Source organism: Actinoplanes lutulentus, assembly GCF_003259845.1.
Lineage (GTDB): Bacteria > Actinomycetota > Actinomycetes > Mycobacteriales > Micromonosporaceae > Actinoplanes > Actinoplanes lutulentus.
In genome coordinates, this window is sequence record NZ_QLMJ01000024.1 from 115,344 (window position 1) to 173,014 (window position 57,671).

Genomic DNA, 57,671 nt, shown 5'->3' on the forward strand with positions numbered 1-57,671 from the left:
GTTGTGGAAGTTGTCAACATTGCGCTGCTGCGGGAGCTGCGGAGCCTGCGGGGGAATGGCAGAAGCCATCGGGGCCTCCACGGCGGGAACAGGAGCGTTCCACGCCGGCTGTGCTTCGCTCCAGCTCGGCTGTGTTTCGTTCCAGCTCGGCTGGGTCGGGGGTTCGGTGTTCCAGGCCGGGCCGGCCGACGGGGCGGACGGCAGCGCCGGAAGCGCGGCCGGAACCCGACCGGCGACCGGGGTGCCCATGTCGTACGTCGGAATCGGCTCCGCGTGGACCGGGGCAACCGGCTCCTGGTACGCGATACCGGGCGTGTAGATCGGCTCGGCGTCGTAAACCGGCTGGCCCGCGTACGGGTCAGCGGCCTGGGCGGCCGGGGCGAACTGGCCGGACTGGGCGGCCTCGGCAGGCTGCGGTGCGAACGCGTTCCACGAGTTGCCGGTTTCCAGCGTCGCCGTGGCCCGGGTCAGAACGACCGGGTCGAACGGCTGGGCACTGCCCGGCACCTGACGGCCGCCGGCGCTGGTGATCGCCATCTCGGTGGTGTTGCTGCGCAGCGCGCCGGAGTACGCCGGAGCCGCGGGCACGTTCTGGTACTCCGGAGCCTGGATCTGCGGCGCCGCGGCCGGAGCCGGGAAAGCCGGAGCCGGTGCCATGGTGAGGTTCTCAACCCGGGAGATCAGGTGCGACGGGTTGAGGTCGACCCACGCGGTCAGACCGCCGTCAGGCGTGTCGGTCAGGGTGACCTCGATGCCGTGCCGGCGAGCCAGACGGCCGACCACGAAGAGGCCGAGAACCTCGGTGGGGGCCAGGTCGAGACGCTCACGACGGGTCAGTCGCGCGTTCTCCTCGGCCAGACGCTCGGGTGCGAGGCCCAGGCCGTGGTCGATGATCGCGAGACGGGCGCCGCCACGCAGCTCCTCGGCGGAGACGGTGACCGACGTGTGCGGCGGGGAGAACGCTGTCGAGTTCTCCAGCAGCTCGGCGAGGAGCAGCGTGAGGTCGGCCAGGACGGCCGGGACCACGACGATGTCTTCCGGGACGTCGACCTCGACACGGGTGTAGTCCTCGATCTCACCCAGGGCGAGACGAACCACGTCCGAGAGGGCCAGCGGCGCCATGTGCTCGTTCGCGCCGGCGCCACCGGAGAGCACGACCAGCGCGGACGCGTTACGGCGAAGACGGCTGGACATGTGGTCGAGGCGGTACAGCTCGCGGAGACGATCGCTGTCGGTCTCCTTGCGCTCCAGGCTGTCGATCAGCGAGAGCTGGCGGCCGACCAGGTTCTGTGTACGCCGGCCGACGTGGCCGAACATCTGGGCGACGTTACGACGGCCGACCACCTGGCGTTCCACCAGCCGGGCGGCGGTGGTCTGCACGCGGTCGAACGCTCGGGCCAGGTCACCGATCTCGTCCCTGGCTTCCACGTCGACCGCGTCGAGGCGGATCGGGCGTACCTGGGCTTCACCCTCGTCGTCGGCCACACGCTCGAGTTCCGCCTCGGCGGCACGGGCGATGCGGTCGGCGGAGACGGTCAGACGGCGCAGCGGCCGGGCGACCGCGCGGGCCATGAAGATGCTGAGCGTGATAACCAGGATCAGCAGCAGGAACGAGCCACCACCGATGAGGAACGCCTGACGGAGCGCGCTTTCCCGGTTGGTGTTGGTGATGATGTCCACGTCCTTGGCCACGCGCTTCTCGACGAAGCTACCGAGGACCGTGACGGACTGGAGCGAGGGGAACAGCGTGCTGATGTCGAGGCCCTTGAGAGCCTGCGTCGGGTTGGTGCTGAGCGCCGTCTGGAACTCGTCACCCACGCGGGACGCGAACGCGTCCTGGGTGTTGATGTAGAGCTTGTACTGCGCGTCGGTGAAGTACACCTTCGAGCTCGTGATGATCGATTCGATCTGGCTGAAGGTCGCGCTGAACGCGCTCAGCAGCAGGCTCGCCGCCTGCGGGTCCCGGCCGGCGACCACCGCGGCGGCCAGGTAACAGCCCGCCTGACCGATCAGGTCGTCGGAGCGCATGGCGCGCTCAAGGGCGTAGACCTGGCGGCCGACGCCAGTGGTGAGGTCGGCGCTGGTCGCGAGGCCGAGGCCGTCGATCAGCGGGGTGATGACCTCGTTGTAGTCCTCCACCACGGCAGCGATGTTGGCGACCGCGTTGTTGAGGACGTTCTGCCGGGTGACGTTGAGTTTCGCGGCGCCCGAGACGGTGCGGCGCAGAGCCTGCGGCATGTCGTCGAGGCTGGACAGCGAGGCCAGCGACTCGATGGCCTCGCTGCTCTGCACCACGTAGGTGGGCCGGTCGACCTGGCCGAGGAGGAAGCCGACCGCGAGCAGTCGTTCCTCCTGAAGCTCGGTCAGCGCGGAGCTGACCTCGGTGGCGAGGGCGACCGTGTTGGAGATGTCCTGGGCGCTGCGGGCTGCGTCGATGCGCTCGTAGATGACCGGGATGCTGAGGCCGACGACCCCGAGCAGCGGTACGAGCACCAGCAGGGCGAGCTTGCCCAGGATGCGGAACTTACCGAAGAGCACCGGAACGCTCCCGCCGCGTAGCACCGTCGCCGTAGCCGGAATTGTCACCGTAGTTCGGCGCGGGGTCGTAGGGGTTGTTGCCGCCGTAACCGCCACGGTCGCCCTGGACCGAGACGTCGCGCGGGGAGTCGTCCGAGCCGCCGGCCTGGCGGGCACGTGCCCGGGTCCAGAACGTGGCGACCAGGATCAGAGCGATCGCGACCGCGAGCAGGACCCAGGCCTCGGCACGCCGGTAGTTCAGCGAGTCGACACGGTCCTCAAGCAGGGTGGCCATCTCCTTGAGCACGACACCGGAGAGCGCGTTGAGCGCGGTCTGCAGGGTGCTCTGGGCGGTCACCATCGCGGAGACGTTCGGCGCGCCGCCGAAGTTGGCGCCACGGTTGGCGTCCTCGATACCGCGCTTGAACGAGTTCAGGTTGGAGACCAGGTTGCCGGCGAGCGTGGGGCTCTCGGTCTTCTCCACCGCGGCCTGGAGGTTGTCGGTGAGCTTGTCGCCGGCCTCCTGCACGATGAGGGCCTGGTAGCCGAACTGCACGTTCAGCGCCGCTTTCGCTTTCGACTTCGCGGCGGCGACCATGTTGGCCGTGTCGCCCATCCGGCTCACCGCGGTGACGGCCTCGGGCATGTTGACGCCCGCCGCCTCCTGCAGGAACCAGATGTCGCTCTCCTCGTCACGGTTGAGCGTGGAGTTCTCCCGCACCGTGTCGTAGAGGGCGAGCGTCAGGTCGGACACCTCGACGTGGGCCTCGTAGATCGTGGCCGAGTCGCCGGTGACACCGGGCATCTTGCTGATCTTGTCCTTGAGGTTGGCCCACCGGTCCGTGGTGCCGAGCTCGCCGCCGCCGATGCGCTCGTCGACGCCCTGCACCCGGGCCACGGCCGCGGTCAGCGAGGCCGGCTCCGCAGAGACACCCTGCAGTGCTGACGACTGGGACTCCGCGAGCGCGCTGACCAGCGGTGAAAGTGCGGTCAGGTACTCGACGCCCTGCTGTTCGAGCGTCAACCGGTCCCGGTGTTCGGTGTTGTCATCCAGAACACGCAGGAACAGGGCTGCGGCAGGCAGCAGCACGAGAACCGTCAGCACCACCGCGAGGGCGGAGCGTAAACGGGCTCGCCGGCTGTTCACCGAGACTGACATTGCTTTTGTCCTCCGCCATGCACACGCGATGGGCCATCAATTGACTACGGAGAGTAGTCATGCGGGCGCACCGATCTGGGTCAATCTATCCGAGAAAACCTCAGAAAACCCCTTTCCAAGGGTCAGAGTTGTCTCGGCTGATCGGGGGATACGCGACGCTGTCGGCTCGGTTGTACGGGCATCCGCACTGGGGCTGTGGCTCAAAAAACACCCAGTCCACGGGGCCCGGAAACCAAGTGACGAGCGCCGCGCAGATCGTATCCGCACCCTAGGTAAGACGTGAATATGAGTTCTACTTCGGATTTGTTACGTCTTCCCCAGTAGCCCTTCACGGAAAGTGTCCAGCCAATTGCTCTCGGCTAACAATTAACTGAGGGTAGTGGTGTGTGCACATAAAGAAGGGTCTCTCCGTCCCGATTTCGGTGCGGAGAGACCCTAATGACTCAAATCCTTGCCAGTGCTTTTCGGAGTGGATCGAGGCCGAGCGCACCGAGGTTCAGGGCGTCCCGATGGAAGGTCTTGAGGTCGAAATCACTGCCTTTGCGCAGCTTTGCTTCGTCACGTGCTTGTAACCAGATCCGCTCGCCGATCTTGTATGACGGCGCCTGCCCCGGCCAGCCCAGGTACCGCTTCCACTCGAAGCGCAGGACCTCCTCGGGCATCCGGGTGTGCGCCCGCAGGAACTCCCAGCCGAGCTCCGGCGTCCACCGCTCGCCCGGGTGGAAACGGAACGGGTTGTCCCGGGGGATCTCCAGCTCCAGGTGCATGCCGATGTCGACGATCACCCGGGCGGCGCGCAGCGCCTGCGCGTCGAGCATGCCGAGCCGGTCGCCCGGATCGGTCAGGTAACCCAGGTCGTCCATCAGGCGTTCGGCGTACAGCGCCCAGCCCTCGCCGTGCCCGGAGCACCAGCAGAGCAGCCGCTGCCAGCGGTTCAGCGAGTCGGCCCGGAGCAGCACCTGGCTCATCTGGAGATGGTGACCCGGAACACCCTCGTGGTAGACGGTGGTGACCTCACGCCAGGTGGAGAACGTCTCCTGGCCCTCCGGCACGGCCCACCACATCCGGCCGGGGCGGGAGAAGTCCTCGCTCGGCCCGGTGTAATAGATGCCGCCGTCGCTGGTCGGGGTGAGACAGCACTCCAGTTTCCGAGCGGGCGGCTCGATGTCGAAATGCGTGCCGTTCAGCTCGCTGATCGCCCGGTCGGAGAGGGACTGCATCCACTCCCGGAACGCCTCCTTGCCGGCGATGCTGCGGGCCGGGTCGGCGTCGAGCACGGCCACCGCCTCGTCGACGCTCGCGCCGCGTCCGGCGATCACACCGGAGACCGCGTTCATCTCCTGCTCCAGGCGGTGCAGTTCCTCAAAACCCCAGAGGTACGTCTCCTCCTGGTCGACCTTGGCGCCGAGGAAGTACTGCGACGCCAGGGCGTACCGCTCCGGGCCGGCCGCCTCTTTCTCCCGGCCGCGCGGGGCGAGCTCGTCGCGCAGGAACTCGCCGAACGCCGCGGTGGCCTCGGTCGCGGCCGTGGCGGCCCGGTCCAGCTCGGTCGCGAGCGCGCCGGAGGCGGACAGCCGGCGGGTGAGGCCGTGGAAGAAGTCGTCGCGGGCCGGATCGGTCCAGGCGACGCACTGCTCGGCGACCGCGAGCAGCTGGGCGCGGGCGCTGATCTGGCCGGCGTCGGCGCCCTCGATCAGGGTCCGGCGGTACTGCTCCAGGGCTTTCGGCATGGCGTTCAGCCGGGTGGCGATGTTGGACACCGCCTCCTCGCCCTCGGACGGCATCATGTCGAAGACCATCCGCAGCATGTGCAGGCCGCTGGTGATGACGCTCACCTCGGTGGTGGTGTACCCGGCGTCGTACCGGGCCGCCTCCAGACCGAGGCGTTCCATCATCGCGTCCTTCGCGACCTCCTCCGACTCGTGCTCGGCCTCGGTCACGTCCAGGTCGTTGAGGGTGCGGCGGGTCAGTTCGGCCTGTGCGGCGAAACCTTCCGGCGAGAGGTCGTCGGTCTTGTCGTCGTACCCGGAAATGCCGACCGCGGTCGCCCCGGTGGGGTTGAGCGCGGCCCACTCGTCGACGTAGCGGTTGGCGAGTTCGTCAATTCGTCCCACCTCGCCGACCCTACGGGAATCACACGTGCGACCGGGTCCACTCGACCAGGCGATCGGCCGTCCAGGTGTTGACCACCCGATCCGGTGGCACGTCGCAGAGTGCGGCCCGCTCGCAGCCGTTGCCCAGCCAGTCCAGCTGGCCGGGCGCGTGCGCGTCGGTGTCGATGCTGAACAGGCAGCCGGCCTCGACCGCGACGGTGAGCATCCGCTTCGGCGGGTCGAGCCGGTCCGGCCGTGAGTTGATCTCGATGGCCTTGCCGTGCTCGACCGCCGCGGCCAGCACCTTCTCCAGGTCGAACGTGCTCGGCGGCCGGGTACGCCCGGTCTTGTGCGCGGCGTCGCCCTCGCCTTTCGCCGACACCTTGCGCCCGGTCATGTGCCCGAGGATGTCCAGATGCGGGTTGGCCAGCGCGTTCACCATCCGCCGGGTCATCCGGGCCGACTCGTCACGCAGTTTGCTGTGCACCGAGCCGACCACCACGTCGAGCCGGGCGAGCAGCTCGTCCTCCTGGTCCAGCGAACCGTCGTCGAGGATGTCCACCTCGATGCCGGTCAGGATGCGGAAGCCCTCGGGCAGCGCCTCGTTGAGTCTCGCCACGTGGTCGAGCTGGCGGCGCAGCCGGTCGGCGGTCAGGCCGTGAGCGACGGTGAGCCGGGGCGAGTGGTCGGTGAGCACGAAGTACTCGTGGCCCAGATCGGCCGCGGCGAGGGCCATCTCCTCGATCGGCGACCCGCCGTCCGACCAGTCCGAGTGCACGTGACAGTCGCCACGCAGCGCCGACCGCAAGGCCTGCGCCGCGGCCGGTAGGTCGGTGCCCTCGGTCGCGGTGATCCGGCGCAGGTAGACCGGTTCCTCGCCGGCCAGCGACTCGGTGACGCAGCGGGCGGTGACCTCGCCGATCCCGGGGAGTTTCGCCAGGGTGCCGGCCTCGGCGCGCTCGGCCAGCTCCTCCGCCGGGAGCTTCGCGACCGCGGCGGCCGCCGACCGGAAGGCCTTCACCCGGTACGTCGCCTCGTTCGCCCGTTCCAGCAGGAACGCGATGCGCCGGAGATCGGCGACCGGATCACGGGATGCCATCAGGTCAGCCTAGGGCTTTAGTCTTCGTGGAATGCGGACGATCGATTGGGTGAACGGGGCCGTCGAGATCATCGATCAGACCGCCCTCCCGGGTGAGCTGCGCGTTCTGCGGCTGCACACGGTGGGCGAGCTGATCGCGGCGATCCAGTCGCTGGCGGTGCGAGGTGCCCCGGCACTCGGTGTCGCGGGGGCGTTCGGGGTGGCGCTGGCAGCCCGGGTCCACCACGACGACCCGGTGGCGCTTGAGGTAGCCGTACGAAAGATCGAGACCGCGCGCCCGACGGCGGTGAACCTGGCCCGCGGCGCGTTGCGCGCCGCTCGTCTTCTGCCGCTCGGTCCGGACGCCGTGCTCATCGAGGCGTGCGTGATCCGGGACGAGGAGATCGTCGCGTCGCAGGCCATGGCGGCCATCGGCGCCGACCTGGTCACCGAGCTGTGCGGGCCCCGGCCCCGGCTGCTCACGCACTGCAACACCGGCGGCCTCGCGGCGGTCACCATCGGCACGGCACTCGGCGTGGTCGGTGAGCTGCACCGGCGTGGCGGGCTGGGCTCAGTGATCGCCAGCGAGACCCGGCCACTGCTGCAAGGCGCGCGGCTGACCTCCTGGGAGCTGAACCAGTGGGGGGTCGAGCACCGGGTCGCGGTGGACTCGGCCGGGCCGTTCCTGATGGCCCGCGGCGAGATCGACGCGGTGATCCTCGGCGCCGACCGGATCTGCGCCAACGGCGACGTGATCAACAAGATCGGGACGTACTCGCACGCGCTCGGCGCCCGGCGGGCCGGCATCCCGTTCCTCGTGGTGGCGCCGGAGTCGACGGTCGACCTGGACACGCCCGGCGGCGACCAGGTCGAGATCGAGGACCGGGGCGCGGCCGAGGTCACCGCGTACGGCGACGCGGTGAACCCGGCCTTCGACATCACCCCGCACGACCTGGTGACCGCGATCGTCACCGACCGCCGCGTGATCCGCCTGGACCACGGCGAAAAGCCTTAGACCGCGGGCTTCCAGGGCTTCATCCAGTCGGTTTCCGGCCAGCCCTCGGCGGCGGCCATCAGTGGGTACGCCGTGCCGCCGTCCACGCTTTCCCGGATGACGTCCGCATGCCCGGTGTGCCGCGCGGTCTCCTGGATCAGGTGCAGCAGCACCCAGCGCAGTGACCAGAAGTCCTGATCGGCCGGGTTCCACGGGACCGAGTGGTCGATCGGGACCTGGTGGTCGAGGTTTGCGAGGTCCTTCACGGTCTTCTCGGTGGCCTGGGCGATCACGTCGTACCGGGCCAGGACGTCGTCGATGGTCTCGCCCTCGGCCAGCGCGAAGTTCGCCTCGTAAGCGCCGTAGTCGAGCGGCTGCTTCTCGCCGCGGACCGTCGCCATCCAGCCCTCCTCGGTGGAGGCGCAGTGTTTGATCAGCCCGCCGACGGTGAGCGGGCTCGCGCTGGCGGCGGACCGCAGCTGCTCGTCGGTGAGCCCGTATGCGGTCAGCCTGAGCACGTAACGCATCTGGGTGAGATAGGCGAGCAGACCATCCTGCTCGTCGGCGATGGGACCGACCTGACCGGGCATGGCGACTCCTTCTTCGTTGTCGCCTCCCACGGTATGGCCGTTAGCGGCCACTTTCTGGCCGCAATGCGACAACCTCGCCGTCACCCACCGATGTCACCCATCCGCCGGACCGCCCGAGCTCCAGCAGCGCCGGAACAGCGGCCGGAATCGTCGCCGGCTCACCCGGTGTCGCGGGCCATGCCTGGCGGGCCTGCGCACCGAGCCGCAGGTGCGGAACGAGAGCCGTCCCCGGATCGTCCGCGTCCAGCGCGCCGGACATCTCCTCCAGGAGGCCGATCAGCCGGTGCAATTCCCGCTGCACGGATCTCCGGTTGCCGCCACACATCGCCGCGGTCAGTTCCGGCCTGGTCGCGGCGACCCTCGTCCCATCCCGGAAAGACCCGGCGCCCAGCGCCCCGGCCAGCGGATCATCCGAGATCTGCGCGGCCAGCACCGACGCGAACAGATGAGGCACGTGACTGATCTTGGAAACCGCCGCGTCGTGCTCGTCCGCGGTCGCCGGCACCACCCGCGCGCCCATCCCGGTGAACAGGCGCGCCAGCGTCAGCCAGTCACCGAGATCGGTCTCGCCCGGCTCCAGGCAGAGCACCCAGGCGCACCCGTCGAACAGATCCTTCTCGGACGCCGCGAACCCTGACGTCTCCTTGCCGGCCATCGGGTGCCCACCCACGAACCGGCCCACCCCATGCGCCCTCACCAGGTCCCTGACGGGACCTTTCACCGAGGTCACATCGGTCACCAGGCCGTCGTACCCCGCCAGCTCAGTGATCAATTGCGGCAGGACCGGCATGGGTACGCCCAAAGCAGTCAACTCCGAGCCCGAGGCAGCCTCGGCCAGCGACTCGGCGACCGGGAAACCCGCCGCACGGGCCGCGTCCCGGGTGGCCGGGTCAGCGTCGAAACCGACCACCTCGTGCCCGGCGGCGTCCAGCGCCCGCAACAGCGACCCGCCGATCAGGCCCAATCCGGCGACGGCGATCCTCATGCCTTGCAGTCGTTCTTCTTTTCCCAGCTCTCGACGGTCGAGACGGGGCTCTTCTGGCCGCCCTTGCGCCACGACTTGAGGAACGTCGCCGGCCAGATCACGCCGCGCCGCACCTTCCAGTCGCCGGTTTTCGCGCACGCCGGCGAGATGCCGTAGTGCAGGTGGCAGACGTTGTTGGCGTTACCCGTCTTCCCCGTCTTGCCGAGCAGCTGGCCGGCCTCGACACGGACGCCGGCCTCGATGCCGGACTGCACCTTGCTCAAGTGCGAGCCGTAGTAGCGCACGCCGTCGTCGCCGAGGATCGACACCGACAGGCCGCCGTTGTTGGGTCCGTCGGCGCTGCCCTTCACGTACTTGTCCTTGAGGCTGATCTCCAGAACCACACCGCTGGTGGTGGCGACGAACCGCTCGCCGCAGTCGACGAAGATGTCGGTCGCCGGGTATTTCGAGTGCGTCGTGTGGAAGTCGACGTTCGACGCGTCCACCGGGAAGGCGTACTTCACTGTCGTCGGCGCCGGCGCGCTGCTGCTTGCGGCGGCCGGAGGAGATGCGCTGGTCGTGGTCGCCTCGGTCGGCGCCGGTGCGGCCTCGGCGGGCGCGCCCGCGGACGGTGCCGAGCCGAACTGGGGTGTGGCGGACGGCTGCACGAAGATCGGCGTCGCCGCCGGCGACCCCGCACCGGCGACACTGCCGCAGCCGGCCAGGCAGGCGGCGACGACGGTCAGGCCCGAGAGGGTACGGAGGAAGCGCACCGAGCCATCCTGACAGAAGGCCACGCCCGCCGCAGACTCCGCGCTGGGCCCGGTAGCTGGATACGCTGAGGGCGACGATGGGTGGAGAGGGGACCGTGATGGCTGATCGGCAGGGCCTCTGGAGCACGTCCGCACCGCCGCCCGGGTACATGCCGTCGCCGCTGGACCACCGGCAGCTCTCGCCCAGCCCGGCCCGGCCGGTCTACCGCGAACCGCACCCGGTCAAGGCCGGCCCGGTGCTCAGCGGACTGTCCGCCGCGGCCGTCTGGCTCATCCTCTTCGGCAGCCTCGGGCGCGGCCTCGCGTCGTACGCGTGGTGGACCATCGCCGCGGCGGTCAGCGCCTGGCTCGTCGCGCTTCTGCTCGCCGTGGTCGGTGACCGCGGCGCGGCCGTCGGCGTGGCGGTGGCGAGCGGTCTCGGGCTGTCGATCGCGATGACTTTCGTGGGGCTGCGATGGGCCGACACGTACGACTGGCCGCTGTGGTGAAACGGCCACCTTTCGTGCACCCTTCGTCGCGCTGAGAAGCGGGTCTGCCGAACTCTCCATCGACCCTTGACGAACGCGGAACCGCCGGTCACTCTCGGCTTCATGGCCCCCTCGCCAGAAAAGCTCGACCCCGAGCGCTGCCGCCGCCGGCAGGCGCTGCTGGCAGCCCTCGCGCAGGCGAAAACGGTCCGCGAGCCGGACCCGACCCAGCGGATGCGTGGCCTGCGGTTGCGTGAGCTGATCGCCGCGCGCCGACGTCCCGCGAACTGACTTCGTCACAGGTCAAGGCGTGGCGCGATGCGCCCGCCTCGCCACCCGCTACCGTCAGGCGCTGAGGATAAGAGTCGTGTTGGGGGAATCGTGTCGATTTTCGCTGCCGCCGTCGGCCGTACTAAGAACGGGTGGACGGCGTCGGAGCTGGACCTGACGGGCCTGGCCGACATCGACGAGGTGGTGGACGCGCTGCGCGATGCGGAGCCGGACGCCGATCTCGCGGTGTTGTTCGTCGAGAGCGACGACGAGTACCTCTCGATCCTGCGCCTGGATGAGGGTGACGACCTGCGGATCTTCGGATCCGACTCGGCGTTCGCCGAGGAGTCCAGGATCGGATCAGTGCTGCTCGGTGAGGTGGAGGCGCCGGCGCTCGGGGTGGACGACCTGAGCGCCAATGACGGCGACGATGACGAGGAGCGCCCGGCGGCCGATCCGGACGCCGATCCGATCGGCGACGCTGAGCTGCTCGGTGACCTGGGTGTCAACGCGCAGCGGCTGCTGGAGCTGTGTGGCAAGGACGGGATGTTGCCGTCCGACGTCACCGCGGAGATCTGTCAGAGGATCGGCTGCGGTGACGAGATGGAGGAGCTGCGCGACGCGTGAACCGTCGTTCGCAGCACGAGGAGTGGATGCGGCGCGCGCTCGCCGTCGCATCCGCCTCGCCCGATGACGTGCCGGTCGGCGCGATCCTGCTCGGCCCGGACGGCGCCGAGCTGGCGGCGGCCGGCAACGAACGCGAGCTCACCGGCGACCCGACGGCACACGCCGAGGTGCTGGTGCTCCGGAAGGCCGCTGCCGCGCTCGGCAGCTGGCGGCTGGACGGCTGCACGCTCGTGGTGACGCTGGAGCCGTGCACCATGTGTGCCGGCGCGCTGGTGCTGGCCCGGGTGTCGACGGTGGTCTTCGGCGCCTGGGAGCCCAAGACCGGAGCGGTCGGCTCCCTCTGGGACGTGGTCCGCGACAGCCGCATCAACCACCGCCCCGAGGTCTACGCAGGCGTGCTGGAAACCGAGTGCGCACAGCTGCTGCGCGACTTCTTCAGATAACTGAGCCGGCTGGCTCCGCCCTGAGCCGGTTGGCTCCGCCCTGAGCCGGTTGGCTCCGCCCTGATCCGCAGGGCGGAGCCGGCAGGATCAGCTGATCGCGGTGTCCAGGCCGATTTTGACCATGTTGCTGAAGCCCTGCTCGCGCTGGGCGGAGTCCATGGCCTCGCCGCGCTTGATGTGATCGCTCACGGTCAGGATGGTGAGCGCCTTGGCGCCGTAGCGGGCCGCGATCGTGTAGATGGCGGCGGACTCCATCTCGACAGCGAGCACGCCGTAATCGGCGAGCGAGTCGTAGAGGTCGGGCCGGTCGGTGTAGAAGGCGTCGGCGGCCAGGATCGGGCCGACCCGGATCGGGACGCCCTGCTCGGCGGCGATGTCGACGGCGGTGCGCAGCAGACCGAAGTCGGCCACCGGCGCGTAGTCGACCAGGCCGTCGAAGCGGGTCCGGTTCATGTTCGAGTCGGTCGCTGAGCCGATCGCGGCGATCACGTCACCGAGGTTCAGGTCCATGGCGAGCGCGCCGCAGGAGCCGATCCGGATCACGGACTTCACGCCGTACTCGTTGATCAGCTCGTGGGTGTAGATCGAGGCCGACGGCATGCCCATGCCGGAGCCCTGTACCGAGACCCGCTGACCCTTCCAGGTGCCCGTGAAGCCGAGCATCCCGCGGACCTGGGTGTAACAGACCGCGTCCTCCAGGAACGTCTCGGCGATCCATTTCGCCCGCATCGGGTCGCCGGGCAGAAGCACCCGCTCGGCGATGTCGCCCGGCTTGCCGCCGATGTGCACGCTCATGAGGTTTCTCCGCTTCGCTTGTCCATGAGTTCGATCTTGCCAGGTCAGCACGTTCCGGCCGGGTTATGGGTGACCCGGCGACGAGCGCTCCCAGGCGTCCGGTAACGTACGTACCGGTGGCGTGTCCGAGCGGCCTAAGGAGCACGCCTCGAAAGCGTGTGAGGGTTAACGCCCTCCGAGGGTTCAAATCCCTCCGCCACCGCCAACCAGCAGAGCCTGGTCCCTTTTGGGGGACCGGGCTCTCTGTATTTCTAGCCGCTTCGCTGTTACGCTCCGTGGCCTTCGGCGGGATCCCCCGACCATGTGAGCGGCGACTCATCCGTTCGGTTGTTCCCCATGATCAGTGCCTGTCTGTGTAACAGCGGTGTTTCGCTGCACGTCAAGGCCGTAATTACGCACCGTAGTGAATCTTGGACGGCCCTGCGATGTAGGGAGTAGCGCAAGTCACGCGGGTCAAATCCACCGGATCAGACAATGTGGTTCCGACCGGGCGGCGACCAACATTCGGAGGATCGCCCTACGCAGATCTGTCGATGTGTGTCCTAGATTTGACACGTGAGAGTTGAGCATCACTGGTGGAATGGCGACCTCCGTCTCCAGCGTCGTGACGTCTACATCCGGACCGACGGCGAGATGTGGGAGGTTGAGGCCCAACTGGGCGGCCCTGAGGGCAAGTCCAAGGTGCAGCAGTGTCCCGGCCGGGCTTCAGCAATGATCCTGGCCGACGCGTGGCGAGGTCCACGCTGGCGGTGGCGCGAACTGTAAGTCGCGCCAGGAGCCTGGGCTGTGCCGCCATTGCTTGACTGTTTTCGGCCAGCCTTCACGATCGGGTCGGACCCCTTGGGGTCCGGCCCGTTTGTGTTGTTACCCGTGGGAAGTCAGACGCACGTCTTGTCCGATGTGCCCGGAACATGTGGATCTAGCGTTTGTTTTTATGCGCGCCATTGTCATCGAGCACCGATCCGACGTCGTGGTTCTCCAGCTGTGCGGGGAACTCGACGCCGACTCGGCTGCCCGGCTGTACAAAACGCTCGCGGAGCTGCTGGAACGACCGGTTCCCCGGATCGTCGTGGATCTCAGCGAGCTGAAGTTCTGCGACTCGGTGGGCCTCAGTGCGTTCATCACCAGCAAGCAGGTGATCGTGTCCAGGGGCGGCTGGCTGAGTTTCGCCGGCGCCGACCAGTTCCTCACTCAGTTGCTGGAGACGGTGGGCCTGAGCCGGTACTTCGCCATTTTCCCTGAGGTCGAGGACGCGATAGCGGCAGCCCGGATGTGAGCGGGGGGCCGTAACGGGTTCGTCGCCTCCTCTGGGCTGGGAACTCCCGAATGGTGGGATAGTGGATTAGGTCGATGCCTCACGCTGCGATGATCTACGCCTGTTGATGAAGCCGCTGATCTGCGGGTTAAACGGGGGATCTTCGTGAGGCGTTGGGGCGCCGCTCTGCTGAGCGGTCTGATAGTCGCTGTTCTGGCGCCGGGGGCCGCGTTCGCGGTGACGCCCGAGCCATCCGTGTCCATATCGGCCAGCCCGTCGGAGTCGGCCTCGGCGTCGCCTTCAGCAGCGGAGTCGGCCTCGGTCGAGCCTTCGTCGTCCGTACCCTCGGCTGTTGGGTCTTCGCCCACGCCTTCGCCTGCCGCGTCCTCGGCAGTGCCCACTGACAAGGTCGCGCCCACCGAGAAGGTCGCGCCCGCCGAAGAGCTCGCGCCCGCTGAGAAGAGCGCCGCCGGCTGTGGCGGGGAACTCGTCCTGGGGAGCCCGGTCAGCTGTGCGGTGATCTCGGGCCAGGAGCGGCACACCTACACCGTGCGGACCACGGTCGACGGTGAGCGGCTTCTGACGAACTTCGTCAGCGGCGGCAACGACGCGCAGGCCACGCTGATCCTGTCGGACGGCGGGACCTGTTACGTCGGCGCCTACTCCGACGGATGTCAGGCGCCGCAGGCCGGTGTACACACGATCGAGGTCTTCCTCAACTACAGCGAGGGTTCCACGTCGTACGCGCTAGGCGTCGAATCGCAGACCAACCCGTCGAAGTGCGTCACCGTGGACTCGTTCGCGGCGAACGGGCCGAAGCTGTCCGGCAAGCTGCCGCGCGGCGCGGCCGGAGACTGCTACCGCATCGACGGCAAGGCCGGCATGCGGCTCACGGCCGAGATGACGCAGACCGCCGCCGACGGCAACACCAACCTCGCCGACGTCCGGGGCTGGATGCAGAACCCGGCCGGCGAGCGCATCTGCCCGATCCAGTTCGGTGGCGGCGAGTGCACCCTGGAGACGGACGGCGAGTACCGGGTCTTCCTGGCCGACAATTACGCCGGTGCCACCGACTACACGTTCCGTCTCGTCCGGACCGACGTGGTGACAGGCTGCGACTCACTGCGGGAGGCCGGGTTCGGCGCGCTCTCCGCCGGTCAGTCGGCGAGCGGGGCGATTCCGACCGGCGAGTACCGCTGTTACGCCGTCGACCTCTCGTCCGGACTCAAGTTCGTCCAGTTCCGGGACGGCGGGCAGATCCTGTGGGACCTGACCGGGACGAACGGCTCGGTCTGCGGCAAGTACTCGACCGAGTACCGGCCCTGCGAGGTGGCGGCGGGCGCCTACACGCTGTGGCTGCGCAACCAGGACTGGACGTTCGATCCGGTCGCGTTCAGCGTCTCGATCGCCGACCTGGGCGCCACCGAGGGGTGCGCCGCGCAGTCCGGCACTCAGTGGAACCAGCCGGCTCAGGTCGTCACACCGGCCTCGCCGGTCGAGTTCTGGTGCCAGCCGTTCACCGCGGCCGCGGGCGAGCGGGTCCGGGCGTACGTGAGCGGCGGTGGCCTCTCCTGGATCACCGACGCCACCGGCGCACGGATCTGCGACGGCCAGGACTCCAGCCAGGACGGTTGTCTGCTGCCCGGCTCCGGGCCGTACCGCCTCATCGGTGAGGTGGACGGCGACGACGAGGTCAAGCTGCAGATCCGCAGCCTCTCCGCGCCGGCCGGCTGCCCGGTGATCACCCCGGGTGCGTACGGGTCGGCTCCGGCCGGCGCGTTCTCCGGTAACCGGTGCCGCGTGCTGAGCGTGCCGGCCGCCGGCCGTCACCTGGTCCGGGTCGTCGACGGCGAGAGCTACGAGCCGTGGGCGCAGATCTACAACGCCGCGGGCCTGAAGGCCTGCTCGGCCGGTTACCTCTGCAATTTCCCGGCCGCCGGCGAGTACACACTGGTCATCGGCTCGGGAGTGGAGGAGTCGCAGTACGCGACCGTCTTCACCGCGCCGAACGGGCCGGGATGTCTCCCGGTGAGCGACCAGGGCCTCGCCGATGCCGCATATCGGGGATCGCTCTCGGTCGCCGGCGAGACCGACTGCCTCGAACTGCGGGACAGCGTGGCCGGCGCCACGATCGACGTGCTTCTGCCGACGCGCGCCGCCGACGCCGCTCGCCCCGGGTGGACCTTGATCAACGGAGCCGGCGAGAACCTGTGCGAGACCAACTCGTGCAAGCTGGCCGGGCCGGCGCCGTACCGGATCCTGCTCTCTTCGAGTGAGGGCGTCGCGGCAGGCGAATACGCGCTGATCGTGCAGCGCACCGACCGGATCACCGGCTGTGCGGCCCTCCCGCTGGGCGCCATCGGCGACAACAGCGGTGTGACCACGGCGTTCTCGGCCGACCGCTTCGCCACCTGTTACACGATCCCGGCGGGGCAGCACGCCACCTCGGAGATCTTCAGTCATCTGCCCGTGAACGGCGGGACCGGCACCGCCGTGTTCACCGTTCTGGACGAGACCGGGCGGGTGGTCTGCGGCAGCGAGTGGGACGTCACCTACCAGCTGATCCACTGTGGGCTCACGACCGGTAAGGCGTACACGGCGGTGCTGGTCGCGCAGCCGGCGAACGTTCAATATCGGGTGAGCCGGCGCGATGCCAGCCCGGCCGGGGCCAAGTGCCAGGCGCCCGCGTCGACAGTGCTCGGCGGCCCCGGTGCGGCGGGCACCCTGACCGGTGCGGGCGACGTTCGCTGCTACCGGGTCAGCACGTCGGCTTCGGCTGTCTTCTGGCTCGGGTTGCGCAGCACCGACCACACGGCGCGATACCGGATCACCGACGCGGCGGGGAAAGCGCTGTGCGACGGATTCGTCTATCCCTGCCGGGTGTCCGGGTCGACGAGCTACCAGGTCTTCGTCCGGCCGGTGGCGGGGCGCGCATCGGTGCCGTACCGGTTCGACGCCTGGAACCTCGGCACCAAGGACAAGCCCGCGGCGCAGTGCGAGAAGGCGTACGGAGCACCGGGTTTCGGAACGCTCACCGGAACGCTCGGCGATCAGCGGACCGCGATCTGCGTCGCGGTGCCGGTGAAGAACCGCAGCGAGTTCCTGGTCCGGCTGACGAACACGGCCGGCAGGGCGGAGATTCCGGAGTCCTACTACTTCCGGCTCGGCGGGCCCGTCGACTGGACCAGCCCGTGCTCCTGGAGCTCCCGGGGCGGCCAGGACTGCGAGGTCAGCCTCCCCAGTTCGGAGCCCACCGGGATCGCGCTGTTCGTATTGGCGCCGGAGACGCCGGGCGGGACGTTCCCGTTCAAGGCCGACACGACCTGCTACTACGAACCGTGCACGATTCCGTACGTGCTCGGCTCTGTCTCGCCGAACAGCGCGCTCAACAGCGGCCCGGTGAACCTGTCGCTGCGCGGCAACGCGTTCTCCGCCACCGACACGGTGACGCTGACCCGCTCCGGCTCGGCGTCGATCAAGGCGGCCGTACGGAGTTTCGTGAACGGCACCCTCACGGTCACCGCTGACGTGACGAACGCGGCGGCCGGGGCGTGGAACGTCACCATCCGGTCGGCGAAGGACGGCCGGCAGGCCACGATCGCCGGGGCGGTCACGGTACGGGCTACCGCGCTCAAGCTGACCAAGGCGCCGTCGATCAGCGGCACGGTCCGGGTCGGCTCGACCGTCAAGGCGGTTGCCGGGTCGTGGAGTCCGGCGGCTACCGGGTACGCGTATCAGTGGTCGGCCAATGGTGTGGCGATCAAGGGGGCGGTCGGTTACGCGTACCAAATCCCCGCCGCCCAGCGGGGGAAGCGCCTGACGGTGACCGTCACCGCAAAGCGTGCGAACCGGGTGAATTCCCCGGCGGTCTCCGCCGGGGTGACGGTGGGCTGGGGCATCGCGCCGGCGGCGACCATGAAGCCGAAGATCACCGGGACGGTCAAGGTCGGTAAGACGGTGAAGGCCGCGGCCGGCGCCTGGTCACCGTCGGCGAGTTCCTATCGGTACGAGTGGCGGCTGAACGGCAAGGTCATCAAGGGGGCGACCGCTTCCAAGCTGAAGCTCAAGAAGGCCTGGAAGGGCAAGAAGCTGACCGTCGTGGTGATCGCCAAGCGCGCCGGGCATTACGACGGCAAGGCCACGTCGAAGGCGCTGAAGATCAAGTAGTCAGACGGCGAGGGCCGGCCCCGATCAGGAGCCGGCCCTCGCCTGCACTGTTTTCAGGACGAACGATACGAGACCGGCTGGTGACCTTGCGCAGCGGGTCTGCCCGGAAAAGCCCCGGAAAACCAGGAAGGCCGGACCCGATGGGTCCGGCCTTCGCACTGGCGGAGGATACGAGATTCGAACTCGTGAGGGGTTTCCCCCAACACGCTTTCCAAGCGTGCGCCCTAGGCCACTAGGCGAATCCTCCGTGCGCCAGAATACAGACGTTTCCCGGCACCCCGAAGGCGGGGGGAGGGGGTCGGCGGCGGCTCGAAGCCGCCAGGTAGGCTCCTCGGTAGCCCCTCGTGCGGCGTGTATCCCGTGAACCTCCCCAGGGCCGGAAGGCAGCAAGGATAAGCGGGCTCTGACGGGTGCACGAGGGGTCCTTCACTTCTGGGGCACCTTGTTTGTTCTTGTCAGACCCTCGGCGGACAATGGCGCGGTCGTCAGGAGGTGGCAGGAGTGGCGCTCGCCCTCTATCGGAAGTACCGTCCTCGGACCTTCGCCGAGGTCATCGGTCAGGAGCACGTCACCGAGCCGTTGTCGCAGGCACTGCGGAGCGGCCGGCTCAACCACGCCTACCTCTTCTCCGGCCCGCGCGGTTGTGGCAAGACCTCCAGCGCCCGGATCCTGGCCCGCTCGCTCAACTGCGAGCAGGGGCCGACCCCTGATCCGTGCGGCGTCTGCATGTCCTGCAAATCGCTCACCAACGACGGCGCCGGCTCGATCGACGTCATCGAGATCGACGCGGCCAGCCACGGTGGTGTCGACGACGCTCGCGAGATCCGGGAAAAGGCGTTTTTCGCCCCCGCCGCGAGCCGATACAAGATCTATGTCATCGACGAGGCGCACATGGTCTCGTCGGCCGGCTTCAACGCGCTGCTCAAGCTCGTCGAGGAGCCGCCCGAGTTCGTGAAGTTCATCTTCGCGACCACCGAGCCGGAAAAGGTGCTCGGCACCATCCGCTCGCGGACCCACCACTACCCGTTCCGGCTGATCCCGCCCGCGGTGCTGCGTCCCTACCTGCAGAAACTCTGCGAGACCGAGGGCGTCAAGGTCGACCCGACAGTGCTGCCGCTGGTCGTGCGGGCCGGTGGCGGCAGTGCGCGTGACTCCCTGTCGATTCTTGACCAGCTGATCGCGGGCGCCGGCCCGGGCGGTGTCGACTACGCGCGAGCGGTCGCACTCCTCGGCGTGACCGATTCTGCCCTGATCGACGAGATGTGCGAGGCGCTCGCGTCAGCCGACGGCGCCGCGGCCTACGCGACGATCGACCGTGTCGCCGAGGCCGGCCACGACCCGCGCCGCTTCGCGTCCGACCTGCTCGAACGCCTGCGTGACCTGATCATCCTCCAGCAGGTACCGGACGCCGTCGCCAAAGGTCTGATCGACGGCCCTGCCGACCAGCTGGAAGCGATGGCCGGCCAGGCGACCAAGCTCGGCCCGGCGACGCTGTCCCGCAGCGCCGACATCGTGCACAACGGCCTGGTCGAGATGCGCGGCACCACCGCGCCCCGCCTCCTCCTCGAACTCGTCACCGCCCGCATGCTGCTGCCCGGCGCCGACGATTCCTCCAGCGCGCTGCTCCAGCGCCTGGAGCGCTTGGAGCGAGGGTCAACCCCCACTTCGGTACGCACGGACCACACGCCCCCTGGCGACTCCGGCAGTGACGGCTCACGTCCTGCAATGGCATCGCAGGACCCGGTCGGCGGGGCAGCCCCCGCCGCTGCGGCCACCGGTCCTGCTGCCGCTGGCGGCGGCGGCGGAAAAGCCGCCGCGATGGCGGCAGCCGCTGCGGCCGCCGCAGCAGCGAAGGGCAAGCCGGTAAGCGCGGGCCGCACAGCCCCGGTCTCCCCGGCCCCGGCGGCGGCCACTCCGGTGTCCGCGCCTCCAGCCTCAGCTGCTCCGCTCTCGGCTGCTCCGGTCTCGGCTGCTCCGGTCTCGGCTGCTCCGGTTTCCGCGCCCCCCGTTTCGGCCGCCCCGGCCGTGGCTCCGGTTTCGGCCGTCCCCGTTTCGGCTGCTCCGGTTTCGGCCGTGCCTGTCTCGGCGCCGGCTGGTGACGCGGCAGCTGACTGGAACGCTGTCGCCGAAGGCAGCCACGACGAAGAGCCGCCGCCGTGGGACGAGGAGCCGGTCGAACCCGCACCGACCCCGACGCCCGCGCCCGTCCCGGCCGCCGCGCCGCCTGCTGCACCTGTCCAGCCTGTCGACCGACTGGACGAGGTTCGGGCCGCGTGGCTGGAGCTCGGCCGTTCGCACGACAAGGTCGGCGTGATGCAGAAGAGCGGCATCGACCTGCGCGCTGTCGAGGGCGACACCGTCGTTTTCGGGGCGCCTACGCCGAAATATGCGGAACGCCTGGTCAGCGGCTATCAGGACGTGATCACCGGAGCGTTCGCACGCGCTCTCGGCGGGCAGTGGCAGATCCGCTGCGACGTCGGCGAGGCCGCACCGGCACGCGGCCCGGCCACCGGCACCCAGAACCAGCCCGCCGACCACCGGCCGCCGACCTCAGCTCCGAACCGCCCGGCATCCGCGACCTCAGCTCCGAACCGTCCGGTGTCCTCGGCATCAGCGCCGGAGCGCAACTCAGGCCGGACCGAGTCCCGGCCGTCCCGTTCCCAGCGCCCCGCGACAGCGGACGCCGACGACGACTGGCCTGAACCGGCCCGTCCCGCTGATGCGGTTCGCCCGCAGGACGATGCTGCCTCGGACGACGACACCGGCTGGCCTGAGCCTGCTCGGCCGGGTAGTGCCGGTCCGCGACCGCCGGTTCCGGCCGCCGCGGAACCTGTCGAGGAAGAAGCCTGGCCCGAGACCGCCAAACCAGGAGGCGGCACACCCGCTGCCCCCGTCGACGCATCGCCTCCGGAACCCGCGGTCGGTGAGGCCGCGCCCTCGGCGACAAACATCCCGGCGGACAGCGCACCGGTCGCGCCGACCGACTCCCCAGCACCGACCGCCTCCCCAGCGCCGACCGTGTCCCCAGCACCGGTGAAGGCTCCGCCGGTGGCTCCTCCGCAGGCTGCTCCTGCGGTGCCGCCGGCCGCCAAGGCCGCCCCGGCCCGGTCGGCGGCCATGGAGGCTGCCCGGGCTGCCGCGCGTGGTGGCAGCGGTGCGATCGCCGGTGGGGGGCGTGCCGGATCGGCGGCGGCCAAGCCCGGCGCCGGAGCGGCAGCGGCCGGCGGGTCCGCCTGGTCGGACGGGTCGCCCACCGAGGAAGCGCCGTACGACCCGGAGTACGACGGTCCGCCCCGTGCGGGCGCGGTTTCCGGGGCGGCACCCCGGGGCGGCGCGACGATTGAGGGCTTTGACCCTGGTGATGAGCCGCTTGACGACGTGCTTGATGAGAAGACGGCGCGGCAGAGCGGCGAGGAGCTGGCGATGCAACTGCTTCGCGATGCCTTCGGGGCCGAGAAGATCGCCGAAATCTGACGTCGGTGGGTGCGCTCTTTACGCGTACCGAAGATGGGGTGTCCGTTGGCGCGTCGGCGGGCATGAGGTTGGTGGCGGCTACGCTGGCGGCGGAACTTTCGACCGCTGTGTGCCGTCGATGGTGGTTACGAAATCAATCAGTTGAGGAGCGGTGCCATGCGCCCCGGTGGACAGCCGAACATGCAGCAGATCATGAAGCAGGCGCAGAAGATGCAGGCGCAGGTCGCGCAGGCGCAGGCCGAGCTGGCCGAGGCCGAGCTGACCGGGACCGCCGGCGGCGGCCTGGTGACGGTGACGATCACCGGTCTCGGTGAGTTCAAGGCTGTGAAGATCGACCCGAAGGCGGTGGACGCCGACGACGTCGAGACCCTTGAGGACCTGCTGCTCGCGGCGATCCACAACGCGGCCGAGTCGCAGCGTGAGCTCGCCGAGAAGAAGATGGGACCGGCCACCGGCGGCTTCTCCCTGCCGGGGTTCTGATCCCGTGTACGAAGGTGCCATTCAGGATTTGATCGATGAGCTGGGCCGGCTTCCGGGCGTCGGCCCGAAATCGGCCCAGCGCATCGCGTTCTACGTCCTCTCCGCGGACCCGGCCGACGTGAACCGGCTGGCCGGCGCGCTGCGCAAGGTCAAGGAGCTGGTCCGCTTCTGCACGATCTGCTTCAACGTGGCCGAGCAGGAGCAGTGCCGGGTCTGCCGGGACACCCGCCGCACCAACGAGGTGCTGTGCGTGGTCGAGGAGCCCAAGGACATCGTCGCGATCGAGCGGACCGGCGAGTTCCGCGGGCGGTACCACGTGCTCGGCGGGGCGATCAACCCGCTTGAGGGCATCGGCCCGGACAATCTGAAGGTCCGTGAGCTGTTGATCCGGGTCGGCACCGGTGAGGTCAAGGAGCTGATCCTGGCCACCGATCCGAACACGGAGGGTGAGGCCACGGCGACCTATCTCGGCCTTCTGATCAAGCCGATGGGTATCGCGGTGACCCGTCTCGCGAGCGGTCTGCCCGTCGGCGGCGACCTTGAGTACGCGGACGAGATCACTCTGGGCCGGGCGTTCGAAGGCCGACGAGCGATTTAATTTTACGTCTCGTAACGCGAACGTAACGGGCTGCGAGCGTTTGCGCCCGATTCGCCACTTAACCGCCGTCCACAAGGTAATTTCCGATTGGTCGGCGTTCTAGGTCACGGTGACATCACGAGGGAGACACGGAAGCATCCGCGTGCGGTCCGTGAACTTGACCCAGAGCACTCACTAGGTGAATGTTCCTCTCGATGGCGGCAACACCCGCCGTCGAGTGCCTTCGTGGTGTCCGGCCAGATCTCGGTCGGTACGGCGAGGGTCGGCACTCGAGGCATATGCGATAACCGATCGGTTGCCGTTAGCTACGTGGGCCATCGCCACCGCTCGGGGGATCTTCCGTGTGCCCTGAACTGTGGCTGTGGACTCCCGTCGCCCGGCGACTGGGAGAGGACCGGCGAATAGATGTCGCTTGGCCCAGAAGCGTCGATCACTGAAGAGACGACGCCGACAGCCGACGCGGCTGAGGTGCGAAGCCCCGGCGAGTCAGCGATCGCGGGTCGATCACTGAAGCAGATCGCCTGGCGACGCCTGAAGAAGGACAAGGTCGCCATTGGCGGCGCCTGTGTCGTCCTCTTCCTCATCCTCATCGCGATCCTTGCCCCGGTGCTGACCAAGCTGTTCGGTCATCCGATCGACGAGTGGCACCCGGATCAGGTCGATCCGACGTTCGCCACCCCGGTCCACCCGTGGGGCGGCATCACCAGCGACTTCATTTTCGGCGTGGAGCCGACGACCGGCCGGGACATCTTCAGCCGCATCGTCTACGGCGCGCAGACCTCGCTGACTGTCGCATTCCTCTCGGCGTTCCTGTCGACAATCCTCGGCGTGCTGTTCGGCACCGCGGCCGGCTTCCTCGGCGGCTGGGTCGACTCGATGATCAGCCGGGTGATGGACTTCCTGCTCGCGTTCCCGCAGCTGCTGTTCTCGATCGCGCTGGTCTCGGTGCTCCCACAGGAGTTCCTCGGGCTGGGTAGCCGCTGGTCGCGTGTGAGTGTGCTGGTCCTGGTGATCGGCTTCTTCGGCTGGCCGTACATCGGCCGGATCGTGCGAGGCCAGACGCTCTCCCTGCGTGAGCGGGAGTTCGTCGAGGCGGCTCGCAGCCTTGGCGCCCGATCGCCGCGCATCCTCTTCCGGGAACTGCTGCCGAACCTGGCGGCGCCGATCCTCGTCTACACGACGCTGATCATCCCGACGAACATCCTCACGGAAGCCGCACTCAGCTTCCTCGGCGTCGGTATCCCACCGCCCAACCCGTCGTGGGGCGGCATGCTTTCGGACGCCGTCACCTTCTACTCGATCGACCCCATGTTCATGATCATCCCGGGCGGAATGATCTTCATTACTGTGCTGGCCTTCAACCTCTTCGGTGACGGCCTGCGCGACGCGCTCGATCCCAAAGCCCGCTGATACAGGGGTCAACGCAGAACATCGCATGTTTGAGCGGACCGTTCGGCTCCGCTGTTCGAGGAGGTAGGAGAACAGGTGTCTCGAAAGACAAGGGCGATAGCGGCAGCAGGTGTCGCTGTTGTGCTGGGGCTGACCACCGCTGCGTGCGGTGGTTCGGACAGTGACGACAACGACAGCACCAGCACCTCTGGTGGCAAGGCCGCATACAACGCCGCGATCACGGACGTCGTCAACCCGTCGACGACCAAGGGCGGCACGCTGAACCTGTGGAGCTCGCAGGATGCGGACTCGTGGGACCCGGCGCGTGGCTACTACGCGTTCGTCTGGAACCTCAACCGCCTCTACACCCGCAAGCTGGTCGAGTACTCGGCCGTCCCGGGCAAGGCGGGTCTGGAGCTCCAGGCCGACCTCGCCGAGGCGCTGCCGACGATCAGCGACGACAAGCTCACCTACACCTTCAAGCTGCGCAGCGGCGTGAAGTGGGACGACGGTGCGGCGATCACGTCGAAGGACGTCAAGTACGGCATCGAGCGGGTCTGGGCCGCGGACGCCATCTCCGGCGGTCCGGTCTACCTGCCGGCGCTGCTCGACCAGGGCCAGAACTACCCGGGCCCGTACAAGGACACCGACGCTGAGAAGCTCGGTCTGAAGTCGGTCACCACCCCGGACGACTCCACGATCGTCTTCAAGCTGGCGAAGCCGTCCTCGGACTTCATCTACCTGCTGGCGATGCCGGGCTCCGGCCCGGTGCCGCAGAAGCGGGACACCGGCGCGCAGTACGGCTCGGCGCCGGCCGCGTCCGGCCCGTACATGTTCAAGGAAGGCAGCATCCAGCCCGGTAAGGGTGTCTCGTTCGTCCGTAACCCCAACTGGGACCAGGCGACCGACCCGATCCGCAAGGCGCTGCCGGACGCGATCAACCTGACGATCACCACCAACGCCGATGACCTCGACAGCCGGCTCCTCGCCGGTACCGCGGACCTCGACGTCGGCCAGACCGGTGTGCAGGCGGCGGCTCGTACCAAGCTGCTGACCGACCCGAACCTGAAGGCGAACGCCGACACCCCCACCACCGGCTTCCTCCGGTACGCGGGCCTCGCGACCTCGGTCGCCCCGCTGGACAACATCGAGTGTCGTAAGGCCATCATCTACGCGGCCGACCCGACCACTCTGCAGTCCGCTCGTGGTGGCCCGATCGCGGGTGGCGACATCGGCACCAGCATGCTGCCGCCGAACATCGCCGGCTCGGACGCCAAGTACGACCCGTTCAACCGGCTCCAGGGCAAGTCCCAGGTCGACGAGGCCAAGAAGGCTCTGACCGCCTGTGGCAAGCCGACCGGCTTCGACGTCACCATCGCGGTTCGTAACAACCGTGAGGCCGAGGTCAAGACCTCCGAGGCCCTGCAGGCCGCTCTGAAGGTCGTCGGCATCAACGCCAAGATCGAGCAGTACGACGGTGCCCAGCAGGCTTCCATCACCGGTTCGCCGGACAACGTGAAGCGCAAGGGCTACGGCATCATCATCGGCGGTTGGGGTGCTGACTACCCGACCGGCGCCGGTTACATGCAGCCGCTGTCCGACAGCCGCTTCATCCCGGAGAACGGCAACTACAACCTGGCTGAGATCAAGGACCCGGCGATCGACAAGCTGTACGACGACGCGCAGCTTGAGACCGACACCGCCAAGGCCGCTGAGCTCTACAGCCAGATCAACCACAAGATCATGGAGGGCGCTTACTACCTGCCGTTCGTGGTCGACAAGGCGCTCAACTACCGCAACCCGCGGCTGACGAACGTCTACATCCACGACGCGTTCGGCATGGTCGACTTCCAGGCCGTCGGCGTCAGCGACGGCAAGTAAGTCAGTCGGCAACGCCCTTAGTGGCAACGGGTAATTCGAAGGGTTGGTGAAGGCCGCCCGCGGCGGGCGGGCACCGGTTCGCAAGACCGGTGCCCGCCCGTCCTTCGGCCGAACGACGTGCTGGCTTACATCATCCGGCGGTTGATCAATGCCGTCATCACGCTGCTCGTGGTCACGCTCGTGACCTTCGGGATCTTCTTCGGCGTCCCGAAGATCACCGGTAGCGACCCCGCACTGCTTTACATCGGTAAGACGGCAGACGCGGCGTCGATCGAGGGCATCCGCACGAAGATGGGTCTCGCCGATCCGATCCTGGTGCAGTACGGCAAGTTCCTGAAGGGCCTGGTCGTCGGCCGGGATTACTCCAGCGGACCTGACGTCATTCACTGCCCGGCCCCGTGCCTCGGTTACTCGTTCAAGACCGACCGGCTGGTCACGCCGACGCTGCTCGCCGACATCCCGGTGACGTTGTCGCTGGCGATCGGCGCGGCGATCCTGTGGTTGATCATCGGTATCTCGGCCGGCGTCATCTCGGCGCTCCGAAGAGGAACGTTGATCGACCGGGCGGTGATGACGGGAGCCCTGGCCGGCGTCTCGCTGCCCATCTACTTCACCGGCCTGCTGGCGTCCGCGATCTTCATCTACTGGCTGGAGTGGTTACCACAGGGCCAGTACGTGCCGTTCACCGAGAATCCCGGCGAATGGTTCGTGCAGATGTTGCTGCCGTGGATCACGCTGGCATTCCTCTTCGCGGCGACCTACGCTCGTCTGACCAGGGCGAACATGTTGGAAACCCTGGGTGAGGACTACATCCGTACAGCTCGGGCCAAGGGCCTGCGGGAGCGGACCGTCATCGGCAAGCACGGTCTGCGCTCCGGCCTCACCCCGATCGTCACCGTCTTCGGTCTCGACCTGGGCGCGCTGCTCGGCGGCGCGGTGCTCACCGAGAGCGTCTTCAACCTGCGCGGCCTCGGTTACCAGGCGCTGGACGCGATCCGCGCCAACGACCTGCCGGTGATCCTCGGCGTCACGCTGATCGCCGCGTTCTTCATCGTCTTCGCCAACCTGCTCGTGGACCTCGTCTACGGCGTCATCGACCCGCGCGTGCGGCTGAGCTGAGGGAGAGAAAGATGTCCGTCAACTCGGCTACCGACCGCCCGTTCCTCGAGGTCAAGGACCTCACGGTTCGCTTCGAGACGGACGACGGCATCGTGCAGGCCGTCTCCGGGTCGAACTTCTCGCTGCGGGCCGGCCAGACGCTCGGCATCGTGGGCGAGTCCGGCTCCGGCAAGAGCGTCACCTCGCTCGCGCTGCTGGGCCTGCACCGGACCCGCAGCAACGCGAAGGTCAGCGGGGAGATCTGGCTCGACGAGAAGGAACTGGTCACCGCCACCGACGAAGAGGTTCGTAAGCTTCGCGGCGGCAAGATGGCGATGATCTTCCAGGACCCGCTGAGCGCGATGCACCCGTACTTCACTGTCGGGTCGCAGATCGTTGAGGCGTACCGGGTGCACCACCCCAGTGCGAACAAGAAGGTCGCGCGTGAGCGGGCCATCGACATGCTCGCCCGGGTCGGCATCCCGCAGCCGGAGCGGCGCTTCCACGATTACGCGCACCAGTTCTCCGGCGGTATGCGCCAGCGCGCGATGATCGCGATGGCGCTGGTCAACGACCCGAAACTGCTGATCGCCGACGAGCCGACCACAGCGCTCGACGTGACAGTGCAGGCGCAGATCCTGGACCTGATCCGCGATCTGCAGGAAGAGTTCGGCTCCGCGGTCATCATGATCACGCACGACCTCGGCGTGGTGGCCGAGCTCGCCGACGAGGTCCTGGTGATGTACGGCGGCAAGGTCATCGAGCGTGGCCCGACGATCGACCTGTTCCAGCGTCCGCAACACCCGTACACATGGGGTCTGCTCGGATCGATGCCGCGCCTCGACCGTGAGGTGCGCGACCGGCTCAACCCGGTCAAGGGATCGCCGCCCAGCCTGATCAACCTGCCGGACGGATGTGCTTTCCACCCGCGCTGCCCCTATGCGGGTCGCAACGGTGACCGGTCCTTCAAGGAGGTGCCGGTGCTGATCGGCGGGGCCCACTCGGTCGCCTGCCATCTGCCGCCCGACCTGCGAAACAAGATCTTCCAGGAAGAAGTGGCTCCGAACCTCTGAGCGGGGAGTAAAAGAACGATGAGCGAGAACCTGCTCGAGGCGACCGGGGTGCAGAAGCACTTCCCGATCACGAAGGGTCTGTTCCGGCGTCAGGTCGGTTCGGTGCGCGCTGTCGACGGCATCGACCTCGATGTACGGTCCGGCGAGACGCTGGGTCTGGTCGGTGAGTCCGGTTGCGGCAAGTCGACGCTGGGCCGGCTCTTCACCCGGATCCTGGAGCCGACCGCGGGCAAGATCGTCTTCGAGGGTCAGGACATCACCCACAAGTCGGTCACCCAGATGCGGCCCCTCCGCCGCGACGTCCAGATGATCTTCCAGGACCCGTACTCGTCGCTTAACCCGCGGCATACGGTCGGATCGATCATCGCGGCGCCGCTGCAGATCCAGAACATCCCCACCCCGCAGGGCCTCAAGAAGGCCGTGCAGGAACTGCTGGAACTCGTCGGGCTCAACCCGGAGCACTACAACCGGTACCCGCACGAGTTCTCCGGCGGTCAGCGCCAGCGCATCGGCATCGCCCGGGCGCTCGCGCTCAGGCCGAAACTGATCATCGCGGACGAGCCGGTGTCGGCACTCGACGTGTCGATTCAGGCCCAGGTCGTGAACCTGCTCGAAGACCTGCAGAACGAGTTCGACCTCACCTACGTCTTCATTGCGCACGACCTCTCGGTGGTCAGGCACATCTCCGATCGGGTCGCCGTGATGTACCTCGGCAAGGTGGTGGAGATCGCCGATCGCGACGACCTCTACAAGAACCCGCGTCACCCGTACACGGTCGCCCTGATGTCGGCGGTCCCGGTGCCGGACCCGGTCCGGCGTGATCGCGCGCAGCGCGAGCGCGTGCTTCTCACCGGCGACGTGCCGAGCCCGATCAACCCGCCGTCCGGCTGCCGGTTCCGCACCCGCTGCTGGAAGGCGCAGGACATCTGCGCGACCGAGGAACCGCCGCTGGTCACCCGCCTGGAGGACCCGCAGTCGCACCTCACCGCGTGCCACTTCCCGGTGGTCTCGGACGAGGTCGTGGCCGGTCGCCGCCCGCAGCCGGCGTCCGCCTGATCACTTTCCGCCGCTCGCCGCGGATCGCCTAACTCCAGGGGATCTGCGGCGAGCTGTAGAAATGCACTCCCTGCCGGGTCCAGCGCGGGCCATAGGCCCCCAGCCTGGCTTTGAACGAATTCCAATCATGGGTGGACCGAGGCGACCAGCCGAGCTCGGCGATGGCCACGAGCCGCGGAAAAGCCAGAAACTCGATCTCCGCGAGATCGGTCAAGGTCTCCGACCACAGCGGCGCCTCAACCCCGAAGACCAATTCCTTGGGTACGCGTGACAGAAGCTGATCCGGGTCCCAGGAGTACGAGTCGCGTACCTCGGTCGTCCCCGCCCAGTGCAGTCCGCCCGGGGTGAGCAGGTCGTACTGCATGTCCAGATAGGCCCGGTCGGCCGGGGACATGATGACCCGGCCGGTGGTCTCCAGCGGTGGTGCCTGGTGGTTCCAGTACTGGACGATGGCGTTCGGTTGTTTCGCGGCCGCGATCTCCTGCCAGCCGATCGCCGTCTTTCCGTATTTGCCGACCATCGGCAGGACCCGTTCCTGAAACGTCAGGTAATCGGCGTGCGGCGTCGAATGCGCCTCGTCCCCGCCGATGTGCAGAAACGGTCCGGGCGTCATCGCGGCAAGCTCCCGGATCACATCCTCGGCGAACCGGTAGGTGATCTCCTTGCCGGCGCAGAGCGAGCTGTAACCGACCCGGATGTCGATCCTCGGCCTCGGTGCCACTGCGTCGCAGGTCAGCTCGGGGTATGCCACCTGGGCCGCGTTCACGTGCCCGGGCATGTCGATCTCCGGGACGATGGTGACGTACCGCTGCGCGGCGAATTCCACTATCTCGCGATATTCCGCTTTCGTGAGAAAGCCGCCGCCGGTCCCTCGAACCCCGGTGCCCGGCGCGCCGCCGATGCTGGTGAGCCGCGGCCAGCTGTCGATCTGGATCCGCCAGCCCTGGTCGTCGGAGAGGTGCAGGTGCAGAAAGTTGATTTTGAACCGGCTGATCTGGTCGATGTACCGCTTGACCTCGTCCGGTGTGTGAAAGTGCCGGGCCAGGTCGAGCATGGCGCCCCGATAGGCGAAGCGCGGCCGATCGTTGATCCGGCCACCGGGGATCGTCCAGGGTCCCTTTTGGATCTTCCGGCTCTCGATCTCGGCCGGGACCAGCTGGCGCAGGGTCTGCACACCGTTGAAGAGTCCGGCAGGGGTGCCGGCTGTCAGCTCGACCCGGTCCCGGTCGACGCCGAGCCGGTATGCCTCGCCGTCCAACCGGCCGTCGAGACTGATTTTGATCGCGTTGTTCGTGGCGTCCTCGACCACCGGTAACGGGAAGCCGGTGGCCGGACGCCAGGCGGCGGCGAGCTGCTCGGCTATCGCGACGGCCGGTCCGCCGGCGGTGATCACCGTGTCCGGGGTGAGGTCGAAACCCTCCCGTCCGGGAATCGCTTCGGCGGGAGCGGGCAGAACGCTGCTGATCGAGAGCGGCAGCGGCGCCGGGCCGGGGCCGGCCGAAGCCGTGGTGACTGCCAGCGGAAGGGCCAGAAACGCGGCGACGGCCAGGTGGGTGACACGCACCCGCCTGACCGTACCGAGGTGGATCAATGGTTGTCGGGTGGGTCAGTCGACGCGGGGGACGCTGGAGCCGCCCTCGTAGATCCGATCGTCGCCCGAGCCGCCATCCAGCAGCCCGCTTCCGTAGAGCACGTCGTTGCCCAGCGAGCCGTAGATCTCGTCCGGGCCGGCACCGCCGCGGAGGACGTTCTCCCAGGAGTTCCCGGTGATGTGATCGGACCCGTGGCCACCCGTGAGGTCCTCGATGTCCTCGGAGATCGTGTCCTTCTCGTAGGAGGTCCAGCTGTAACCGGTGCTCGGCTCGAAGGCGAGGAAGTAGAAGTTCGACTCCCCGTCGTTGCCGGTCCTGCCATCGTTGCTGATGGTCAGGTTCGCGGTCCGCTGTTCGTAGGTCACCAGGTCGCGGCCGGCGCCACCGGTGAAGACGTCCGAGTCGGTGCCGATGCGCACGTTCTGGTCGAACGTGTCGTCGCCGTCGCCGCCGTACTCCTTGTCGTCGCCGCGGTCGCCGACGAGCTTGTCGTTGCCGGCGTCGCCGTACAGCCTGTCGTTGCCGGCACCGCCGTCCACGTGGTCGTTTCCGGCACCCGCGGACAGCTGGTCGTCGCCGTCGTTGCCGTAGAGGCGATCGTTGCCGGTGCCGCCCCAGAGCTTGTCGGCCCCGCTTCCGGCGACGATCCGGTCGTTGCCCACGCCGCCGTCCAGCGAGTCGTTGCCGGAGCCGCCGGCCAGCGTGTCGTTGCCGCTGCTGCCGGCGACCCGGTCATTGCCCGGCCCGCCGTCGAGGCTGTCGTTGCCGGTGCCCCCGTAGATCCGGTCGGTGCCGGTCTGCGCGCCGATGCGGTCGTTGCCGATGCCGCCGTCGACGAGGTCGTCGCCGGAGCCGCCGTCGAGGCTGTCGTGGCCGCCGCTGCCGTAGATCCGGTCGTTGCCGGAGTCGCCGACCAGCTTGTCGTTGCCGCTGCCGCCGGTGATCGTGTCGTTGCCCGGACCTGCCGAGGCGATGACCCTGATGCCGGACTTGTTGGTCAGGGTGTCGTTGCCGTCGTAGAGGATGGCGGTGATCTCGGCCGGGTTCTTCGCGGTGGTGCAGCGGACTCGGGTCTTGTCGCCCTTGACCTGCTTGCAGCCCTTGCCGGCCTTGATCGTGACGCGGTCGTTGATGGTGACAGTCCGGCCGGAGCGGGTGATCGTGATGGTGTTGGTCCGCTCGGCCGCCGCTTTGAAGACGATCTTCGTACCGGAGACCGAGGCGACGCCGGTGCTCGCGGCGAGGGCGGCCGTGGGTGCGGCGGCCGCACTCACGGCGATTGTGGTGAGGAGGGCGACGCCGGCACGCACCGGCCATGAGGTGTGCGGCATCAGAGTTTTCCCACCTGGCCGCAGCCGGTCGCAGTGTCGTTGCTGTGCACGTGGCAGACTCCGGCGTTGCTCAGGACGTCCGGATCGCCGTCGTCGGTCTCCCCGTCGCTGCCCCAGAGGAAGACGTCGGGGCCGTCGCCGCCGTCGATCTCATCAGCGCCGTCGCCGCCGCGGACGATCACGCCGTTCCAGCCGTCGCAGCACCCTGGGCTCACGAAGTCCACCCGGAGGTAGTCGTCGCCGGCCTTGCCGGAGAGGTAATCGCCCCAGTAGTCGCCGACCATGGAGATCAGAACGTCGGCGTACGGCGACCCGATGATGCTGCCGACGCGAGATACCTCATCACCCTCGCCCTTCTGGCCGTCCTGGCCGTAGGCGTTGTGCGGATCGACGGTGACCGGGCCGTCGGCGAACTCGTAGGAGACGGTGTTTCCACCGATCATGACGTCGGCGCCGACCGGGCGCGGTGTGCTGGACGGGGTGTCGTAGTCGCCGAAGTAGAGGTCGCCCTTTTCCAGCCGGTCGTTTCCGGCGCCACCCACCAGGTCGTCCCTGCCGTGGTCGTCGGCCCACGGGTTGCCCGCGTTGATGCCGGTGCCGCCGCCGTTGAGGTAGTCGTCGCCGGCCCCGCCGTTGAGGTAGTCACTGCTGAGCATGCCGTACAGGAAGTCGTTGTCCGGGCCGCCGAGGATCCGGTCCGATCCGTCTCCGCCGACCAGGACCTCGATGTCGGTGGAGATGGTGTCGTGCTCGGCCTGATAGGTCTTGCCGGCCTCGTAGGCCATCGTGCCGTCGTCGCCGGCCACACCGTTGTTGCTGATCGTCACCCCGGTCTCGCGCTTCGCGTAGGTGACCTCGTCCTTGCCGGTGCCGCCGGCGAACAGATCGGCGTCCACCTTCGTGGTGGTGGCCTGGACGAACCTGTCGTTGCCGGCCCCGCCGTACTCCTTGTCGTTGCCGTCGTCGCCACGCAGCTCGTCGTCGCCGTCGCTGCCGTAGAGCTTGTCGTCGCCGGTGCCGCCGAGGACGCGGTCGTTGCCGGCGCCGCCGTCGAGGGAGTCGTTTCCGGCCTCGCCGTTGATGACGTCGTGGCCGACTTCGCCGACCACCCGGTCGTTGCCCGCTCCGCCGTACAGGGTGTCGTTGCCGGTGCCGCCGTAGACGTAGTCGTTGCCGGCGCCTCCGGTCAGGCGGTCGCTTCCGGCGCTGCCGTAGACCTTGTCGGTGCCCGCTCCGCCGTCGATCTGGTCGTTGCCGGTGCTGCCGTCCAGGCTGTCGTTGCCGGCGCCACCCCAGATGCGGTCGTTGCCACTGTCGCCGACAAGGCGGTCGTAGCCGGGGCCTCCGTAGAGCTTGTCGTCGCCGGTTCCGGCGTACCCAAAGAAGTTGATTTTGGTTCGGTTGGAGAGGGCGTCGTTCTTGTCGCCCAGGTGGGCGGTGATCTGGGTGGGCGCCTTCTTGGTGGTGCACTTGACCTTGGTCTTGTCGCCCTTGACCGGCTTGCAGCCCTTGCCCGCCTTGAGCGGGACGCTGTCGTTGATCGTGATGGTGCGGCCGGACTGGCTGAAGTTGATCGAGTTGGCCTTGCCCGGCGCGGCCTTGAAGACGATCTTCGAGGTGCCGGAGACCGAGGCGACTCCGGCCGGCGCGGCGGACGCGGGTGCGGCGACCGCGCCGACCGCGACCGTGGTGATCAGGCTGACGCCGATGCGCGCCAGCCAGGGTGAATGTGACACGAATGTCCCCCGTGGACGGTTGTGGATGGGATCAGAGCTGTTCAGAGCTGGTTGACCTGCTGGCAGCCGGTGGCTGTGTCGGTCGGGTGGACGTAACACATCCGGCCGTTTGTCAGGGTGTCCGGGTCGCCGTCGTCGTACGAGCCGGAGCCGAACAGGAGGTTGCCGTTGGAGAGGCGGTCCGCGCCGTCGTCGCCGTAGAGGTCGACCTCGCCGTCGCCGCTGAGGACGTCGTCGCCCGCGCCGCCGTGGATGTACCCGGTGTGGTGGGTCGCGGTGGCGTGCAGGACGTCGGCGTACGGCGAACCGAAGATCTGGCTGATCGGGCCGACGATCATGTCACCCTCGCCCGGCTCGCCGTGCGTACCGCCGCCCTGACCCGGCTCGCCGTGCGGGCCGTCGACTCCGACCCGGACCGGGCCGTTCGCGTACGTATAGAAGAACGTGTTGCGGGCGTCCTCCTCGCCGGTCTCGCCGATCATCAGGTCGGCGCCGACCGGACGCTTCCGCTTCGAGGCGGTGTCGTAATCGCCGTAGTAGCTGTTGTCGCCCGCGCCACCCGTGAGCCGGTCGATGCCGGCGCCACCGACGAGTTTGTCGTTATTCGACCCGGTCAGGCTCGGGCCGGCCCAGGTGCCCTCGCCGAGGACGACGTCGTTGCCGGCACCGCCGTTGACGTAGTCGGCACCCGGGCCGCCGTAGGTCATGTCGTCGCCGTCGCCACCGATGATCCGGTCGTTCCCGGCGACGCCGTCCAGGCTGTCGTCGCCCCCGGCACCCCAGATCCGGTCGTTGCCGTCATCGCCGACGATGCGGTCGGAGGAGGGGCCTCCGGTCAGCTTGTCGGCGCCGGTTCCTCCGTACAAGAAGCTCTTGATTTTGGTCTTGTTGATCGCTGTGTCGTTGCGGTCGTAGAGGAAGAGTTTGACCGCTGAGGGGGTCTTCTTGGTGGTGCAGCGGACCTTGGTCTTGTCGCGTTTGACCTTCTTGCAGCCCTTGCCGGCCTTGACCGTGACGCGGTCGTCGATGGTGACGGTCCGGCCGGAGCGAGTGATCGTGACGGCGTTGGTCTTCTTGCTGCCGGCCTTGAAGGTGACGACAGAGCCTGCGACCGAGGCGACGCCGGTGCTCGCGGCGAACGCCGGTGTGCCGGTCGCGCCGATGGTGACGATGGTGAGCAGGCCGACGCCGATGCGCGCCGGCCACTGCGAATGAGACATGGCTGTTCCTCCGTGGGTCAGCGGGTGAAGCGTTCGCAGTCGAGGGTCCGGTCCGGGTCGGTCGCCAGGCAGAGGTCGCCGAGCTGGGTGGCCCCGGCGCCGCCGTCGAGGAGGTCGGGTTTCTCGGCGCCGATGTCCTGGCCGCCGACCAGTTCGTCGTCGCCGGCCTCGCCGTGGATCAGGTCAGCGCCGTCACCGCCGTACAGGGTGTCGGTACCGCCGCCGCCTCGGATGACGTCGTCACCGAAGCCGCCGATGATGTAGTTGGCGGCGCTGTTGCCGGTCAGCACGTCGGACTGCGGTGATCCGTTGAGGTGTTCGACGTCGGAGCCGACCGTGTCGTGCTCGCCCTCCTGACCGTCGTCGCCGGTGACGCCGTCGAGGTCGACGACGACCGGCCTGGCGTGGCCGTTGTAGTCCACCCGGTCGGCGCCGGAACCACCGCGGATCATGTCGGTTCCGATCGGGACACTGGTTTCGAGGTCCGGGTCGTCGCCGGAGAGATAGTCGTCGCCCGCGCCGCCGTCGAGCAGGTCGTCGCCGGACCAGCCGGTCAGCTGATCGTTGCCGGCGCCGCCCTGGAGCCGGTCGTCGCCCGCGCTGCCGTTGACCTGGTCGGCGCCGTTTCCGCCGTTCAGCAGGTCGTTGCCGAGGCCGCCGGTGATCCGGTCGTTGCCGTCGTTGCCGTACAGCGCGCTCGCCGTGTCGCCGGCCCGCAGGAAGTCGGGGCCGCGGCCGCCGATCAGAACCTCGACGTCGGTGTGCACGGTGTCGTTCTCGCGGCTCTGCCCGTCGTCCGCCGTGGTGCTGTCGGCGCTGATCCAGACCGTCGCGGTCCGGGTGGCGTAGCTGACCGTGTCCCGGCCCGGGCCGCCCCGCATCACGTCGCTGTCCACCCGCCCGGACCGGACCTGGGCGAACGTGTCGTTGCCGGTGCTGCCGTACTCCTTGTCGTTGCCCGCGCCGCCGGTGATCCGGTCGTTGCCGGCGCCGCCGTCGAGGCTGTCGTTGCCGGCGCCGCCCCAGATCTGGTCGTTGCCGGAATCGCCGACGAGACGGTCAGCTGCGGAGCCGCCGGTCAGCTTGTCGTCGCCGGTTCCCGCGTACCCGAAGGTCTTGATCGAGGTTTTGTTCTTGAGACTGTCGTTGCGGTCGTAGAGGAAGACCTTGATCCGGGTCGGCGCCGTCGCGGTGGTGCAGCGGACCCGGGTCCTGTCACCCTTGACCTTCTTGCAGCCTTTGCCGGCCTTGACCGTGACGCGGTCGTCGATGGTGACCGTGCGGCCGGAGCGGGTGATCGTGACGGCGTTGGTCTTCTGCTGGCCGGCTTTGTAGGTGACGGTCGTGCCGGAGACCGAGGCGACGCCGGTGCTCGCGGCGAGCGCGGGCGTTCCGGCGGCACCGACGGCCATGGTGGCGACGAGTGTTACACCGGCGCGCGTCAGCCAGTGCCTACGAGAACCTGAAATCCACACATGAGGTTCGATGCCGTTTCCGGCCTCGGGGTTTTGTGACCTGCGTCACCCTTCAGGTCTGTTGAGGAGCCCGACCGCGATCGTGTGGACGGTGTCCAGGCCGGACGGGTCGGCGAGCGGGGCTTTTCCGCCGGTCACCGCGTACCACTCCTCGGCTTCCTTGTACTGCACGCGCAGCACCACGTCGCCGCCCACGAGTTCGGTACGCAGGGTCAGGTCACCGGTCACGACGCCGACCTCGTCGGTCATCACGCCACCCGGACCGGGAACGATGTCGGTGGTCTTGCTCGGTTCCGGGCTTGGTTCCGTTTTTTCTTCCGGTGCGGTCATCAGCAGGTCCTCAGCATGTCGTCGAGCGCCGACTTCTCCTTGTCGGTGACGCTCAGCTCCCAGTAGCTCTTGACTGTGATCCAGTCCACAGCGTATTCGCACCAGACGCTTTCCGCCGGAGGCTTCCAGGTGGACGGATCCTGGTCACCCTTTGACCGGTTGGAGCTCGCCGAAACCGCGAACAGCTGGGGACGGTCGAGGTCGTTGGCGAATTCGCCACGCTTGTCGTTGTCCCACTTCGCGGCGCCGGAACGCCACGCGGCCGCGAGCGGCACCATGTGGTCGATGTCCACCTTGGTCGGCGAGTCGATGACCTGGTCGTCGTAGATGCTGTTCCAGGTCCCGGCGACCACGTTGCAGCCGGAGAGCTTGACGTTCTTGCCGTCGCGCTCGAGGACCGTGTCGCGGACATCGCAGTTCGAACCGGTGTCGCGCCAGTGCGGGAACTTCTCCCGGGAGTAGCCCTTCATGGTGCCGGCCGTGGCGACGGTCAGGGCGTCCAGCTGGGTCTGGGCCTCTTTGGCGTTCTTCGCGCCGGAGCCGGAGCCGGAGCCCGAGCCATTGCCGGACGACGAATCCTGACCCGGGTCGCCGGCGTCGACGACCTCACAGCCGGTCAGGGCGAGGGAAGCGGTGAGAGATGCGGTGAGCAGGAGCAGGAGCGCGCGGGGGGCTTTTCGTGGCACGACGCCAGCCTAAGCGTGATCCCCGCGTGCCGCCCCTCGGCGGCACGCGGGGATGAATCTCAACGCGCGCGGTTGATCGCGCTGGTCACCGCTTTGATGGAGGCGCTGACGATGTTGGCGTCGATCCCGACACCCCACACCGACACGTCACCAACCTGAACCTCGACGTACGCGGCCGCCTGCGCGTCGCCGCCCGAGGTGAGCGCGTGCTCCTGGTAGTCCAGGACCCGGGCGCTGATCCCCAGTGGTTCGATGGCCTGCACGAACGCGGCGATCGGGCCGTTGCCGACACCGGCCAGCGGACGGCGGACACTGCGGTGGAAGACCTCGACGTCGATCTCGACCTTGCCGTCGACCGTCGCGGTGCTGTAGTTCTCCACGGTGAACGCCGGGGTGGACTGGTGCTCCACCAGGTATTCGCCGGCGAAGATGTCCCACATCTGCTGCGGGCCGACCTCGCCGCCCTCCTCGTCGGTGTGGTGCTGCACGACGCCGGAGAACTCGATCTGCAGCCGTCGCGGCAGGTCCAGCTTGTGCTCTTCCTTCATGATGTACGCCACGCCGCCCTTGCCGGACTGCGAGTTGACCCGGATGACCGCCTCGTAGGTGCGGCCGACGTCCTTCGGGTCGATCGGCAGGTAGGGCACGCCCCAGGTGAAGGCGTCGATCGGGGTGCCGGCCGCGTCCGCGTCGGCCTGCAGGGCGGAGAAGCCCTTCTTGATCGCGTCCTGGTGCGAGCCGGAGAACGCGGTGTAGACCAGGTCGCCCGCGTACGGGTGGCGCTCGTGCACCGGCAGCTGGTTGCAATATTCGACAGTGCGCTTGATCTCGTCGATGTTGGAGAAGTCCACCTGCGGGTCGATGCCCTGCGAGAACAGGTTCAGCCCCAGGGTGACCAGGTCGACGTTGCCGGTCCGCTCGCCGTTGCCGAACAGGCAGCCCTCGATGCGGTCCGCGCCGGCCAGCAGGCCCAGCTCAGCGGCGGCCACCGCGGTGCCACGGTCGTTGTGCGGGTGCAGGCTCAGCACCACGCTGTCCCGGCGAGGCAGGTTCCGATGCATCCACTCGATCGAGTCGGCGTACACATTGGGGGTTGCCATCTCGACGGTGGCCGGCAGGTTGATGATCAGCGGCCGGTCCGGCGTGGGGTCGATCACGTCGATGACGGCGGAGCAGATCTCCAGCGCGTAATCCAGCTCGGTGCCGGTGTAGGACTCCGGCGAGTACTCGTAGAAGATCTCGGTGTCCGGGGTGTGGATCTCCGCGTACTTCTGGCAGAGCCGGGCGCCGCTCGTCGCGATGTCGGTGATGCCGTCCTTGTCCAGGCCGAACACCACCCGGCGCTGCAGCGTCGAGGTCGAGTTGTAGAAGTGCACGATGGCGCGCTTGGCGCCGCGGATCGACTCGAACGTCCGGTCGATCAGGTGCTCGCGGCACTGCACCAGGACCTGGATCGTGACGTCGTCCGGGATCAGGTCCTGCTCGATCAGCTGGCGTACGAAATCGAAGTCAGTCTGGCTCGCGGCCGGGAAGCCGACCTCGATCTCCTTGTAACCCATCTTCACCAGCAGCATGAACATGCGCCGCTTGCGTTCCGGGGACATCGGGTCGATCAGGGCCTGATTACCGTCGCGCAGGTCGACCGCGCACCAGCGGGGAGCGGACTCGACCACGCGGGACGGCCACTGACGGTCGGTCAGCGGAACGGCGAACTGCTTCTGGTACGACTCGTAGCGCTCGAAAGGCATCGCGCTCGGACGCTGGGTCTTGAAAGCCTCGGACATGTGACTGCTCCAGTCAGGAAAAAGACGAGCAGGCGGCGCGACTCAACTCCGCGACGAGGTGCCGGCCTGGGATGGGGCCTCGTCGCGGCAGCGAAGGAGAAGGTTCACCTGCCACATGTCGTCACCGACGTTACGTGATCAGTTTCGAGGTGGCTAATAGAACGACCGGATCGTGGGAAACCCGACCGTCAGCCCGGTGCGACCACCGAGGACGGGACGACCACCGGTGGCGGCGCATCCATCCCCAGTGGCGTCCCGGTCACCACCGGGCCGGGCAGCTGCACAGCCGCCGGCGCGGCCACCTGCTTGACCAGCTTCAACACCCCGAAGTTGACCCGGGCCGCAGTGAGCAGGCCGTCCGCCGAGTAGCAGTAGATGCCCACGTCGACCGGTGCGTCCAGGCCGGCGGCGACCGAGTCGACGGAGTAACAGGTGCCCTCCGCGCCGTCGAGCGGCTGGACCGCGGAGACCGCGAGCGCCTCGTGCCGGTCGGTGAAGGCGGGCAGCCACTGCCGGAACAGGCGCTGCACCTTCGGGTCGTACTTGCGGGGCACCTTCTCACCGTGGTCGGCGACCAGGACACAGGTGGAGCTCACCCCGAGCGAGCACTGGTGCACCCCGGCGGCCGTACGCACGATCGCGACGTCGGCGGTCCCGCCCAGCGCGCCGCGCGGGATGTCGACCCGCCAGCTGCCGTCGTTCGCCACCATGGCGATCACGTCGCGGGGCTGGCTGTCGCCGGTGTCCCAGGTGTAGAGCGCAGCGAATCGGCGGTCCAGGGCCAGCGCGGCCAGACCGGCGAGGGCGCTGCCGGCGTCCGCCGCGGGCCCGGCCGCCGACGGTGGCGCCGCCGAACTGGACGCCGGCTCGGGTGTCTCGCCGCCGGAGCAGGCGGTCAGACTCAGCGCCAGCAGCGTGACGGTAAACGCGAAAAGCCGCATCGGGACATTCTGGCCGGGCCGTGCGACACGCCCCTCCAGCGCCCCCGGCGTGTCGCGGCACGGTGGCCGGAATCTGGGATCGCCTGTCGAGCGGTCGTGCCAGCGCGGCTAGGGTGGTCAGGACCGCCCTGGAAGGAATGGTTTTGCCGTGGCTCTAGTGGTGCAGAAGTACGGTGGTTCGTCGGTGGCGACGGCCGAGCGCATCAAACGCGTGGCCGAGCGCATCGTGGCCGCCCGCAAGGCCGGCGACGACGTCGTTGTCGTCGTCTCCGCGATGGGTGACACCACCGATGAGCTGATGGACCTGGCAAACCAGGTCAGCCCCCTGCCCCCGGGCCGCGAGCTGGACATGTTGCTCACCTCCGGCGAGCGGATCTCGATGGCGCTGCTCGCCATGGCGATCCACAACCTGGGGTACGAAGCTCGGTCGTACACCGGCTCGCAAGCCGGCGTGCTGACCACCTCGGCGCACGGCAAGGCGCGCATCATCGATGTCACGCCGGGCCGCCTGCGGACCGCGCTGGACGAGGGTGCGATCGCCATCGTCGCCGGTTTCCAGGGTGTCTCGCAGGACACCAAGGACATCACCACGCTGGGCCGGGGCGGCTCGGACACCACTGCCGTCGCGCTCGCCGCCGCGCTGCACGCCGACGTCTGTGAGATCTACACCGACGTGGACGGCGTCTTCACCGCGGACCCGCGAATCGTGCCGAACGCCAAGCACATCAAGCAGATCACGTACGAAGAGATGCTCGAGCTGGCGGCCGGCGGTGCAAAGGTGCTGATGTTGCGATGCGTGGAATACGCGCGCCGATTCAAGGTGCCGATCCACGTACGCTCTTCGTACTCGAATAAAGAAGGCACGCTCGTCACCGGATCGATGGAGGACCCTGACGTGGAGCAAGCATTGATCACCGGGGTCGCGCACGAGCGCAGCGATGCCAAGATCACGATCGTCGGCGTCCCGGACGAGCCGGGCTCGGCGGGTCGCATCTTCGAGACGGTCGCCCAGGCCGAGATCAACATCGACATGATCGTGCAGAACGTGTCCACCGAGGGCACCGGCCGCACCGACATCTCGTTCACCCTGCCGAAAGCCGACGGGTCGAACGCGATGTCCGCCCTGGACAAGATCAAGGACCAGATCAAGTTCAAGAGCCTGCTCTTCGACGACCACGTGGGCAAGGTGTCGCTGATCGGCGCCGGCATGCGCTCGCACCCGGGTGTCGCAGCGGCCTTCTTCGCCTGCATCGGCGCCGCCGGGGTGAACATCGAGATGATCTCCACGTCGGAGATCCGGGTCTCGGTCGTCTGCCGTGACACCGACCTCGACACCGCCGTGCGCGCTGTGCACGACCAGTTCGAGCTCGGTGGTAACGAGGAGGCAGTCGTCTACGCGGGCACCGGCCGGTAACCCGGCTGATGGCGAAGCCCACGCTCGCCGTCGTCGGAGCCACCGGCTCCGTCGGTTCCGTCATGCTCGAGCTGCTCTCGTCCCGGCGCGACGTCTGGGGCGAGATCCGGCTGATCGCGTCGGCCCGCTCCAGCGGCAAGGTCCTGACCTGCCGCGGAGTGGAGCTGACCGTCCAGGAACTGACCGCCGAGGCCTTCGACGGCGTCGACGTGGCGATGTTCGACGTGCCCGACCCGGTGTCGGAGCAGTGGGCGCCGATCGCGAACGCGCGCGGCGTCATCGTCGTCGACAACTCGGCCGCGTTCCGGATGGAACCGGACGTGCCGATCGTGGTGCCCGAGGTGAACCGCGAGGTGCTCCGGTACCGGCCACGAGGCATCGTGTCGAGCGCCAACTGCACCACCGCCGCGATGATCATGGCGGTGGCTCCGCTGCACTACGAGTTCGGGCTGCGTGAGCTGGTCCTGGCGTCGTACCAGTCGGCCTCCGGTGCCGGTCAGGTCGGCGTCGACACCCTGCACGACCAGCTCACCAAGGTGGCCGGCGACCGGCTTCTCGGTTCCCGCCCGGGCAACGTGCGCCAGGCGGTCGGCGACGACCTCGGCCCGTTCCCGGCCCCGCTCGCGCTCAACGTGGTGCCCTGGTCCGGGCAGCTGGAGGCGCTCGGCTGGTCCTCGGAAGAGCTCAAGCTCCGTAACGAGTCCCGCAAGATCCTCGGGATTCCGGCGCTCAAGGTCTCGGCCACTTGTGTACGCGTACCCGTCGTCACCGGACACTCGATCGCGGTGCACGCCGTCTTCGCCGCCGAGGTGACCGCTGACGGGGCTCGTCAGGTGCTGCGCAACGCACCCGGTGTGATCGTGGTGGACGACCCGGAGTCGGGCGAGTTCCCGATGCCGATCGACGCGGTCGGCACCGATCCGTCCTGGGTGGGCCGCATCCGCCGGGCGATGGACGACCCGCGGGCCCTCTCGTTCTTCGTCACCGGCGACAACATGCGCAAGGGCGCGGGGCTGAACACGGTCCAGATCGCCGAACTGCTGGCCGCTGAGCTGACCAAAGCCCGCTCCTAGCCGATCTTGTGAAGTTCCGCGCGAACGGTGCCGGGGAACTTCACAAGATCGAGCAAGAAGGGGGTGTCAGGCGACGGCGTCCAGGTCGGCTCGGGTCAGCAGAGCGCGGAGGGTGATGCCCTCGGCGGCCAGGGCCTGTGAGCCGCCCTCCTGACGGTCGATCACGCAGACGGCGTGGTCCACGTGTGCGCCGAGGCGCCGCAGGTCGTTCGTGGAGAGCACAACCTGCCCGCCCGAGGTCACCACGTCCTCGACGATCAGGACACGCCGGCCGGCCACTTCGGCGCCCTCGGCGAGCCGGGCGGTGCCGTACTTCTTGGCTTCCTTGCGGACGAACGCGGTGGGCAGCTTGGCGTGCCGAGCGAGAGCGGTGACGACCGCGATGCCGCCCATCTCCAGGCCGGCGAGGACCTCGGTGCCTTCCGGGATCAGCACGGCCAGCTGTTCGGCCAGCTTGTCGAGGAGTTCCGGATCGGCCTCGAACTGGTACTTGTCGAAGTATTCGGTGGCGGTGCGGCCGGAGCGCAGGGTGAATTCGCCGGTCAGCCGGCTCACGCTGCGAACCTGCCGGGCAAGGTCGGAGTCAGTCACAAGGACTCAGCTTGTCACATGCCGTTTGACGAGTTCTCGTCACCCGTACAGGTACTTGATCCATGCTTTACCGCAAAATATGTCCTTTTGGGGTACTTTTCGCCTAATTAGTGGCTTATGCCCCGGAAGGATAGTTCTGTGACACCCTTCGCGATGCTCTTCCTGCTCGCTCTCGCCGGCTCCTCGTGCTTCGCCCTGGGTCGTGCCCTCGGCCGCGGCGAACGCTACGAGCGCGGTTACCGAGAGGGCTTCCGCGACGGTGAGACCGGCTCCCTGGCCCGTGCCACCCGGCTCATGCAGCTCGGCGACCGCCCGTCGGTCGCGCCCGCCGTGGAGCAGATGATCGGCCCGTACGCGGTGCCCCAGCAGGCGGCGCCCCGCACCATGCCGGCCCGCCCGCAGCTCGCGCTCTAGAACGCAGGCCGCGCACGCCCACAAGGCAGATGCGCGGCCCAGGACCAAAAGCTGTAGGCCCGGCTCGCCGAATAAATCCGGTGTGCCGGGCCTACCTGCAACTACGTGGTCGGGGTGGCGGGATTTGAACCCACGGCCTCTTCGTCCCGAACGAAGCGCGCTACCAAGCTGCGCCACACCCCGAGCTGCGAGATAAATACTAGCTGACCCTCCCGCGGCCACGGAAATCGGGACCCCCCACCGATGAAACCCCAGGTCAGCGTGGGATCAGAGTGAGCAGTGAGGCCTCCGGCCGGCAGGCGAACCGCATCGGGGCGGTCGGGTGGGTGCCGAGGCCGGCCGAGACGTGCAGCCAGGAATCCGAGCCGGGCCAGCGGTGCAGGCCCTTCGCCATCGACTGGGGCAGGTCGCAGTTCGTGGCGAGCGCTCCGTAGAACGGCACGCAGACCTGGCCGCCGTGCGTGTGCCCGGCCAGGAGCAGGCTGAACCCGTCCGCTGCCATCGCGTTCAGAACCCGGGACGCGGGCGTGTGCGTGACACCGAGATGCAGGTCGGCGCCGCTGCTGATCGAGCCGGCCACCGAGGCGTAATCGTCACGCTCGACGTGCGGGTCGTCGACGCCGGCCAGCTCGATCGAACGGCCGCCGGCTTTCAGAACGGTCCGGGCGTTGTTCAGATCGGCCCAGCCCGCGTCCACGAGGGCGGCCCGCAGGTCGTCGGTGGGCAGGTCGACACCCTGCACGTACTCCCGCTCGCCGGGCAGGACGTAACGCAGCGGGTTCTTGAAGACCGGGCCCCGGTAATCGTTGGAGCCGAAGACGAACGCGCCCGGCCGGTCGAGGAACGGTTCCAGAGCGCGGAGCACCCCGGGGACCGCGTACGGAGACGACAGGTTGTCGCCGGTGGTGATCACCAAGTCCGGGTCGGTGCCGATCAGCGCGGCCACCCAGTCCTGCTTACGGCGCTGCTCCGGCATCATGTGCAGGTCCGACAGGTGCAGGATGCGCAGCGGTTCCGCATCCGGTTCGAGCACCGGTACGTCGAAGCGGCGCAGCGTGAAGAGGTTGCGCTCGATGAGGGAGGCATAGGCGAACGTCGCGCCGCCGACAGCGGTCAGCGCGGCGGCGGCGGTGATAAAGGAGCGCTTACGCATGACGGCAAGGGTAGTTTCTCCGCCATGGGAACGCTGAAAGACCGCCTGAACGATGACCTGCACACGGCAATGAAGGCCCGGGACGACCTGACCACGTCCACGCTGCGGATGGCGCTGTCCGCTGTGCGTACCGCCGAGGTGGCCGGTGACGCTGCTCGCGCGCTCTCCGACGACGAGGTTCTGGCCGTGCTCACCAAGGAGGCGAAGAAGCGCCGCGAGGCGGCTACCGCGTTCTCCGGTGCGGGCCGAGCCGAGCAGGCCGCCAAGGAGGTCGCCGAGGGCGAGGTCCTGGACCGGTACCTGCCGAAGCAGCTCACCGACGCGGAGATCGCCGAGATCGTGACGCAGGCGCTCGCCGCGGCCGGCATCACCGGCAAGGCGCAGATGGGCCCGGCCATGAAGGCTGCTCAGAGCGCCGTGGCGGGACGCGCGGAGGGCGGGCGGGTTGCTGCAGAGGTGCGGCGCCAGCTGGTCTGACACAGGCCAAATGAAACGGGCGGGAGATCAACGATCTCCCGCCCGTTTTTTCTCCCGGCTAGTTGCCGGGGCCGTTGTTGTTACCGGGGCCTTCCGGTGCTCCGCTTTCCGCGGGATCCGGCTTGTCGTTCTTGCCGTTGCTGATCTCCAGGACCACGACGCCGCCCTTGATGGTCCGGCCGGACGGGTTGGTGCCCGCCACAGTGCCGGCCGGGCACTTCGAGTCGACTGTCGAACCGGTCGAGACCGAGAAGCCCTGTCCCTCAAGCCGGTCGCGAGCGGCGCCGACCGAGTCACAGGTCACGTCGGCGATCGACCTCTGGTCGCCGTACGCGATCTTGGTGCTGGCCGGTTTCTTGAACTGGACCTTCGGCTTGCCCTTCATGTAGTTCGCGACCGTGTACTGAACGGCCGGGTTGATGATCGGGTGCGACATGTGGTCCTTGTGGTCCGGGTAGTCCGGGTTGACCATGTAGCCCGCCACCACGATCGACGTGGTGCCGACGATCAGCGACGCGGTCTTGTCGGCGTCGGTGGTGCCGGACTTGCCGAACACCGGGTGGCCGACGATGCCCTTGGTCGGGCCGGCGGTCGCGCCGTTGCAGGCACCCATCTGGGCCGAGTCGCCGACCGGGCAGCGAGCCGCGTCGAGAGCGGCGCGTGCCACGTCCTTCGTGGTGGCCCGGATGCAGTGCGGCTTGCCGACGTCGATCTTCTCGTTGTCCTTCGTGGTGATCTGCTCGACCGGGGTCGGCTCGCAGTACATGCCATCACCGGCGAGCGTGGCGTACGCGTTAGCCATGTCCAGCGGGGTGGAGTCGGTCACGCCGAGGGAGAAGGCGCCCCATTGCTCGACGCCGCCCTCCTTGGTGGTCTTCTCGGCGTCCCGCGGCTCGCGGAACTGAACGCCGAAGCGCTTGGCGACGGCCACCACCTTGTCGGTGCCGACCCGTTCCTGGAGCGGGATGAAGTACGTGTTGATCGACTTCGCGAAGGCGGACCACATCGTGTAGACACCGGCGCCGCCACCACCCGAGTTCTTCGGACAGTAGAAGTGCGTGCCCGCGCAGGCCGCTGGTGAGCCACGATCGATGACATAGCCCGACTTGTACTGTTTCTCCGCCTTGATCGTCGTGCCCAGCGGGAGTCCCGCTTCAAGGCCCGCGATGATCGGGAAGATCTTGAACACCGAGCCGGCCTGGTAGCCGGTGATGTCGCCACCACCGGTCAGCAGCGGGTTCGTCGTGTTTGGGTAGGTACCGCGGATTTTCTTGGCGGCCTTTTTCGGGTCCGACGAGATCTTGTTCTGCGGGTCGTCCGGGTTGTCGAGCTTGTACTTCCGGTTCGTCGCGAGGAGCCGCACCTTGCCGGTGCCGGGCTGGATGCCGGCCAGCAGCAGAGCGTTCTTGCTGTTGTCCGACTGCCGCTCGACGATCTGCTTGCGAGCGCCGGCCTGGCCCTTCAGGTCCAGCGTGGTGACCACTCGGTAGCCACCGCTCTTGAGGCGGCGCTCCCGGTCGTACTCGGTGGCGCCGAAGGCCTCCTGGCCCAGCCACCAGCGGTAGAAGTAGTCACAGAAGAAGCCCCAGTTGTTTTTCGCCACCCAGGCGCAACCATTGCCGACAGACTTGACCTTGTCCGGAACCTTGGACTTCTTGGCCTCGTCCGCGTCCGCCTGCGTGATCATGCCGAGCGCGACCATGCCGGGGATGATGTAGTTGTCGCGGCGCTCGGTGATCTGCTGGTGGCCCGACGGGGTGGTCGGGTTGAAGCTGCTCGGCGCTTTCACCATGCCGGCGAGCATGGCCGCCTCGGCGACCGACAGGTCCTTCGGCTTCTTGTTGAAGTAGACCTGGCTCGCGGCGAAGACGCCGTACGCCTGGTTGCCGAAGGGCGCGATGTTCAGGTACCGCTCGATGATCTGGTCTTTGCTGAGCTGCTTCTCGACCTGGAGCGCGTACTTCATTTCGGTGATCTTGCGCTTCGGGCTGTCCTTCGTCGCGTCGATCACCTCCTGCGGGTTGGTCGCCGAGTAGGCCAGCGACATCCGCACGTACTGCATGGTGAGGGTCGAGGCGCCCTGCTGGGCACCGCCTTGGCTGTTGCCCACGAAGGCACGGGCGACGCCCTTGACGTCGACGCCGTTGTGCTCGTAGAACTTCCGGTCCTCGGCGGCCAGGATCGCGTTCTGCATGTTCTTCGAGATGTCCTTCAGCGGAACGTCGCTGCGGAACTCGTCGTAGAACTGCGAGATCTGGGTGCGTCCGTCGGAGGCATAGATCCGAGTGATCTGCGGTGAACTGAAGTCCTTGAGCTCACTGGGCAGGTTCGCGAACGTCTGACCACCCGCTTTCGCGGCGAGTCCGGTCATCGCGGCGGCGGGGAAAGCGGCGGCGGCCACAACGACCCCGGCCAACAGCCCGCATATCAAAAGCGAGGTCGCGTTGGTGAAGATGTTGTGATCGCGTCTGCGAAGCCAGGAGGTCACCCGAGCAGGGTACGCGAACAACGCACGCGACCGCCCAGCGAGAAGGCCCCTCTCGCCCGATATGAGTGTGACCCGTCACCCCACCTGGCGGAGTGTTTTTCGGCTTATGCACCAAAGATGCCCCCGTTCGGCCCCCTCGACCTGGCCGCTATGCCCGGAACTACCGAGCTATACGTATTTGAGGGACAACGTTGCGTAATCGACCAACTACGGAGCATGATGGTCCGGCGAGACATCGCAGAGGGCGTCCGCGTGGCATGGGGGACATGGGCCGCGGGCGTCGGGGGGAAACAAGGGGGGACGTTTACCGATGGGGATGATCAGCGACTGGCCCAGCATGGCGGCGTGTCAGAGTGGCGACCCTGACGCGTTGTTCGTGCAGGGTGCCGAGCAGAACGTGGCGAAAAGGATCTGCCGCAGCTGCCCGGTCCGCTACGAGTGCCTCGCCGACGCCCTGGACAACCGCATCGAGTTCGGCGTCTGGGGAGGCATGACGGAACGCGAGCGGCGGGCGCTCCTGCGCCGCCACCCGCACGTGGCGAGCTGGCGGAAGACTTTCGAGGCAGCACTCAAGGAGAAGGGCGCCGACAAGGTGCTCGTCTCCAGCTGATCCCGCGAGCGTTGCTCGGGTGATCAAGCAGCCGGTCACGCGAGCAGCGTTCCGATCGTTCGCAGCCCGTCGACGTCATGAACGTCGGCGGGCTGTGCCGCGACCACGGTCGTCGGCACGTGCGGGAACGCGTCGATGAACGTCGCGGCGACCCGTACCTCCCGCTCGGTCTGCCGCAGCAGACCCGCGTGGATGCGCAGCACGTCCGCGGTGATGGACTGGTCACCGGCGGCTTCCAGTTCCGCCGCCGCGGCCTCGCTCTGCTCGGCCGTCAGGCCGGCCGGCTCGGCCTGGTGCATCCGGTTGAGGACCAGCCCGCCCAGCGGCATCCGTTCCGCCACCAGCCGCTCCGCGAAGTACGCAGCCTCCCGGACCGCATCGCGTTCCGGCGCCGCGACCAGCAGGAACGCCGTCTGCGGGTCCTGCAGGACCCGGTAGGTCTGGTCGGCACGGGCCCGGAACCCGCCGAACATCGAGTCCAGCGCCGCGACGAAACCGGAGAGATCGGTCAGCAGCTGCGCACCGAGAATCTTCTGTACGGCCCGGGAGAACAGTCCGAACGACGCGGTGACCAGGCTGAACATGCTCTTGCCGCCGGCCCGCGCCGGGGCGAGCAGCATCCGCAGCATGCGGCCGTCGAGGAACCGGGACAGGCGGGCCGGCGCGTCCAGGAAGTCGAGCGCGGACCGCGACGGCGGGGTGTCCACCACGATCAGGTCCCACTCGTCGGCGGCGCGCAGCTGGCCCAGTTTCTCCATCGCCATGTATTCCTGCGTGCCGGCGAAGGTCGAGCTCATGGCCTGGTAGAACGGGTTCGCGAAGATCTCGGCGGCACGATCCGGCTTGGTGTGCTGTTCCACCACCTCGTCGAAGGTGCGCTTCATGTCGAGCATCATGGCGTGCAGCTCGCCGCCGGCCGCGGTGTCGATGCCTTTCACCTGCCGGGGAGTGTTGTCCAGCTCGGTGAGGCCCATCGACTGCGCCAACCGGCGAGCCGGGTCGATGGTGAGCACCACCGTGCGGCGGCCGTGCACCTCTGCGGCGCGCAGGCCGAGAGCGGCGGCGGTGGTGGTCTTGCCGACGCCACCCGCACCGCAGCACACCACGATGCGGATCGCCGGATCGGAGAGAAGGCCGTCGACGTCTAGCCGTGCAGCGGTCAAGTCAGCCACCGTTCAAGCGTAGTGCGTCTTGATCGGACGAACCCCTGTTCAAGCTCTCAGGAGCCGTCCGGCGAGATCTTGCAGACCGCTCATGTTCACCCCGTCGGGCAGCAGCGGCAGCTCCACCATCGGGCGGTTCAGCTCGGCCAGTTCGATGCGCAGCGACTCCTCCAGCTCGCGCCGCGTCAGGTGGGCCTGAGCCTGGACGGTGAGTTGACTCACCGCCGCCGCCGAGGCCGGCAGGCCGGCCGCGGTCAGGCCTCGTTTGACCTCCGCCTTGGTCACCTTGCCGCCGGTCAGCAGCGCCGGTCGGGCGCCGTTCACGATGATCCGGCCGACCGGGATGTTCAGCGCCGTGAGGTCGGTGATCGCGTCCAGGCTCTCCTGCACCGGCATCTCCTCAAGGAGTGTCACCACGTGCACCGCGGTCATCGGTGAGCGCAGCAGCGACGCGACACCGTCGCTCTGCGTCTTGATCGGCCCCATCTTGGCGAGCCGGGCGGTTTCCGCAGTGACGTTCAGGAACCGGCCGACCCGGCCGGTCGGCGGCGCGTCCAGGATCACCGCGTCGTAGACCCGGCGGCCGTTCTCGGACCGGGTGGTGGCCTCTTTCACCTTGCCGGTGAGCAGCACGTCGCGCAGGCCGGGGGCGATCGTGGTGGCGAAGTCGATGGCACCGACCTTGCGCAGGGCACGACCGGCCGCGCCGAGCTTGTAGAACATGTCCAGGTATTCGAGGAGGGCCTCCTCGGGGTCGACCGCCAGCGCGCGGACCTCGCCGCCGCCGGTCGTGGTGGCGATCCGCTTCTCCGCGTAAGGCAGCGGGTCCAGGCCGAACAGCTGCGCGATGCCCTGCCGGCCCTCCACCTCGACGAGCAGGGTGCGCCGGCCGCCGGCGGCCAGGCCGAGAGCCAGGGCGGCGGCCACACTGGTTTTCCCGGTGCCACCCTTGCCGGTTACCACGTGCAGTCGCTCCGGCCAGTTGCGGTGTTCGCCCATGTTCTAAAGGTACGACTAACCGGAGACTTCGCAGACCAGCCAGCCGGCCTTGCGGACGACGGTGAACTCCAGATCCTGCGCGGCCGTCCGCTCGTCCTCGGTTGACAGCACGACCCGGACCGCGACCTGGGCCTCCTCGTCGCTGGTGGTGGAGACGGCCGGATCGTCCCACCGGAAGACGGCGCCGGCGTAGTTCTCGGCGTACGCGCCGATCTGGTCCACCCGCTCGGCGAGTTTCTGGTCGTCGCGGGATTTGCGGCAGACCAGGTTCTCGGCGACCGTCGCGTCCTGCTGCGTGTAGACCGCGGTCAGGAACTTGTTCACCGCGGTCGCCGGGTCCGGTGAGCCGGGATTGTCGGCGTCCCGGAACAGGAAGTACGCCGAGACCGCCCCGCCGCCGCAGAGCACCAGCGTCGCCGCGAAGGCCAGGGACAGGAAGACGGCCGAGCGCCGGCCCGACGAACGCCCGGCCGACTGACCCGCAGCCCAGATCGGTTCCGGCTGCGCGGGGGACTCGAGGAAGGAGAGGCGTTCCGGCGGCGAGTGCTGCCACTCACCCGGCTTCTCATGCTGAGCGTGCCAGGAATCTTGCGCGAGCGTGTGCGGGATCACCTCGGTAGCGTCCGACGACGGCACGTAGATCGGGTGCTCAGCGGTCGCGTCGAGCTCGGCCCGATGCGCCCCCACCGGCGGTGGCGGCCCACCGGCGACCGGCAGCCCGCTGTCGGCGTTCTGGGTCATGGTCACCCTTCGTGAATGCAATATCGCTCTGCGTGCGTCGTGCCAGTACAGGCTAGCCACTCGGGGTGATCCCCGGGCCCTAAGCTGTGCCGGTATCCGACTTATAGGGAGAGGCCAAGTCATGCAGAAGTGGGAGTACGTGACCGTGCCCCTGCTGGTACACGCGACCAAGCAGATCCTCGACAACTGGGGAGAGGACGGCTGGGAGCTCGTCCAGGTAGTGCCCGGTCCTAACCCCGAACAGTTGGTGGCCTACCTGAAGCGGCCGAAGGCATGATCGACTGCACCGAGCGGCACTCGGCCGCACCGAGCAACGGCGTTGCAGGCGAGGGCCAGGAGAGCATGCATAAGGGGGCTCGAGCGTGACCGCCCCGGCTCCGATTGCGGGTGAGGGCGCCGTCGACGCGTACGCCAAGCTCGCCGAACTGGGACTGACCCTGCCGACCGTGGTACCGCCGCTGGCGTCCTACGTCCCGGCCGTGCAGTCCGGCAACTATGTCTACGTCTCCGGCCAGCTTCCGCTGGTCGAGGGCAAACTGCCGTACGCCGGCAAGGTCGGCGCCGAGGTCAGCCCGGAGCAGGCCGCCGAGCTGGCCAAGATCTGCGGTCTCAACGCGCTTGCCGCGATCGAGTCGCTGGTCGGCCTCGGCCGGATCGTGAAGATCGTCAAGCTGACCGGTTTCGTGGCGTCCGCGCCGGGCTTCACCGGTCAGCCGCTCGTGATCAACGGCGCCTCCAACCTCTTCGGCGAGGTTTTCGGCGAGCAGGGCCGGCACGCGCGCAGTGCCGTCGGAGTGTCCGAACTGCCGCTGAACGCGCCCGTCGAGGTGGAAGTCATCGCCGAAGTAGCGTGATCTTGCGGTGATTCGGCCCCTTTTGGTGACCGAAGGTGACGGGAACGGACATCGTGTCTCGGCTACCGCCCCTCGTCCGACGTACGATTCGGGTCATGGGGGGTGCTGAGCCCGAGTCGGCGCAGGTCGACCGGCTACCGGGTTGGGTGACGCTGTTGCGAGCGCCCAACCCGGGACCGATGACGCTGGACGGCACCAACACCTGGATTCTGCGCGCGCCAGGCTCGGATTACGCGACCGTGATCGACCCCGGGCCCTTGGACGAGGGGCACCTGCGGCGGATCGCCGAGCACGGCCCGTTCCAATTCATTCTCATCACGCACGGTCATCACGATCATGTGGAAGGCGCCGAGCGGCTCTCCGAGATCCTCGGCGGCACCGCAGTGCTCGCCGCCGACCCGGCGCACTGCGTGAACGGTGAGCCGTTGGACCCGAGTGAGCACCTCGGTGGGAACGGTCTTGAAATAACGGTCCTGGACACTCCGGGGCACACGAGTGATTCAGTGTGCTTTCTCGTCGAGTGCGGGGACGATCGCGTGGTCTTCACCGGTGACACGATCCTGGGCCGCGGGACCACGGTGGTGGCCCGGCCCGACGGCGACCTGGGTTCCTATCTGTCGAGTCTCGAGCTGCTTCGGGCGTACCCAAATGTTTTGATGCTGCCCGGCCACGGACCGGCCCGCAGCGATACCGCTGAGCGTGCCCACTTCTATCTTGATCATCGGCGTGAGCGGCTGGCGCAGGTGGCGGCCGCGATGGCGGCCGGCGCCGAGACGCCGGCCGCGGTGGTCGACGTGGTCTACCCGGACATCGACCCAGCTGTCCGCTTTGCGGCGGAATGGTCAGCGGCTGCACAGATCGAACACCTGTTGCGGGAATCCGGCACGGGTTTGCGGGAATCCGGCACCGGTACTGACCGGTTGGATCGGCTGTGACCTGCCCCGTCTGCGGAACCGTCGCCGTGCCCGGCGCCCGCTTCTGCCACCACTGCGGTGCGGCCCTGCCTGATGTCGCGCTGCCCGATGCGGCCTCGCTGCCGGCCGCCGAGCGCCGCATCGTGACCGTGCTCTTCGGCGACCTCTCCGACTTCACCTCCTGGTCGGAAGACCTCGACCCGGAACGGGTCGGCGCGGTCACCGACCGGGTGCTGGCCGCACTCGCCGGCGCGGTGAAAACCTTCGGCGGGCACGTGGACAAGCTGACCGGCGACGGGATCATGGCGGTCTTCGGCGCGCCGGTGGCGCACGAGGACGACGCCGAGCGTGCCGTCCGGGCAGCCCTGAGCATGCAGCGCGCGGTCCGCCGGGTGCTCGACGACGAGCGTGGCGGTGGCGCCCCGCTCGGCCTGCGCGTCGGCCTGAACACCGGCGAGGTGGTCGCGGGCATGCAGGCCCGCATCGAATACACGGTCATCGGCGACACGGTGAACACGGCGGCCCGGCTGGCCGACGCCGCCGCGGTCGGCGCGGTCTACGCCGGCGAGCGGACCAGCGGCGGCACCCGGCACGTGGCGTCCTGGCGGCAGCTGCGCCCGCTGCGGCTCAAGGGCAAGCGCGAGCCGGTTCCGGCCTATGAGCTGCTCGGCCTGCACGACGCTCCCGGCACCCGGTCGGGTCTCGGCGACGAGGCGCCGTTCGTGGGCCGCGAGACCGAGCTGGGCCGGGTCTCCGGCCGGCTCGCCGAGGCGATCGACTCCAGCACCTCGCGGATCATCGTGATGACCGCCGAGGCCGGCATCGGCAAGTCCCGGTTCGCCGGCGAGGTGAAACGGCTCGCTGCCGGATACGACGTGGGCAGCGGTGCGTACTCCGGGCACGGGGCCCGGGTGCTGCGGGTGCGCTGCCGCGCGTTCGGCGAGCGCCGCCGGTTCGCACCCCTGGCCGACCTGGTCCGCAAGGCCGCCGGCCTGCCCAAGGACGTCACCGCCACGGTCGGCCGCACGGTCGTCGAGGAACGCCTGCGCAAACTGGCGAACCGGCTCGGCGCCCAGTTCGACACCGACCGTCTGCTGGTCCTGCTGGGTTACGGCGAGGCGCCGGCCAACCCGGGCGGCCCGATCGCGCCCGCCGACTGGCCGCCCAGCGCGAAACGGGTCGACGCCGAGGCCATCTCGATCGCGGTGGCCGGCGTGCTCAACGCGCTCGCCGCCGAAGCCCCGCTCATGGTCATCGTCGACGACCTGCACGACGCCACCGCCACCACTGTCGACGCGCTCGGCGGCACGCTGTCCCAGCTCGAAGGCCCGGTCGTGGTGTTGCTGCTCGGCCGTCCCGAGCTGGTGCGCACCGCCGGCGTGATGACCCGGATCGCCGACGCCGAGGTGCACACCCTGCCGCCGCTGCGGGGCGCCGACGCGTCCCGGCTGCTCACGTCGTACCTCAACGGCGGCAAACTGCCGCAGGCCGACAACGATCGGCTGCTCGCCACCGCGCAGGGCAACCCGTTCTATCTGGCCGAGATGGTCACCCTGCTGATGGAACGGGGTGCGCTCACCCCGGCCGTCGGCGCCAACGCGGCCGGCCGCTGGCAGCTCGCCGCCGGCTCGCTGGACAGCAAACTGCTGTCCCGCGACCTCGCGGCCGTGCTCGCGGCCCGCATCGACGCGCTCTCGGCGGAGCCACGGGCGGTCCTGCGGGACGCCTCGGTGGCCGGCGCGACAGTGCCGAGCGGGGTTCTGGAGGCCTTGCAGGAACGCCGTGCGGCCGAGTCCCGGCCCGGCGCGGTCTCCACGGTCGAGCTGGAACGCACCATCGACGAGCTGCTCCAGCGCCGCATGCTGCACCGGTCGCGCGGCGGTTACCGGTTCACCACCCCGTTGATGCGCGAGGCGGCGTACGCCGGGATCGGTAAGGCCGACCTGGCCGAGCGACACGCGTACCTGGCGACCTGGGCGGCGCCGGAAGAGGTACGCCGGCCCGGCCACGACGGCGCGGTCCGGCTGAACCTGACCGGAAACGATCGGGACGCGTTCATCGCGAGCCACGCCGAGTGCGCCGTCGAGCTGGCCGACGCCGTGCGACTGCGCCCGGACGCGGTGGCCCGTGAGGTGGCGCCGCTCGGTGTCGCCGCGCTCGGCCGGATGGCCCGCCGCTCGCTGGCCAACATCGAACCGGCCGCCGCTCTGGAGTACTCCGAACGCGCCACCACCCTCTCCCGGGACGACGGCCTGCCCCTGGCCGATCAGCTCGTGCACGCCCGGGCGCTGCTGCGCCTGGGCCGGGCCGAGGAAGCCCTGACCGCCGGCGTGAGCATCACCGAGGCCTCGGCCGAGGAGCCGCTCTGCCGGGCCGAGGGCATGATCCTGGTTGGCCGCGCGCACGAGGCCCTCGGCGACACCGGCAAAGCCGTGGCGGCCTGGCAGGAAGCGCTCGAAGTGGCGACCGAGGCACAGCTGCTGCCGGAGCGGGCCAACGCGATGCGCCGCCTCGGCATGGCCGACTTCCTGGCCGGCAAGCTGAGCCAGGCGAGCAGCCGGTTCGCGGCGGCGTACCAGGTCACGCTCGCGGCCGGTGATCGGCACGGGCAGGCCTGGGCTCTGCAGAACCTCGCCTGGGTGACCACCACCCGAGGTGACTTCGCCGGCACCGACGCGGTTCTGGGCCGGGCCGCACGGCTCTTCGCCGAGCTGGGTGACCAGGTCGGGCGGGCCTGGCTGCGCGGCACCACGGCGTTCGCCCGGCTGCTTGCCGGCCGGCTCCAGGAAGCGCGCCGGCTGGCCCGGATCTTCCTGCCGTTCGGCGACCGGGTCGGTGAGGGCTGGGCGGTCGGCACGCTGCGCGTCGTCGAGGCGTACGCGGCGGCCGAGCTCGGCGACCTGGGCGCGGCCGACGGGCAGGCCAGGCGGGCATACCGGGAATTCAACGAGGTCTCCGACGACTGGGGACGCGGTCTTGCCCTGGTGGTCCGGGGTGCGATCGCGCGCGGACTCGGCGAGCTGGACCACGCCAGTGATCTGCTCACCGACGCACTCGGTTACGCCGATCGCACCGGGCATCCGCTGCTGCTCGGGATGGCCGGGACGCTGCACGGGTTCGTCGCGCTCCAGCGGGGTGACCTGGCGACCGCCGAGGCCGACGCGCAGCGGGTCATGATCGCGGTCGAGCCGCACAATCCGCTCGCCCCGGCGCAGGTGGGTCCACGGGTTCTGCTCGCCGAGGCGCGTACCCGGGCTGGGGATGCGCGTACCGCGATCGGGCTTCTCGCACCGATCGCGAGTGACACGTCGACGCCGTCGCTGCTGTTCTCGCGGCGGCACGCGCTTGCGGCGTACGCGTCAGCCCTGCTCGCTGAGGGCCGGGTGGAGTCCGCGATGACCTGGATCGAACGGGCACGCGAGGTTCCGGCCGAGGACGTCCGCAGCAGTGTGCTGGCCGCGATGGTCCGCGCCCGGGTTCTGGCGGCGGCCGAACGCTTCGACGAGGCCCGTGCCTCAGCCGACGAAGCGGTGCGTCTGGCGTACTCAACTGAGCAGGTCAGCGAGCGTTCCGCGGCCGAGGAACTGCGTGACACGATGGCCCTCGCGGGTATCGAACCGGAAACTGTCGCCTACGCGTCTGACGTGCCGGGATGATCTCCCCGCGGCCTGGCGTATTTTCTATTCCGTGACGGAGACTCCGCCTGGTGCCCTGCCCGTACCATACGTTCCGGGCATGTCCGGATTGTCGGTCATGGCGCGCGGGGGTTATGCAACTGTTTACCGAGCCACCCAGGACTCGGTCGGTCGCGAAGTAGCGATCAAAATGGAGAACCGCACCCTCGACAACGCCCGCGACCAGGCTCGTTTCCTGCGCGAGGCCCGAGCCGCCGGCCGCATGTCGTCCCACCCGCACGTCGTCGACCTGTTCGACGTCGGCGTCACGGTCGACCAGCACCCTTACCTGATCATGGAACTCTGCGACGGGTCCTACCTCGACCGCATGCGCGTTTCCCCGCTGACCCCCGCCGAGGCTCGCGACGTCGGCATCAAGATCGCCGACGCGCTGGTCCACTCACACGCCAACGGTGTCCTGCACCGCGACGTGAAACCGGCCAACATCCTGTACTCCCAGTTCAACGCGGCCGTCCTGGCCGACTTCGGCCTCGCCGTCCTGGGCGAGATGCGCGATTCGTCGGTCACGCTGGAGGTGCTGACGCCGGCATATGCGCCCCCGGAGATGTTCCGCCACGAGAGCCCGTCCGGTGCGGCCGACGTTTATGCGCTCTGCGCGACGCTCTACGCGGTGATGAACGGCCGCCCACCCCGCTGGGCAACCGACCGCAGTCCGAGTCTGATCACCCTGATGGACCTGTTCACCCAGCCCTTGCCGGACATTCCGGGCGTACCGCGCGCGTTGACCGAGGTCCTGCGTTACGGCATGG

Annotated in this window: 48 protein-coding genes, 3 tRNA genes, 1 other RNA gene and 1 pseudogene (2 of these 53 cut by a window edge); 28 read left to right on the forward strand and 25 right to left on the reverse strand. The window is 68.6% G+C overall.

The features are described from left to right. The 4 genes from B0I29_RS38755 to B0I29_RS38770 all read right to left on the reverse strand — a co-directional run. Positions 1-2,538, reverse strand: the 5' portion of a protein-coding gene (locus tag B0I29_RS38755) for a HAMP domain-containing sensor histidine kinase (RefSeq protein ID WP_111654222.1). 660 nt of this gene lie to the left of the window's left edge; the window shows 2,538 of its 3,198 coding nt (coding positions 1-2,538); the start codon lies at positions 2,536-2,538; its stop codon lies off the left edge, out of view. Continuing rightward, positions 2,525-3,676: a hypothetical protein gene (locus B0I29_RS38760; protein WP_221402712.1), complete on the reverse strand. Its 1,152-nt coding sequence runs from the start codon at positions 3,674-3,676 to the stop codon at positions 2,525-2,527. The genes B0I29_RS38755 and B0I29_RS38760 overlap by 14 nt, the downstream gene beginning before the upstream one ends. Before the next feature lie 443 nt (positions 3,677-4,119). Beyond that, the gene (locus tag B0I29_RS38765) at positions 4,120-5,790 is read right to left on the reverse strand and encodes a DUF885 domain-containing protein (RefSeq protein ID WP_111654153.1); all 1,671 of its coding nucleotides are present in this window, start codon (positions 5,788-5,790) and stop codon (positions 4,120-4,122) included. Positions 5,791-5,809: 19 nt separating this feature from the next. Beyond that, entirely contained in the window at positions 5,810-6,868 is a 1,059-nt protein-coding gene (locus B0I29_RS38770) for a PHP domain-containing protein (RefSeq protein WP_111654154.1), read from the reverse strand. A 31-nt stretch (positions 6,869-6,899) separates the two neighbouring features. Here B0I29_RS38770 and mtnA point away from each other — a divergent pair, with 31 nt between their 5' ends. Continuing rightward, positions 6,900-7,862 carry an S-methyl-5-thioribose-1-phosphate isomerase gene (gene mtnA / locus B0I29_RS38775; protein WP_111654155.1) on the forward strand — a complete coding sequence of 321 codons (963 nt, stop codon included), beginning with the start codon at positions 6,900-6,902 and terminating at the stop codon, positions 7,860-7,862. On the opposite strand, the gene B0I29_RS38780 is transcribed toward mtnA, so the two are convergent. The 3 genes from B0I29_RS38780 to B0I29_RS38790 are packed head-to-tail and all read right to left on the reverse strand — an operon-like array spanning position 7,859 to position 10,168. After that, positions 7,859-8,431, reverse strand: coding sequence for a DinB family protein (locus B0I29_RS38780; RefSeq protein WP_111654156.1), 573 nt, complete (start codon positions 8,429-8,431; stop codon positions 7,859-7,861). The genes mtnA and B0I29_RS38780 overlap by 4 nt on opposite strands. A gap of 40 nt (positions 8,432-8,471) precedes the next feature. Next, positions 8,472-9,416 (reverse strand): prephenate dehydrogenase, encoded by a 945-nt coding sequence (locus B0I29_RS38785; protein WP_111654157.1) that lies wholly within the window; start codon positions 9,414-9,416, stop codon positions 8,472-8,474. Beyond that, on the reverse strand, positions 9,413-10,168 hold the full coding sequence (locus B0I29_RS38790; protein WP_111654158.1) for a M23 family metallopeptidase: 756 nt from the start codon (positions 10,166-10,168) through the stop codon (positions 9,413-9,415). Before B0I29_RS38790 ends, B0I29_RS38785 begins: the two co-directional genes overlap by 4 nt. Before the next feature lie 98 nt (positions 10,169-10,266). On the opposite strand from B0I29_RS38790, the gene B0I29_RS38795 reads away from it, so the two are divergent. From B0I29_RS38795 to tadA, 4 genes are all read left to right on the forward strand, one after another. Continuing rightward, positions 10,267-10,656, forward strand: a complete 390-nt coding sequence (locus B0I29_RS38795; RefSeq protein ID WP_111654159.1) for a hypothetical protein — start codon at positions 10,267-10,269, stop codon at positions 10,654-10,656. A 66-nt stretch (positions 10,657-10,722) separates the two neighbouring features. Continuing rightward, the gene (locus B0I29_RS38800) at positions 10,723-10,926 is read left to right on the forward strand and encodes a hypothetical protein (protein ID WP_111654160.1); all 204 of its coding nucleotides are present in this window, start codon (positions 10,723-10,725) and stop codon (positions 10,924-10,926) included. Between the two features lie 90 nt (positions 10,927-11,016). Then, complete coding sequence (locus tag B0I29_RS38805) at positions 11,017-11,532, forward strand: tRNA adenosine deaminase-associated protein (protein ID WP_111654161.1); 516 nt, start codon at positions 11,017-11,019, stop codon at positions 11,530-11,532. Continuing rightward, on the forward strand, positions 11,529-11,975 hold the full coding sequence (gene tadA / locus B0I29_RS38810) for a tRNA adenosine(34) deaminase TadA (RefSeq protein WP_111654162.1): 447 nt from the start codon (positions 11,529-11,531) through the stop codon (positions 11,973-11,975). Before B0I29_RS38805 ends, tadA begins: the two co-directional genes overlap by 4 nt. A gap of 87 nt (positions 11,976-12,062) precedes the next feature. On the opposite strand, the gene deoD is transcribed toward tadA, so the two are convergent. Beyond that, complete coding sequence (gene deoD / locus B0I29_RS38815; protein WP_111654163.1) at positions 12,063-12,770, reverse strand: purine-nucleoside phosphorylase; 708 nt, start codon at positions 12,768-12,770, stop codon at positions 12,063-12,065. A gap of 115 nt (positions 12,771-12,885) precedes the next feature. Between deoD and B0I29_RS38820 the strand changes: the two genes are divergently transcribed. The 4 genes from B0I29_RS38820 (at position 12,886) to B0I29_RS38835 (ending at position 18,192) form a co-directional block, all read left to right on the forward strand. Then, positions 12,886-12,975 (forward strand) — tRNA-Ser (locus tag B0I29_RS38820). 350 nt (positions 12,976-13,325) lie between these two features. Beyond that, complete coding sequence (locus B0I29_RS38825; protein ID WP_111654164.1) at positions 13,326-13,535, forward strand: hypothetical protein; 210 nt, start codon at positions 13,326-13,328, stop codon at positions 13,533-13,535. A gap of 169 nt (positions 13,536-13,704) precedes the next feature. Beyond that, positions 13,705-14,046, forward strand: a complete 342-nt coding sequence (locus B0I29_RS38830; protein ID WP_111654165.1) for an STAS domain-containing protein — start codon at positions 13,705-13,707, stop codon at positions 14,044-14,046. 372 nt (positions 14,047-14,418) lie between these two features. Continuing rightward, complete coding sequence (locus B0I29_RS38835; protein ID WP_111654166.1) at positions 14,419-18,192, forward strand: hypothetical protein; 3,774 nt, start codon at positions 14,419-14,421, stop codon at positions 18,190-18,192. Between the two features lie 159 nt (positions 18,193-18,351). On the opposite strand, the gene B0I29_RS38840 is transcribed toward B0I29_RS38835, so the two are convergent. Further along, a tRNA-Ser gene (locus B0I29_RS38840) sits at positions 18,352-18,439 on the reverse strand. Positions 18,440-18,525: 86 nt separating this feature from the next. Here B0I29_RS38840 and ffs point away from each other — a divergent pair. The 9 genes from ffs (at position 18,526) to B0I29_RS38885 (ending at position 29,241) form a co-directional block, all read left to right on the forward strand. Beyond that, positions 18,526-18,622: signal recognition particle sRNA small type (gene ffs / locus B0I29_RS38845), an RNA gene on the forward strand. 71 nt (positions 18,623-18,693) lie between these two features. Further along, positions 18,694-21,666 (forward strand): DNA polymerase III subunit gamma and tau, encoded by a 2,973-nt coding sequence (locus B0I29_RS38850; protein WP_111654167.1) that lies wholly within the window; start codon positions 18,694-18,696, stop codon positions 21,664-21,666. A 156-nt stretch (positions 21,667-21,822) separates the two neighbouring features. Further along, positions 21,823-22,146, forward strand: coding sequence for a YbaB/EbfC family nucleoid-associated protein (locus tag B0I29_RS38855; protein ID WP_111654168.1), 324 nt, complete (start codon positions 21,823-21,825; stop codon positions 22,144-22,146). Positions 22,147-22,150: 4 nt separating this feature from the next. Next, positions 22,151-22,744, forward strand: coding sequence for a recombination mediator RecR (gene recR / locus B0I29_RS38860; protein ID WP_111654169.1), 594 nt, complete (start codon positions 22,151-22,153; stop codon positions 22,742-22,744). Between the two features lie 405 nt (positions 22,745-23,149). Further along, entirely contained in the window at positions 23,150-24,154 is a 1,005-nt protein-coding gene (locus B0I29_RS38865; RefSeq protein ID WP_111654170.1) for an ABC transporter permease, read from the forward strand. Between the two features lie 75 nt (positions 24,155-24,229). After that, on the forward strand, positions 24,230-26,014 hold the full coding sequence (locus B0I29_RS38870; protein WP_111654171.1) for an ABC transporter substrate-binding protein: 1,785 nt from the start codon (positions 24,230-24,232) through the stop codon (positions 26,012-26,014). Positions 26,015-26,131: 117 nt separating this feature from the next. Continuing rightward, positions 26,132-27,133: an ABC transporter permease gene (locus B0I29_RS38875; RefSeq protein ID WP_111654172.1), complete on the forward strand. Its 1,002-nt coding sequence runs from the start codon at positions 26,132-26,134 to the stop codon at positions 27,131-27,133. 11 nt (positions 27,134-27,144) lie between these two features. Then, positions 27,145-28,185 carry an ABC transporter ATP-binding protein gene (locus B0I29_RS38880; RefSeq protein WP_111654173.1) on the forward strand — a complete coding sequence of 347 codons (1,041 nt, stop codon included), beginning with the start codon at positions 27,145-27,147 and terminating at the stop codon, positions 28,183-28,185. 18 nt (positions 28,186-28,203) lie between these two features. Further along, positions 28,204-29,241: an ABC transporter ATP-binding protein gene (locus B0I29_RS38885; RefSeq protein WP_111654174.1), complete on the forward strand. Its 1,038-nt coding sequence runs from the start codon at positions 28,204-28,206 to the stop codon at positions 29,239-29,241. A gap of 28 nt (positions 29,242-29,269) precedes the next feature. On the opposite strand, the gene B0I29_RS38890 is transcribed toward B0I29_RS38885, so the two are convergent. The 9 genes and pseudogenes from B0I29_RS38890 to B0I29_RS38930 form a co-directional block, all read right to left on the reverse strand. Further along, positions 29,270-30,805 carry a beta-N-acetylhexosaminidase gene (locus B0I29_RS38890; protein WP_111654175.1) on the reverse strand — a complete coding sequence of 512 codons (1,536 nt, stop codon included), beginning with the start codon at positions 30,803-30,805 and terminating at the stop codon, positions 29,270-29,272. 42 nt (positions 30,806-30,847) lie between these two features. Further along, entirely contained in the window at positions 30,848-32,164 is a 1,317-nt protein-coding gene (locus B0I29_RS38895) for a calcium-binding protein (protein WP_111654176.1), read from the reverse strand. Further along, complete coding sequence (locus B0I29_RS38900) at positions 32,164-33,900, reverse strand: calcium-binding protein (RefSeq protein WP_181558204.1); 1,737 nt, start codon at positions 33,898-33,900, stop codon at positions 32,164-32,166. The genes B0I29_RS38895 and B0I29_RS38900 overlap by 1 nt, the downstream gene beginning before the upstream one ends. A 41-nt stretch (positions 33,901-33,941) precedes the next feature. Next, complete coding sequence (locus B0I29_RS38905) at positions 33,942-35,120, reverse strand: calcium-binding protein (RefSeq protein ID WP_111654178.1); 1,179 nt, start codon at positions 35,118-35,120, stop codon at positions 33,942-33,944. A 17-nt stretch (positions 35,121-35,137) separates the two neighbouring features. Next, positions 35,138-36,532, reverse strand: coding sequence for a calcium-binding protein (locus B0I29_RS38910; protein WP_111654179.1), 1,395 nt, complete (start codon positions 36,530-36,532; stop codon positions 35,138-35,140). 108 nt (positions 36,533-36,640) lie between these two features. Then, a pseudogene (locus tag B0I29_RS38915) lies at positions 36,641-36,883 on the reverse strand (hypothetical protein); the annotation flags it as partial. Positions 36,884-36,924: 41 nt separating this feature from the next. Beyond that, positions 36,925-37,611 carry an HNH endonuclease family protein gene (locus B0I29_RS38920; RefSeq protein WP_245973126.1) on the reverse strand — a complete coding sequence of 229 codons (687 nt, stop codon included), beginning with the start codon at positions 37,609-37,611 and terminating at the stop codon, positions 36,925-36,927. Positions 37,612-37,670: 59 nt separating this feature from the next. Further along, positions 37,671-39,395: a 2-isopropylmalate synthase gene (gene leuA / locus B0I29_RS38925; RefSeq protein WP_111654181.1), complete on the reverse strand. Its 1,725-nt coding sequence runs from the start codon at positions 39,393-39,395 to the stop codon at positions 37,671-37,673. A gap of 188 nt (positions 39,396-39,583) precedes the next feature. Then, the gene (locus B0I29_RS38930) at positions 39,584-40,336 is read right to left on the reverse strand and encodes a hypothetical protein (protein WP_111654182.1); all 753 of its coding nucleotides are present in this window, start codon (positions 40,334-40,336) and stop codon (positions 39,584-39,586) included. A 148-nt stretch (positions 40,337-40,484) separates the two neighbouring features. Between B0I29_RS38930 and B0I29_RS38935 the strand changes: the two genes are divergently transcribed. Then, positions 40,485-41,750, forward strand: a complete 1,266-nt coding sequence (locus tag B0I29_RS38935; protein WP_111654183.1) for an aspartate kinase — start codon at positions 40,485-40,487, stop codon at positions 41,748-41,750. Between the two features lie 5 nt (positions 41,751-41,755). Further along, positions 41,756-42,823, forward strand: coding sequence for an aspartate-semialdehyde dehydrogenase (locus B0I29_RS38940; RefSeq protein ID WP_111654184.1), 1,068 nt, complete (start codon positions 41,756-41,758; stop codon positions 42,821-42,823). 66 nt (positions 42,824-42,889) lie between these two features. Here B0I29_RS38940 and pyrE read toward each other — a convergent pair whose 3' ends face one another. After that, positions 42,890-43,414, reverse strand: coding sequence for an orotate phosphoribosyltransferase (pyrE, locus tag B0I29_RS38945; RefSeq protein WP_111654185.1), 525 nt, complete (start codon positions 43,412-43,414; stop codon positions 42,890-42,892). Positions 43,415-43,552: 138 nt separating this feature from the next. On the opposite strand from pyrE, the gene B0I29_RS38950 reads away from it, so the two are divergent. Continuing rightward, entirely contained in the window at positions 43,553-43,828 is a 276-nt protein-coding gene (locus tag B0I29_RS38950) for a hypothetical protein (protein WP_111654186.1), read from the forward strand. A gap of 106 nt (positions 43,829-43,934) precedes the next feature. Here the strand turns inward: B0I29_RS38950 and B0I29_RS38955 are convergent. After that, positions 43,935-44,011, reverse strand: a tRNA-Pro gene (locus B0I29_RS38955). 73 nt (positions 44,012-44,084) lie between these two features. Continuing rightward, entirely contained in the window at positions 44,085-44,981 is an 897-nt protein-coding gene (locus tag B0I29_RS38960; RefSeq protein WP_111654187.1) for a metallophosphoesterase, read from the reverse strand. Positions 44,982-45,005: 24 nt separating this feature from the next. Here B0I29_RS38960 and B0I29_RS38965 point away from each other — a divergent pair, with 24 nt between their 5' ends. After that, positions 45,006-45,458, forward strand: coding sequence for a GatB/YqeY domain-containing protein (locus B0I29_RS38965; RefSeq protein WP_111654188.1), 453 nt, complete (start codon positions 45,006-45,008; stop codon positions 45,456-45,458). Between the two features lie 58 nt (positions 45,459-45,516). On the opposite strand, the gene B0I29_RS38970 is transcribed toward B0I29_RS38965, so the two are convergent. Beyond that, positions 45,517-47,946: a transglycosylase domain-containing protein gene (locus B0I29_RS38970; protein ID WP_111654189.1), complete on the reverse strand. Its 2,430-nt coding sequence runs from the start codon at positions 47,944-47,946 to the stop codon at positions 45,517-45,519. 310 nt (positions 47,947-48,256) lie between these two features. Here B0I29_RS38970 and B0I29_RS38975 point away from each other — a divergent pair, with 310 nt between their 5' ends. Beyond that, complete coding sequence (locus B0I29_RS38975; RefSeq protein WP_111654190.1) at positions 48,257-48,556, forward strand: WhiB family transcriptional regulator; 300 nt, start codon at positions 48,257-48,259, stop codon at positions 48,554-48,556. Positions 48,557-48,591: 35 nt separating this feature from the next. On the opposite strand, the gene bagB is transcribed toward B0I29_RS38975, so the two are convergent. The 3 genes from bagB to B0I29_RS38990 are packed head-to-tail and all read right to left on the reverse strand — an operon-like array spanning position 48,592 to position 51,459. Beyond that, positions 48,592-49,719, reverse strand: coding sequence for an ArsA family ATPase (bagB, locus tag B0I29_RS38980; RefSeq protein WP_111654224.1), 1,128 nt, complete (start codon positions 49,717-49,719; stop codon positions 48,592-48,594). A 48-nt stretch (positions 49,720-49,767) separates the two neighbouring features. Beyond that, positions 49,768-50,718, reverse strand: a complete 951-nt coding sequence (gene bagA, locus B0I29_RS38985) for an ATPase BagA (RefSeq protein ID WP_111654191.1) — start codon at positions 50,716-50,718, stop codon at positions 49,768-49,770. 15 nt (positions 50,719-50,733) lie between these two features. Further along, positions 50,734-51,459 (reverse strand): Rv0361 family membrane protein, encoded by a 726-nt coding sequence (locus B0I29_RS38990; RefSeq protein ID WP_111654192.1) that lies wholly within the window; start codon positions 51,457-51,459, stop codon positions 50,734-50,736. 121 nt (positions 51,460-51,580) lie between these two features. On the opposite strand from B0I29_RS38990, the gene sp36 reads away from it, so the two are divergent. From sp36 to B0I29_RS39015, 5 genes are all read left to right on the forward strand, one after another. Beyond that, positions 51,581-51,736 carry a Sp36 family protein gene (gene sp36 / locus B0I29_RS38995; RefSeq protein WP_014447928.1) on the forward strand — a complete coding sequence of 52 codons (156 nt, stop codon included), beginning with the start codon at positions 51,581-51,583 and terminating at the stop codon, positions 51,734-51,736. 85 nt (positions 51,737-51,821) lie between these two features. Beyond that, on the forward strand, positions 51,822-52,313 hold the full coding sequence (locus B0I29_RS39000; RefSeq protein WP_181558205.1) for a RidA family protein: 492 nt from the start codon (positions 51,822-51,824) through the stop codon (positions 52,311-52,313). Positions 52,314-52,408: 95 nt separating this feature from the next. Further along, positions 52,409-53,248, forward strand: a complete 840-nt coding sequence (locus tag B0I29_RS39005; protein ID WP_111654193.1) for an MBL fold metallo-hydrolase — start codon at positions 52,409-52,411, stop codon at positions 53,246-53,248. Beyond that, a complete protein-coding gene (locus B0I29_RS39010) occupies positions 53,245-56,883 on the forward strand; it encodes an adenylate/guanylate cyclase domain-containing protein (protein WP_111654194.1) in 3,639 nt (1,212 codons plus the stop codon). Before B0I29_RS39005 ends, B0I29_RS39010 begins: the two co-directional genes overlap by 4 nt. A 31-nt stretch (positions 56,884-56,914) precedes the next feature. Continuing rightward, on the forward strand, positions 56,915-57,671 hold the 5' portion of the coding sequence (locus B0I29_RS39015) for a serine/threonine-protein kinase (RefSeq protein ID WP_111654195.1). Its footprint extends 230 nt past the window's final position; 757 of the gene's 987 nt are visible here — the first part of the coding sequence; its start codon is at positions 56,915-56,917; its stop codon lies off the right edge, out of view.

Excerpts from the sequence above, each read along its gene's own strand:
- B0I29_RS38760 (WP_221402712.1), bottom strand. The coding sequence starts at position 3,676 with ATGTCAGTCTCGGTGAACAGCCGGCGAGCCCGTTTACGCTCCGCCCTC.
- B0I29_RS38770 (WP_111654154.1), bottom strand. The coding sequence starts at position 6,868 with ATGGCATCCCGTGATCCGGTCGCCGATCTCCGGCGCATCGCGTTCCTG.
- mtnA (WP_111654155.1), top strand. The coding sequence starts at position 6,900 with ATGCGGACGATCGATTGGGTGAACGGGGCCGTCGAGATCATCGATCAG.
- B0I29_RS38780 (WP_111654156.1), bottom strand. The coding sequence starts at position 8,431 with ATGCCCGGTCAGGTCGGTCCCATCGCCGACGAGCAGGATGGTCTGCTC.
- B0I29_RS38785 (WP_111654157.1), bottom strand. The coding sequence starts at position 9,416 with ATGAGGATCGCCGTCGCCGGATTGGGCCTGATCGGCGGGTCGCTGTTG.
- B0I29_RS38795 (WP_111654159.1), top strand. The coding sequence starts at position 10,267 with ATGGCTGATCGGCAGGGCCTCTGGAGCACGTCCGCACCGCCGCCCGGG.
- deoD (WP_111654163.1), bottom strand. The coding sequence starts at position 12,770 with ATGAGCGTGCACATCGGCGGCAAGCCGGGCGACATCGCCGAGCGGGTG.
- B0I29_RS38830 (WP_111654165.1), top strand. The coding sequence starts at position 13,705 with ATGCGCGCCATTGTCATCGAGCACCGATCCGACGTCGTGGTTCTCCAG.
- B0I29_RS38855 (WP_111654168.1), top strand. The coding sequence starts at position 21,823 with ATGCGCCCCGGTGGACAGCCGAACATGCAGCAGATCATGAAGCAGGCG.
- B0I29_RS38865 (WP_111654170.1), top strand. The coding sequence starts at position 23,150 with ATGTCGCTTGGCCCAGAAGCGTCGATCACTGAAGAGACGACGCCGACA.
- B0I29_RS38880 (WP_111654173.1), top strand. The coding sequence starts at position 27,145 with ATGTCCGTCAACTCGGCTACCGACCGCCCGTTCCTCGAGGTCAAGGAC.
- B0I29_RS38885 (WP_111654174.1), top strand. The coding sequence starts at position 28,204 with ATGAGCGAGAACCTGCTCGAGGCGACCGGGGTGCAGAAGCACTTCCCG.
- B0I29_RS38895 (WP_111654176.1), bottom strand. The coding sequence starts at position 32,164 with ATGCCGCACACCTCATGGCCGGTGCGTGCCGGCGTCGCCCTCCTCACC.
- B0I29_RS38905 (WP_111654178.1), bottom strand. The coding sequence starts at position 35,120 with ATGTCTCATTCGCAGTGGCCGGCGCGCATCGGCGTCGGCCTGCTCACC.
- B0I29_RS38910 (WP_111654179.1), bottom strand. The coding sequence starts at position 36,532 with ATGGCCGTCGGTGCCGCCGGAACGCCCGCGCTCGCCGCGAGCACCGGC.
- leuA (WP_111654181.1), bottom strand. The coding sequence starts at position 39,395 with ATGTCCGAGGCTTTCAAGACCCAGCGTCCGAGCGCGATGCCTTTCGAG.
- B0I29_RS38930 (WP_111654182.1), bottom strand. The coding sequence starts at position 40,336 with ATGCGGCTTTTCGCGTTTACCGTCACGCTGCTGGCGCTGAGTCTGACC.
- B0I29_RS38960 (WP_111654187.1), bottom strand. The coding sequence starts at position 44,981 with ATGCGTAAGCGCTCCTTTATCACCGCCGCCGCCGCGCTGACCGCTGTC.
- B0I29_RS38965 (WP_111654188.1), top strand. The coding sequence starts at position 45,006 with ATGGGAACGCTGAAAGACCGCCTGAACGATGACCTGCACACGGCAATG.
- B0I29_RS38975 (WP_111654190.1), top strand. The coding sequence starts at position 48,257 with ATGGGGATGATCAGCGACTGGCCCAGCATGGCGGCGTGTCAGAGTGGC.
- bagA (WP_111654191.1), bottom strand. The coding sequence starts at position 50,718 with ATGGGCGAACACCGCAACTGGCCGGAGCGACTGCACGTGGTAACCGGC.
- B0I29_RS38990 (WP_111654192.1), bottom strand. The coding sequence starts at position 51,459 with ATGACCCAGAACGCCGACAGCGGGCTGCCGGTCGCCGGTGGGCCGCCA.
- sp36 (WP_014447928.1), top strand. The coding sequence starts at position 51,581 with ATGCAGAAGTGGGAGTACGTGACCGTGCCCCTGCTGGTACACGCGACC.
- B0I29_RS39005 (WP_111654193.1), top strand. The coding sequence starts at position 52,409 with ATGGGGGGTGCTGAGCCCGAGTCGGCGCAGGTCGACCGGCTACCGGGT.